Origin of the sequence: Methylobacterium sp. WL19, assembly GCF_008040005.1 — a bacterium.
In the GTDB taxonomy this organism is placed as follows: domain Bacteria; phylum Pseudomonadota; class Alphaproteobacteria; order Rhizobiales; family Beijerinckiaceae; genus Methylobacterium; species Methylobacterium bullatum.
In genome coordinates this window covers 1-48,959 of record NZ_VRVC01000019.1, presented here as the reverse complement: position 1 = coordinate 48,959, position 48,959 = coordinate 1, and the positions used below count along the sequence as shown (strand labels likewise).

54 protein-coding genes and 1 tRNA gene are annotated in these 48,959 nt (G+C 67.0%); 19 read left to right on the top strand and 36 right to left on the bottom strand.

Features of this window, described 5'->3' with window-relative positions:
- On the bottom strand, window positions 1–446 hold a 446-nt coding region (gene ssb / locus FV220_RS06220), incomplete at its 3' end, for a single-stranded DNA-binding protein (protein WP_147830216.1).
- Between the two features lie 181 nt (window positions 447–627).
- Window positions 628–1,644 (bottom strand): NADP-dependent oxidoreductase, encoded by a 1,017-nt coding sequence (locus FV220_RS06215; RefSeq protein WP_147830214.1) that lies wholly within the window; start codon window positions 1,642–1,644, stop codon window positions 628–630.
- Between the two features lie 174 nt (window positions 1,645–1,818).
- Here FV220_RS06215 and FV220_RS06210 point away from each other — a divergent pair, with 174 nt between their 5' ends.
- On the top strand, window positions 1,819–2,223 hold the full coding sequence (locus tag FV220_RS06210; RefSeq protein ID WP_147830213.1) for a DUF4174 domain-containing protein: 405 nt from the start codon (window positions 1,819–1,821) through the stop codon (window positions 2,221–2,223).
- A 73-nt stretch (window positions 2,224–2,296) separates the two neighbouring features.
- On the opposite strand, the gene FV220_RS25405 is transcribed toward FV220_RS06210, so the two are convergent.
- Window positions 2,297–2,764 carry a hypothetical protein gene (locus FV220_RS25405; RefSeq protein WP_056144627.1) on the bottom strand — a complete coding sequence of 156 codons (468 nt, stop codon included), beginning with the start codon at window positions 2,762–2,764 and terminating at the stop codon, window positions 2,297–2,299.
- A 257-nt stretch (window positions 2,765–3,021) separates the two neighbouring features.
- On the opposite strand from FV220_RS25405, the gene FV220_RS06205 reads away from it, so the two are divergent.
- Window positions 3,022–3,750: a phosphodiester glycosidase family protein gene (locus FV220_RS06205; RefSeq protein ID WP_238254090.1), complete on the top strand. Its 729-nt coding sequence runs from the start codon at window positions 3,022–3,024 to the stop codon at window positions 3,748–3,750.
- Window positions 3,751–3,760: 10 nt separating this feature from the next.
- Here FV220_RS06205 and FV220_RS06200 read toward each other — a convergent pair whose 3' ends face one another.
- From FV220_RS06200 to FV220_RS06180, 5 genes are all read right to left on the bottom strand, one after another.
- On the bottom strand, window positions 3,761–4,117 hold the full coding sequence (locus FV220_RS06200; protein ID WP_056144625.1) for a hypothetical protein: 357 nt from the start codon (window positions 4,115–4,117) through the stop codon (window positions 3,761–3,763).
- Between the two features lie 20 nt (window positions 4,118–4,137).
- Complete coding sequence (locus FV220_RS06195; RefSeq protein ID WP_147830209.1) at window positions 4,138–5,256, bottom strand: NADH:flavin oxidoreductase/NADH oxidase; 1,119 nt, start codon at window positions 5,254–5,256, stop codon at window positions 4,138–4,140.
- A 105-nt stretch (window positions 5,257–5,361) separates the two neighbouring features.
- Entirely contained in the window at window positions 5,362–6,105 is a 744-nt protein-coding gene (locus tag FV220_RS06190; protein WP_147830207.1) for a hypothetical protein, read from the bottom strand.
- A gap of 152 nt (window positions 6,106–6,257) precedes the next feature.
- Window positions 6,258–8,201, bottom strand: a complete 1,944-nt coding sequence (locus FV220_RS06185; protein WP_147830205.1) for a propionyl-CoA synthetase — start codon at window positions 8,199–8,201, stop codon at window positions 6,258–6,260.
- Between the two features lie 180 nt (window positions 8,202–8,381).
- Window positions 8,382–8,564, bottom strand: coding sequence for a DUF465 domain-containing protein (locus FV220_RS06180; RefSeq protein ID WP_018042998.1), 183 nt, complete (start codon window positions 8,562–8,564; stop codon window positions 8,382–8,384).
- Between the two features lie 222 nt (window positions 8,565–8,786).
- Between FV220_RS06180 and FV220_RS06175 the strand changes: the two genes are divergently transcribed.
- The 3 genes from FV220_RS06175 (at window position 8,787) to FV220_RS06165 (ending at window position 10,786) form a co-directional block, all read left to right on the top strand.
- On the top strand, window positions 8,787–9,005 hold the full coding sequence (locus FV220_RS06175; RefSeq protein ID WP_018042997.1) for a DUF465 domain-containing protein: 219 nt from the start codon (window positions 8,787–8,789) through the stop codon (window positions 9,003–9,005).
- A 183-nt stretch (window positions 9,006–9,188) separates the two neighbouring features.
- Window positions 9,189–9,686, top strand: a complete 498-nt coding sequence (gene purE, locus FV220_RS06170; RefSeq protein WP_147830203.1) for a 5-(carboxyamino)imidazole ribonucleotide mutase — start codon at window positions 9,189–9,191, stop codon at window positions 9,684–9,686.
- 5 nt (window positions 9,687–9,691) lie between these two features.
- Entirely contained in the window at window positions 9,692–10,786 is a 1,095-nt protein-coding gene (locus FV220_RS06165) for a 5-(carboxyamino)imidazole ribonucleotide synthase (protein WP_056144807.1), read from the top strand.
- Between the two features lie 7 nt (window positions 10,787–10,793).
- Here the strand turns inward: FV220_RS06165 and FV220_RS06160 are convergent, their stop codons facing one another.
- Entirely contained in the window at window positions 10,794–11,747 is a 954-nt protein-coding gene (locus FV220_RS06160) for a helix-turn-helix domain-containing protein (protein WP_147830201.1), read from the bottom strand.
- Between the two features lie 758 nt (window positions 11,748–12,505).
- On the opposite strand from FV220_RS06160, the gene FV220_RS06155 reads away from it, so the two are divergent.
- The 5 genes from FV220_RS06155 to FV220_RS06135 all read left to right on the top strand — a co-directional run bounded on the left by FV220_RS06155 (window position 12,506) and on the right by FV220_RS06135 (window position 16,571).
- The gene (locus FV220_RS06155) at window positions 12,506–12,733 is read left to right on the top strand and encodes a hypothetical protein (RefSeq protein ID WP_147830199.1); all 228 of its coding nucleotides are present in this window, start codon (window positions 12,506–12,508) and stop codon (window positions 12,731–12,733) included.
- Window positions 12,734–13,006: 273 nt separating this feature from the next.
- Window positions 13,007–13,294, top strand: a complete 288-nt coding sequence (locus FV220_RS06150) for a hypothetical protein (RefSeq protein ID WP_147830197.1) — start codon at window positions 13,007–13,009, stop codon at window positions 13,292–13,294.
- Window positions 13,295–13,873: 579 nt separating this feature from the next.
- Window positions 13,874–14,746: a tetratricopeptide repeat protein gene (locus FV220_RS06145; RefSeq protein ID WP_043764308.1), complete on the top strand. Its 873-nt coding sequence runs from the start codon at window positions 13,874–13,876 to the stop codon at window positions 14,744–14,746.
- A 10-nt stretch (window positions 14,747–14,756) separates the two neighbouring features.
- Window positions 14,757–15,266 (top strand): lysozyme inhibitor LprI family protein, encoded by a 510-nt coding sequence (locus FV220_RS06140; RefSeq protein ID WP_147830195.1) that lies wholly within the window; start codon window positions 14,757–14,759, stop codon window positions 15,264–15,266.
- A gap of 261 nt (window positions 15,267–15,527) precedes the next feature.
- On the top strand, window positions 15,528–16,571 hold the full coding sequence (locus FV220_RS06135) for a YihY/virulence factor BrkB family protein (protein WP_147830193.1): 1,044 nt from the start codon (window positions 15,528–15,530) through the stop codon (window positions 16,569–16,571).
- Between the two features lie 71 nt (window positions 16,572–16,642).
- Here FV220_RS06135 and FV220_RS06130 read toward each other — a convergent pair whose 3' ends face one another.
- The 4 genes from FV220_RS06130 to FV220_RS06115 form a co-directional block, all read right to left on the bottom strand.
- The gene (locus FV220_RS06130) at window positions 16,643–17,098 is read right to left on the bottom strand and encodes a GNAT family N-acetyltransferase (protein ID WP_147830191.1); all 456 of its coding nucleotides are present in this window, start codon (window positions 17,096–17,098) and stop codon (window positions 16,643–16,645) included.
- Window positions 17,099–17,103: 5 nt separating this feature from the next.
- Entirely contained in the window at window positions 17,104–18,099 is a 996-nt protein-coding gene (gene glpX / locus FV220_RS06125; RefSeq protein ID WP_026175788.1) for a class II fructose-bisphosphatase, read from the bottom strand.
- Window positions 18,100–18,147: 48 nt separating this feature from the next.
- Entirely contained in the window at window positions 18,148–19,470 is a 1,323-nt protein-coding gene (locus tag FV220_RS06120) for a homoserine dehydrogenase (RefSeq protein ID WP_147830189.1), read from the bottom strand.
- A 187-nt stretch (window positions 19,471–19,657) separates the two neighbouring features.
- Window positions 19,658–20,380, bottom strand: a complete 723-nt coding sequence (locus FV220_RS06115) for a ceramidase domain-containing protein (RefSeq protein WP_056144593.1) — start codon at window positions 20,378–20,380, stop codon at window positions 19,658–19,660.
- Window positions 20,381–20,466: 86 nt separating this feature from the next.
- On the opposite strand from FV220_RS06115, the gene xth reads away from it, so the two are divergent.
- The 4 genes from xth to FV220_RS06095 all read left to right on the top strand — a co-directional run bounded on the left by xth (window position 20,467) and on the right by FV220_RS06095 (window position 24,010).
- Complete coding sequence (gene xth / locus FV220_RS06110) at window positions 20,467–21,261, top strand: exodeoxyribonuclease III (protein WP_147830187.1); 795 nt, start codon at window positions 20,467–20,469, stop codon at window positions 21,259–21,261.
- Between the two features lie 159 nt (window positions 21,262–21,420).
- Window positions 21,421–22,668, top strand: coding sequence for a DUF3419 family protein (locus FV220_RS06105; protein ID WP_056144588.1), 1,248 nt, complete (start codon window positions 21,421–21,423; stop codon window positions 22,666–22,668).
- Between the two features lie 26 nt (window positions 22,669–22,694).
- A complete protein-coding gene (locus tag FV220_RS06100; protein WP_147830220.1) occupies window positions 22,695–23,321 on the top strand; it encodes a class I SAM-dependent methyltransferase in 627 nt (208 codons plus the stop codon).
- A gap of 65 nt (window positions 23,322–23,386) precedes the next feature.
- A complete protein-coding gene (locus tag FV220_RS06095; RefSeq protein WP_056144801.1) occupies window positions 23,387–24,010 on the top strand; it encodes a glutathione S-transferase family protein in 624 nt (207 codons plus the stop codon).
- 141 nt (window positions 24,011–24,151) lie between these two features.
- Here the strand turns inward: FV220_RS06095 and FV220_RS06090 are convergent, their stop codons facing one another.
- The 11 genes from FV220_RS06090 to FV220_RS06040 all read right to left on the bottom strand — a co-directional run bounded on the left by FV220_RS06090 (window position 24,152) and on the right by FV220_RS06040 (window position 37,105).
- Window positions 24,152–25,051 (bottom strand): tetratricopeptide repeat protein, encoded by a 900-nt coding sequence (locus tag FV220_RS06090; RefSeq protein WP_056144582.1) that lies wholly within the window; start codon window positions 25,049–25,051, stop codon window positions 24,152–24,154.
- Window positions 25,038–26,768 (bottom strand): dihydroxy-acid dehydratase, encoded by a 1,731-nt coding sequence (ilvD, locus tag FV220_RS06085; RefSeq protein WP_018042980.1) that lies wholly within the window; start codon window positions 26,766–26,768, stop codon window positions 25,038–25,040. Before ilvD ends, FV220_RS06090 begins: the two co-directional genes overlap by 14 nt.
- A 417-nt stretch (window positions 26,769–27,185) precedes the next feature.
- Complete coding sequence (gene eutC, locus FV220_RS06080; protein ID WP_147830185.1) at window positions 27,186–27,995, bottom strand: ethanolamine ammonia-lyase subunit EutC; 810 nt, start codon at window positions 27,993–27,995, stop codon at window positions 27,186–27,188.
- Window positions 27,992–29,392, bottom strand: a complete 1,401-nt coding sequence (locus FV220_RS06075) for an ethanolamine ammonia-lyase subunit EutB (RefSeq protein ID WP_147830183.1) — start codon at window positions 29,390–29,392, stop codon at window positions 27,992–27,994. Before FV220_RS06075 ends, eutC begins: the two co-directional genes overlap by 4 nt.
- Window positions 29,393–29,461: 69 nt before the next feature.
- Window positions 29,462–30,217, bottom strand: a complete 756-nt coding sequence (locus FV220_RS06070) for a hypothetical protein (protein WP_147830181.1) — start codon at window positions 30,215–30,217, stop codon at window positions 29,462–29,464.
- Window positions 30,218–30,473: 256 nt separating this feature from the next.
- Window positions 30,474–31,334, bottom strand: coding sequence for a transglutaminase family protein (locus FV220_RS06065; protein ID WP_056144572.1), 861 nt, complete (start codon window positions 31,332–31,334; stop codon window positions 30,474–30,476).
- A gap of 149 nt (window positions 31,335–31,483) precedes the next feature.
- A complete protein-coding gene (locus tag FV220_RS06060; RefSeq protein ID WP_147830180.1) occupies window positions 31,484–32,077 on the bottom strand; it encodes an LUD domain-containing protein in 594 nt (197 codons plus the stop codon).
- A 163-nt stretch (window positions 32,078–32,240) separates the two neighbouring features.
- Entirely contained in the window at window positions 32,241–33,830 is a 1,590-nt protein-coding gene (locus FV220_RS06055; protein WP_147830178.1) for a lactate utilization protein B, read from the bottom strand.
- Window positions 33,827–34,570 (bottom strand): (Fe-S)-binding protein, encoded by a 744-nt coding sequence (locus tag FV220_RS06050; RefSeq protein ID WP_018042973.1) that lies wholly within the window; start codon window positions 34,568–34,570, stop codon window positions 33,827–33,829. The genes FV220_RS06055 and FV220_RS06050 overlap by 4 nt, the downstream gene beginning before the upstream one ends.
- 93 nt (window positions 34,571–34,663) lie before the next feature.
- A complete protein-coding gene (gene poxB / locus FV220_RS06045; protein ID WP_147830176.1) occupies window positions 34,664–36,424 on the bottom strand; it encodes a ubiquinone-dependent pyruvate dehydrogenase in 1,761 nt (586 codons plus the stop codon).
- An 81-nt stretch (window positions 36,425–36,505) separates the two neighbouring features.
- Window positions 36,506–37,105 (bottom strand): cysteine hydrolase family protein, encoded by a 600-nt coding sequence (locus tag FV220_RS06040; RefSeq protein WP_056144559.1) that lies wholly within the window; start codon window positions 37,103–37,105, stop codon window positions 36,506–36,508.
- Between the two features lie 298 nt (window positions 37,106–37,403).
- Here FV220_RS06040 and FV220_RS06035 point away from each other — a divergent pair, with 298 nt between their 5' ends.
- Window positions 37,404–37,694: a hypothetical protein gene (locus FV220_RS06035; protein ID WP_056157678.1), complete on the top strand. Its 291-nt coding sequence runs from the start codon at window positions 37,404–37,406 to the stop codon at window positions 37,692–37,694.
- 185 nt (window positions 37,695–37,879) lie between these two features.
- On the opposite strand, the gene FV220_RS06030 is transcribed toward FV220_RS06035, so the two are convergent.
- Window positions 37,880–37,956, bottom strand: a tRNA-Arg gene (locus tag FV220_RS06030).
- 220 nt (window positions 37,957–38,176) lie between these two features.
- On the opposite strand from FV220_RS06030, the gene FV220_RS06025 reads away from it, so the two are divergent.
- Window positions 38,177–39,754: an integrase family protein gene (locus FV220_RS06025; RefSeq protein WP_187273339.1), complete on the top strand. Its 1,578-nt coding sequence runs from the start codon at window positions 38,177–38,179 to the stop codon at window positions 39,752–39,754.
- Here the strand turns inward: FV220_RS06025 and FV220_RS06020 are convergent.
- Entirely contained in the window at window positions 39,736–39,957 is a 222-nt protein-coding gene (locus FV220_RS06020; RefSeq protein WP_246689389.1) for a hypothetical protein, read from the bottom strand. The genes FV220_RS06025 and FV220_RS06020 overlap by 19 nt on opposite strands.
- 251 nt (window positions 39,958–40,208) lie before the next feature.
- On the opposite strand from FV220_RS06020, the gene FV220_RS06015 reads away from it, so the two are divergent.
- Entirely contained in the window at window positions 40,209–40,745 is a 537-nt protein-coding gene (locus FV220_RS06015) for a metallophosphoesterase (RefSeq protein ID WP_147830170.1), read from the top strand.
- Here FV220_RS06015 and FV220_RS06010 read toward each other — a convergent pair.
- Together FV220_RS06010 and FV220_RS25980 are read right to left on the bottom strand one after the other, a co-directional pair.
- Window positions 40,734–41,150 carry a hypothetical protein gene (locus tag FV220_RS06010; protein WP_147830168.1) on the bottom strand — a complete coding sequence of 139 codons (417 nt, stop codon included), beginning with the start codon at window positions 41,148–41,150 and terminating at the stop codon, window positions 40,734–40,736. The two genes, FV220_RS06015 and FV220_RS06010, sit on opposite strands and share 12 nt — an antisense overlap.
- Window positions 41,150–41,383 (bottom strand): hypothetical protein, encoded by a 234-nt coding sequence (locus FV220_RS25980; protein ID WP_246689388.1) that lies wholly within the window; start codon window positions 41,381–41,383, stop codon window positions 41,150–41,152. Before FV220_RS25980 ends, FV220_RS06010 begins: the two co-directional genes overlap by 1 nt.
- 718 nt (window positions 41,384–42,101) lie before the next feature.
- Here FV220_RS25980 and FV220_RS05995 point away from each other — a divergent pair.
- Together FV220_RS05995 and FV220_RS05990 are read left to right on the top strand one after the other, a co-directional pair.
- On the top strand, window positions 42,102–42,941 hold the full coding sequence (locus FV220_RS05995; RefSeq protein WP_147830166.1) for a hypothetical protein: 840 nt from the start codon (window positions 42,102–42,104) through the stop codon (window positions 42,939–42,941).
- Between the two features lie 62 nt (window positions 42,942–43,003).
- Window positions 43,004–43,603, top strand: coding sequence for a hypothetical protein (locus FV220_RS05990; protein ID WP_147830164.1), 600 nt, complete (start codon window positions 43,004–43,006; stop codon window positions 43,601–43,603).
- Window positions 43,604–43,735: 132 nt separating this feature from the next.
- Here FV220_RS05990 and FV220_RS25975 read toward each other — a convergent pair whose 3' ends face one another.
- The 8 genes from FV220_RS25975 to FV220_RS05950 all read right to left on the bottom strand — a co-directional run bounded on the left by FV220_RS25975 (window position 43,736) and on the right by FV220_RS05950 (window position 48,823).
- The gene (locus FV220_RS25975; RefSeq protein ID WP_246689387.1) at window positions 43,736–45,505 is read right to left on the bottom strand and encodes a phage tail tape measure protein; all 1,770 of its coding nucleotides are present in this window, start codon (window positions 45,503–45,505) and stop codon (window positions 43,736–43,738) included.
- Window positions 45,496–45,798 (bottom strand): hypothetical protein, encoded by a 303-nt coding sequence (locus tag FV220_RS05980; RefSeq protein WP_147830162.1) that lies wholly within the window; start codon window positions 45,796–45,798, stop codon window positions 45,496–45,498. Before FV220_RS05980 ends, FV220_RS25975 begins: the two co-directional genes overlap by 10 nt.
- Before the next feature lie 41 nt (window positions 45,799–45,839).
- Complete coding sequence (locus tag FV220_RS05975) at window positions 45,840–46,028, bottom strand: hypothetical protein (protein ID WP_147830161.1); 189 nt, start codon at window positions 46,026–46,028, stop codon at window positions 45,840–45,842.
- A gap of 2 nt (window positions 46,029–46,030) precedes the next feature.
- Window positions 46,031–46,411, bottom strand: a complete 381-nt coding sequence (locus tag FV220_RS05970; protein ID WP_147830159.1) for a hypothetical protein — start codon at window positions 46,409–46,411, stop codon at window positions 46,031–46,033.
- Between the two features lie 89 nt (window positions 46,412–46,500).
- Entirely contained in the window at window positions 46,501–47,124 is a 624-nt protein-coding gene (locus tag FV220_RS05965) for a hypothetical protein (protein ID WP_147830157.1), read from the bottom strand.
- A 178-nt stretch (window positions 47,125–47,302) separates the two neighbouring features.
- Window positions 47,303–47,800 carry a hypothetical protein gene (locus FV220_RS05960; protein WP_147830155.1) on the bottom strand — a complete coding sequence of 166 codons (498 nt, stop codon included), beginning with the start codon at window positions 47,798–47,800 and terminating at the stop codon, window positions 47,303–47,305.
- A gap of 43 nt (window positions 47,801–47,843) precedes the next feature.
- Window positions 47,844–48,170 (bottom strand): hypothetical protein, encoded by a 327-nt coding sequence (locus tag FV220_RS05955; protein WP_147830153.1) that lies wholly within the window; start codon window positions 48,168–48,170, stop codon window positions 47,844–47,846.
- Complete coding sequence (locus tag FV220_RS05950; RefSeq protein WP_210245935.1) at window positions 48,167–48,823, bottom strand: ParB N-terminal domain-containing protein; 657 nt, start codon at window positions 48,821–48,823, stop codon at window positions 48,167–48,169. Before FV220_RS05950 ends, FV220_RS05955 begins: the two co-directional genes overlap by 4 nt.
- Window positions 48,824–48,959: the final 136 nt, after the last annotated feature.

Sequence of the window (48,959 nt, the reverse complement as noted above, 5' to 3'; positions counted from 1 at the left end):
CCCCGGTCTCCGCCACGGCCGCCGCCGTAATCGCCGCCGCGGCTGATCTGGCCGCCGCCCTCGTCGTCGGCGCCCATCTCTCCGCCGCCGCCGCTGCGACCGTCGAGGAGCGTGAGTTCACCGCGGAAGCGCTGGAGAACCACCTCGGTGGTGTATTTCTCCACGCCGGACTGGTCCGCCCATTTCCGGGTCTGGAGCTGGCCCTCGATGTAGACCTTCGAGCCCTTGCGCAGGTACTGCTCGGCCACGCGGGCGAGGTTCTCGTTGTAGATCACCACCGCATGCCACTCGGTCTTTTCCTTGCGCTCGCCCGACGCCTTGTCCTTCCAGGATTCGGACGTGGCGATGCGCAGGTTGACCACGGGATCGCCGGAGGCGAGGCGCCGGGTCTCGGGGTCGCGCCCGAGATTGCCCACCAAAATCACCTTGTTGACGCTGCCGGCCATGCCGCTCTCCTCTCGATCGATCTCACTGACGGAAAGGGCCTCACACGCCGTCCGTCCCGTTCGCCCTTCATGAACTTCGGACAGGCGGCCCGCAATCGGGAGGGCGAATTTGTCCCCACCGATCACAGGTCGATGTTCTATCTTTGTTCGTTTTGGCGCGCAAGGATCGCGCGCTTGGCCGTCACGCGATCCGCACCAGCATCTTGCCGAAATTCCGCCCCTTCAGCAGCCCGATGAAGGCCTCCGGCGCCGCCTCCAACCCGTCGACGATGTCTTCCCGATGCTTGATCCGCCCGTCCCGCAGCCATGTTCCGACCTCGCTCAGGAACTCCTCTTCCTGGTCGGCGAAATCCCACACGATGAAGCCGCGCAGGGTCAGGCGCTTGGTCAGGATGGCGCGCATGACGACGGGGCTGCGGTCCGGTCCCGGCGGCAGCTCGGTGAGATTGTAGCCCGAGACGAGGCCGCAGACGGGGATGCGGGCGAAGTCGTTGAGGAGCGGCAGCACGGCGTCGAACACCGCACCGCCGACATTCTCGAAATACACGTCGATCCCGCCGGGACAGGCGGCAGCGAGCGCGCCGGGGAGGTCGTCGGTGCGGTGATCGACGGCCGCGTCGAAGCCGAGTACGTCGGTGAGGTAGGCGCATTTCTCAGGGCCGCCCGCGATGCCGACGGCGCGCGCGCCCTTCAGCTTGGCGATCTGGCCGACGAGGGAGCCCACCGGCCCGGCGGCGGCGGCGACCACCACGGTCTCCCCCGCCTTCGGCTGGCCGATGGTGAGGAGGCCGGTATAGGCGGTCATGCCCGGCATTCCGAGGACGCCAAGCGCCGTGCTGACCGGCGCGGCCTCGGGATCGAGCTTGCGCAGGCCACGGCCATTTGAGACGGCAAAGTCCTGCCAGCCCCCGAAGCCGGTGACCACGTCGCCCTCATGGAAATCCGGATGCCGCGAGGCTGCGACCTCCGACACGGTGGCCCCGACCATGGGCGCGCCGATGGCGACGGGTTCGGCATAGGATTTCGCCGCGCTCATCCGCCCGCGCATGTAGGGATCGAGGGAGAGGAGGCGATTGCGCAGCAGCACTTCCCCCTCCCCCGGCGTCGGGGTGCGGTTCTCCTCGAGCCGGAAATGCGCGGCCGTCGGCTCTCCGTGCGGGCGGGAGGCGAGGACGATGCTGCGGTTCATAGCGACCATGATCTGACGCTCCGGTTGGGGTGAAGGATCTTCTGGACGGGCGTTCCAGTCTCAGGGGACTTCTCGACAAGGCCGATCGGGCGCCGGTGTTCCAGCAATGAGGCCGAGGCACCGCCTGCGCCGAGCGGCGTTGATGCGCAAGTATTCCTGCTCCGTCCCGATAGGACCGTCTCGATGACCCGCATGCTCCCCCTCGCCGCCATCGCCGCGATGTCCGGCTTCGCAGCGCCGGCTTCGGCCGACGACCCCCTCGCCGCCCATCGCTGGAAGTCGCGGGTGCTCGTCATCGTGGCCCCGGAAGGCGGAGATCCGCGCATCGAGGCGCAAAGGCGCGAGGCGCGGGCGAGACGGGCGGATTACGCCGAGCGCGACCTCGTTCTTGTGGAAGCGATCGGGACCGGTGCCGAGGCGGACCGCATCCGTCGTCGGTTCGGAATCGGCGCGGGGGATTTCCGCGTCGTGCTGGTGGGCAAGGACGGCGAGGCGAAGCTCACCGAAGCCGCACCAATTCCGGCGGCCCGCCTGTTCTCGACGATCGATGCCATGCCGATGCGGAGGGATGAGAAGGGCCGGCGATGAACGCGGCGGCCGTAACGAAAAAGGGGCCGCCAAAGCGACCCCTTCCCAGATAAATCCTCCCGAGCGGAACCGCTCAGTAGCAGCGCTCGATCAGGACGCGGCGGGGTCCGTAGGGGGTCCAGCGGGTGCGCGGGACGGTGTAGCAACCGCCACCGTAGCCGCCATAGGCCGCAGGAGCGTAGCCGTAGCCATAGGCCGGGTATCCGCCATAGCCACCGTAGCCGCCATAGAGTCCGCCGGCGGCGAGGCCGAGGCCGACACCGAGGCCGAGACCGCCGAGGCCGTAACCGTAGCCACGACCGTAACCGCCGCGCCAGCCGTAGCCGCGATGTCCACCCCAGCCGCCGCCATAGCCGCGGAAGCCCGCACCACGGAAACCGCCTCCATAGCCGCGGAAACCGCCGCCGTGTCCACCCCAGCCACCATGGCCGCCATGCCAACCACCGTGGCCACCACCCCAGCCGCCGCGGGCTTCCGCCGTCGCCGGGATCATCGCCAGAGCGCCGACCATCGCGGTCGCTGCCAGAACAATGCGTTTCATCGTCTTGTCTCCAAAGACAGGTTCTTGTCCCCAGTGGTTATAGAACACCCATGGTCCATGAACGGTTCATGGCACATTTTGTCCTGCACGCATCCGGCCGATCACAGGTCGGTGAGAGCGGCGGTCGGCACGCCTTGAAAACGCCTTCCGTTTCGGGCGAGGACACCGCGCGCCACCTCGTCCTCACGGGAGGGCGGAAGATGGCTCCGCCTCGGGATTCAACGATGATGTCACTGCGACGCGCATTTGCCGGAGCCATGCTGTTCGCGTTCGCTGCGGGTCTCGCTCCCCAGCCCGCGCGGGCCGCGCCCGCCGTCGCGTCGCCGTGCAAGGCGGTTCAGTCCGAGGGCGAGACCTTCACGGTCTGCACGGTGGATCTGCGCCGCGAGCGGGTGCGGGTGTTCTGGCTCGGCGCCGACGGTCTGCCCTATTCGTCGCTGTCGACGCTGGGGGAAAAGATCGGGCCCAAGCTCAGCTTCGCCATGAATGGCGGCATGTACGACAAGGGCCAGGCGCCGGTGGGCCTCTATGTGGAGGAGGGCCGCGAGATGAAGGGCGTCTCCACCGCCAACGGGCCGGGCAATTTCCACCTCAAGCCCAATGGCATCTTCTACGTGAAAGGCGAGCGCGCCGGCGTCGCCGACACGGCCCGCTACCTGCGCCAGAAGATCAAGCCGGATTTCGCCACCCAATCGGGGCCGATGCTGGTGATCGACGGCAAGATCCACCCGAAGATCTCCACCGACGGGCCGAGCCAGAAGATCCGCAACGGCGTCGGCGTCCGCGACGACGGCCGCACCGCCATCTTCGCCATTTCCGAGCGCCCCGTGACCTTCGGTTCCTTCGCCCGCCTGTTCAAGGACACGCTCGGCTGCGCCAACGCCCTGTTCCTCGACGGCAGCGTCTCCAGCCTCTACGCGCCGGGCATCAACCGGTCGGACATCAGCCGGCCGTTGGGGCCGCTGGTGGGGGCGGTGGCGAAGTAGGGCGGGCGGATCAGGCCAGCCGTGCCCGCTTGCCGAAGGCGACCCTGAGCCGCGCCTTTGCGAGTTCGGCGATCTCAGTCATCGATTCGATCCGCACCATCGGCATCTCCGCCCCGATGAGGCTCGTCGGCTCGAAGCTGAAGAGCAGGTGGCGCACGCCGATCTCCAAAGCCGTCACCCCGTCGGATTGGGTGAGGTCCTCGCCGAAGATCTCGATGAGCGGCCCGTCCGGGTCGCCCTTCTCGATCTGGACGATGAAATAGCCGGCGGGTTCCTCCTCGTCGTCCGCGCCGGAGATCAGGCTGATGCCGTTCTCCTCGTCGTAGCGGACGCGCTGCACCGTGATCGTCGTGATGTCGTCGTCCATTGTCTTTGCCTGAAATCGGGTCAGCGTTGCCCGAACTGGGTGTCGCGGAACAGGGTCTTGAACTGGCGCGGCTGGCAGCGCCAGTACTGCTTGGGCGCGCTGACCTGCGCGCCGAGTTCGGCCGCCGCATGCCACGGCCAGCGCGGATCGTACAGCATGGCGCGGGCGAGCGAGACCGCGTCGGCCTTGCCCTCGGCCAGGATCGATTCCGCATGGGCCGCCTCGGTGATGAGGCCGACCGCGATGGTGGTGAGCCCGGTCTCGGCCTTCACCCGCTCGGCGAAGGGAACCTGATAGCCGGGCGAGAGCGGGATCTCCTGGCGGGTGGAGAGGCCCCCGGTGGAGACGTGGATCGCCGCCGATCCGCGCCGCTTGAGCGCATGGGCCAGTTCCACCGTCTCGTCGAGCGTCCAGCCGCCCTCGACCCAGTCGGTGGCCGAGACCCGCATCCAGACCGGCTTGCCCGCCGGCACGACTTCGCGCACCGCCTCGAAACATTCCAGCGGAAAGCGCATCCGGTTCGCGAGGCTGCCGCCGTAATCGTCCGTACGCTGGTTGGAGAGCGGCGAGAGGAACTGGTGCAGCAGGTAGCCATGGGCGCCGTGGAGTTCGAACCCGTCGATCCCGATGTGCAACGCGCGCTTGGCCGTCTCCACGAACCCGTCACGGATGCGCTTCAACCCCTCCGAATCGAGGGCATGGGGCGGCACCTCGCCCTCGCCATGGGCGATGGCTGACGGCGCCTCGGTGCGCCAGCCGTCCGGCATCTCCGGCTCGATCTGCGAGCCGCCATCCCAGGGGGCGCGGCTCGAGGCCTTGCGGCCGGCATGATTGATCTGGATCGCGATGGGGATCGGCGCCCGGAGCCGCACCGCATCGAGCACCCGGCCCAGCGCCAGCTCGGTCTCGTCCGAGTAGAGGCCGAGATCGGTGGGCGAGATCCGTGCCTCCGGCGAGATCGCGGTGGCCTCCAGGGTCAGCAGGCCCGCGCCCGACATGGCGAGCTGCCCCAGATGCATCAGGTGCCAATCGCCCGCCTGTCCCGCATGGGCCGAATACTGGCACATGGGGGCGACGATGATGCGGTTGGGCAGCGTCAGGCCATCGAGGGACAGAGGCTCGAACAGGCGTGCGGTCATGTGCGGGTTCCGGTCTTTTGTGGGAGCGGGCCGTCGGTATGGACGGCGTACGGTAATCGAACGCGCCATGGCAAGGATTGTTGGCTTTCGGCACCCGTGGCCGGTTTACGCTAGGCCACGCTCATCCAAAAAGTTGATGATCCAGGCGAGATCCTTGCCTGTTGCATCGAGCGCTTTCCGCGCGAAGGTTCGAGAGTTTGCCCTTACAGCTGGTGTCGAATGCTCGACCGGCTGGTTCATGAGGTCCAGGCAGCCCCGCCGAAGCATGACCCAAGACCAAGAACGACCTTTTTTGAGATTTCTCAGCGCAATGTCGAACTCGTCGTCGCTGTCTGTTTCATTGTTCGATGCAGTCGCTTTTCCCTGTTTCTCGATCGCTTTATGTGCGGCTTTAGAAACCGGTAGTGGGGGGCGGCCATCACGCACGGGATGATGAAGTTCCATGTCATCTCTGGCGAGTGGTTCCCCTGTGATCGTACATCTGTCCGAGGCCGCGCGGAGGGTTGCTCTGGCTGTTCCGCCTAGAACGAGCTTATCCGTGTCTATTTGTTGTTTTGCGACCCATTGTTTGACTGCGTTCAACAGCAAGCAAAAAGCTCGAAACTCATCGGGAAGATGCTGAGCTATTTGACCGGGAGGAACATGGGAGCGCAGGAAGTCTCTTATTGGACCTGGTTCGGATGCAAATTCCTTCGCGCGCTGGTGCATAAGAATCTCAAATTCATTAATAGTAGAAACGAATGCGGCGCGTTCAAGCTTAACATTCAGTTGAGCGGGGTTTTCTTTCGCCAGATATCGATAGTAATCCAAGTACTCCTCTAAAATATCAATTTTTTCGGTCTTGGACAAGAGTGGTCGAAGGGGGTGAAAATTGATTTTCATCGGATTAACCAAAAAGATGCGTTAATGAATGTATCGATTTATTGACTAGAGTAGAAATCGAGATCGGCTAATCAGGAGGCGGGCTTCGGGAGCTACCTGTCTCGCTTCGGCGAATCGCCTCACCCCCCGATCCCCCTCCCCTTCAAGCTCTCGCCGATCTCGTCCAGCACGGCGGCGTCGTCGATGGTGGGTGGGGTGGTCCAGGCTTCGCCGTCGGCGATCTTCTTCATGGTGCCGCGCAGGATCTTGCCCGAGCGGGTTTTGGGCAGCCGTGCCACGGTGAGCGCGAGCTTGAACGCCGCCACGGGGCCGATGCGCTCGCGGATGGAGGCGACGAGTTCGCGCTCGATCTCGGCGGTGTCGCGGGAGACGCCGGATTTCAGCACCACGAAGCCGCAGGGCTGTTCGCCCTTCAGCGCGTCGCGGATGCCGATGACGGCGCATTCGGCGACATCGGGATGGGCGGCCAGAACCGCCTCCATGCCCCCGGTGGAGAGCCGGTGCCCGGCGACGTTGATGATGTCGTCGGTGCGCCCCAGCACCGTGACGTAGCCGTCCGCGTCGACGATCCCGGCATCCGACGTGTCGTACCAGCCGGGATAGGTGGTGAGGTAGCTCTGGCGGAAGCGCTCGTCCGAACCCCACAGGGTCGGCAGGCAGCCGGGCGGTAGCGGGAGCCGCAGGGCGATGGTGCCCATCGTATCGGGCGGCAGCGGCTTGCCGGCCTCGTCGAGCACCGCGAGGTCGTAGCCCGGCATCGGTACACAGGCGCTGCCGTGCTTCACCGGCAGCATGCCGATCCCCACCGGATTGCCGGCGATGGCCCAGCCGGTCTCGGTCTGCCACCAATGGTCGATCACCGGCCGGTCCAGCGCCCGCTCGGCCCAGGCCACGGAATCCGGGTCGGCCCGCTCGCCGGCGAGGAAGAGGGAGCGGAAGCCGGAGAGGTCGTAGGAGGCGACGAGTTCGGCGCGCGGGTCGTCCTTCTTGATCGCGCGCAGGGCCGTGGGCGCCGTGAACAGGCAGGCGACGCCGTATTCCGCGGCCACCCGCCAGAGCGCCCCGGCATCGGGCGTCCCCACCGGCTTGCCTTCGTAGAGGACGGTGGTGCAGCCGTGCAGCAGCGGCGCGTAGACGATGTAGGAATGGCCCACCACCCAGCCGATGTCGGAGGCGCAGAAATACACCTCGCCGGGCTTCACGTCGTAGAGGTTGGGCATCGACCACGAGAGCGCGACGCAGTAGCCGCCGGTATCGCGCACCACGCCCTTGGGCTTCCCCGTCGTGCCTGATGTATAGAGGATGTAGAGCGGGTCGGTGGCCGCGACGGGGACGCAATCGGCGCTGATCCCGGCGGCCTTTGCCCGGGCCACGGTCTCGGCCCAGTCGCGGTCCCGCCCCTCCACCAGGCCCGCCTCGGCCTGCGGGCGCTGGAGGATGAGGCAGGCGTCCGGCTTGTGCGGCGAGGCCGCGATGGCCGCGTCGAGGAGCGGCTTGTACGGCACGATCCGGCTCGGCTCGATGCCGCAGGAGGCGGCGAGCACCACCTTCGGGGCGGCGTCCGTGATGCGTATGGCGAGTTCGTTGGCGGCGAACCCGCCGAACACCACGGAGTGGACCGCGCCGAGGCGCGCGCAGGCGAGCATCCCGAACAGGGCTTCGGGGATCATCGGCATGTAGATGACGACCCGGTCGCCCTTCTCCACGCCGAGCAGCGAGAGGATGCCGGCGAGCGTCGCCACTTCGTCGCGCAAGGCCGCGTAGCTGATCGTCCGCTTCGTGCCCGTAACGGGCGAATCGTACAGGATCGCCGCCTGCTCGCCCCGCCCCATCGCCACGTGGCGGTCGACGGCATTGTGGCAGGCGTTCAGCGTCGCGTCGGGGAACCAGCGCCCATAAGCGCCCGCCTCCGGGTCGAAGGCGCGGGAGGGGGCGGTCTCCCAGTCGAGGGCAGCGGCGGCGTTCAGCCAGAACCCTTCGGGATCGGCGAGGGACGCCGCGTGGATCGGGCGGAAGGCGTCCGTCCCTTCGGTCGAATCGGGAGGTGTCGCAGCAGCCTGCATGGCGGTTCGTCCCCGGGCGGCCGGTCTGAGGATGCCGGCATCTGCGGGGGAATGTAGCCCAACCTGCCCATGACGATACAAGGGATGGCGATACAAGGGATGGCGGTACAAACGAAAACCGCCGCGCTGGGCAGCGCGGCGGCGAAGGTCAATCAAGGAAGGGGAATGATGGGGAGCTGGCTAATGCACCGAGTCCGTTTCGGCACGCAGCCGATTGATCTCGTCCTTCAGGTGAAGTTTGCGTCGCTTCAATTCCGCGATCCGTAGATCGTTCTCGGAAGGGCTTTGAATCGCGGAGTGGATTTCCCGCTCGAGGGCTTCGTGCTTGAGGGCGAGCTGGCTCAGATGCGTCTGCAGCGACATGAGTCGTTTCTCCTGTCTCGTTCCGACTCAGGCAGATTGGCACAGTATGAGCCGGCTGTCGAAACCGAAATCGGCCCTGGGGGCAACATTGGTTAATCACGATCGCCGGAGCCCTCCCCGGTGGAAGACGCGTCTTCCAGAGCCAATTGCGGGCATCGTCTTGCCGCAAGAGCGCCTGTGCCGCATGGTTTCGGGACGGTACGTGTCGAGGCTGCAGGTGCGATGGCGGGCGAGTTCGAGGATAACGGGACGGCGGAATTCGTCGAGGAACTGGCGCGGCTCCGCCAGGAGCACCGCGACCTCGACGGGGCCATCGACGCACTGGAACTGAGCGTCGCCGGCGACCAGCTGCAGATCCAGCGCCTCAAGCGGCGCAAGCTCGGCCTGCGGGACCGGATTTCCTATCTGGAAGACCAGATCACGCCCGACATCATCGCCTAGCTTCGGTTTGCCTTGATCACAGGATTGGCCCGGGCACCGTCTTGCGGGCGGTCGTCCGCCCGCGTATGCGGCACGGTCCGGGTGCAGGATCGCGTCCCGGGATCGCGCCGCCACGAAGACATGGCCTGAACCCGGCCAAGCAGACCAGGCGACCGCGATCGTCTCGGGAAGGAAGTGACGACGATGGCGGGAGCGCCCCCGGTCGCGATCATCATGGGAAGCCAGTCGGACTGGGCGACCATGCAGCACGCCGCCGACACCCTCGACGCCCTCGGCGTGCCGCACGAGGCGTTCATCGTCTCCGCCCATCGCACGCCGGATCGCCTCGTCGCCTTCGCCAAGGGTGCGAAGCAGGCCGGCTACAAGGTCGTCATCGCGGGCGCTGGCGGGGCCGCGCATTTGCCCGGCATGACCGCATCCATGACCCCGCTGCCGGTCTTCGGCGTTCCGGTGGAATCGAAAGCCCTGTCCGGCCAGGACAGCCTGCTTTCCATCGTGCAGATGCCGGCCGGCATTCCCGTGGGCACCCTCGCCATCGGCCGGGCCGGGGCCGTCAACGCGGCCCTCCTCGCCGCCGCCGTCCTGGCGCTGACCGACGCCGCCCTCGCCGAGCGCCTCGATGCGTGGCGGGCCGCGCAGACCGCATCCGTGGCCGAGAGGCCGGAGACACAGATTCCGTGACCGACATGTCCCTCGCGCCCGGTTCCACCCTCGGCATCGTCGGCGGCGGCCAGCTCGGCCGCATGATCGCTCTGGCCGCGGCCAATTACGGCCTCAAGGTCCATGTCTACGCCCCCGATGCGGCGAGCCCGGCCTTCGATGTCGCGGCCGAGACGACCTGCGCCGCCTATGACGATGCCGAGGCGCTCGCCCGCTTCGCGGCGAGCGTCGATGCCGTGACCTACGAGTTCGAGAACATCCCGCGCGAGACCGCCGACCTGCTGGCGCGCCACGCGCCTCTTCGTCCCAGCGCCGACGCATTGTCCACCACGCAGGACAGGCTCTCAGAAAAGAGCTTCATCAACGGCCTCGGCATCGCCACCGCGCCGTTCCGGCAGGTGGACACGCCGGACGACCTCGCCCGTGCGCTGGAGGCGATCGGCCTGCCAGCCGTGCTGAAGACCCGCCGCTTCGGCTATGACGGCAAGGGCCAGCGCATCATTCGCACCGCCGAAGAGGGCGACCGGAACGCGATCTTCGCCGAGTTCGGTGGCGCGCCGCTGATCCTCGAAGGGTTCGTGCCGTTCGAGCGCGAGGTTTCGGTGGTGGCAGCGCGGTCCCCCGACGGGAGCTTCGCGGCCTTCGACCTGTGCGAGAACGAGCACCGCGATCATATCCTGGCCCTCACCCGCGTGCCCGCCCCGAACCTGTCGGAGGAGACCGCCCGGATTGCGGTGGAGATCGCCCGCCGGATCGCCGAGGCGCTGGATTATGTCGGGATCCTCGCCGTCGAGATGTTCTTGGTGCGCGACGAGGCCGGCGAGCGTCTGATCGTCAACGAGATCGCGCCGCGGGTGCACAATTCCGGTCACTGGACCATCGAGGGCGCCGTGACCTCGCAATTCGCCCAGCATGTCCGCGCCGTCTGCGGCTGGCCCCTCGGCGATGCTTCGCGCGTCGCCGGCGCCTCCGTGGAGATGCGGAACCTGATCGGCGACGACATCGACGCGTGGCAGGCGCTCCTCGCCGAATCCGGCGCGCATCTTCACCTCTACGGCAAGGGCGACGCCCGGCCGGGCCGCAAGATGGGCCATGTCACGCGGGTGATCCCGGCTTCGTGAGGACGGCTCAACCCTGCCGGAGGGCGCGGACGTCCTTCGCCGACATGCCGAACCGCCGCTTGAAAGCCTTGCTGAAGCCGGGTGCATCGGTGAAGCCGCAGGCATGCATCAGGACGTTGATGGGCGTGCGGTCGTTGGAGGCCGATGTCAGCCAGCGATGGATGCGGTCCAGCCGGGCATCGCGGATCTCGGCGGCGATCCCTTCGCCGTCGGCGAAGGCACGATAGAGTTTCGAGCGGGAAACGTTGAGCGCCGCGGCCATCGCTCGAGGCCCATACGACGCGTCATGCGAATGCCGTTCGATGTGCACGCGCGCGAGAGACTGGAGCACCTCGGACGAAGCCCGATCCCCATCGTCCCGATCTCCGACGAGCGAGCGCACGATGTGAAGCGCGCCCTCGACCGCGAGCCCGGCTTCGGCCTCCGACATCCCCGTGGCAGATCGCGCGACGTCGTGCATGTATGTCGTCAGCAACTCGGTGGAGGGACTCGCGCGGATGCGACGGCCGGTCAGGGCGTCGGCGTTCCCGACCCGTGCCTCGAAATTCACGCGAGGGACGCTGAAACGGAGCTCCCGATACGGCGACAGACCTCCCACGGCAAAGGGGCGGTCGAGCCTGATGAAGCCGATATCCCCGACGCCGACCACATGACCGCAACTGCCCTGTTCCAGGTAGCCATGCCCCGACAGGAAGAAGCTGACGACGACCTCGTCGCGGCCGGCCCGCCGGATATGGCGCAGATCGCCCTCGACGCTCACCGGGCTGCTCTCCGTGAGAAGCAACGTCGTGTGCGCTGAAAGGGCGGCCAACCGGTTGGCGGAAAATGCTTCGTGGGGGTTCGGCCGGTCCACGATGCCGAGATTCTTCAACGCGGTGTTTCGCCAGAATTCGAAGGCTCGAACAGGCTCGACGTGCTTCGTCGTTTCGACAACCGTGAGCACCTTCGCGGGGGGAAACACGCACTACTCCTGGTCTCGTTCGAGGGGAACTCATGGCCGGCGCCCGCCGCACGCGTGGAGGGGCGCATCACGTCGTGCCGACGTCACGAGCGTAATCGTCAGCCGACCCAACAACATTCGATGGCGCTGTTGGTTCACTGATGAAGTCTTGTGGTAGACTGCGTAAGTATGGAGCGGCCTGTCGCGCCGCTGCATCCGCAGCCATGATTTTGGGACGGAGAGACAATTTCTGAACGTTGACCCAATCCGCTCGATGCGGGTATTTCCATTAGCGCAGCCCGCACGTTGCGCCATCTATGACGATTAAAAGTAATAAGTATTTCTTCCAATGTCTCCTAAATGCTGTGATCATATCGAATGGCATATTTCTTATAATAGAACGGTATTTTGCATTCTATAACAAGAATTATTCCTGTAGAACGTTATGCAATTGCGGGCTGTGCTAATAACGTGACTATTTTTATCGAGAATGATAACTCTGGTTGTAATGTATAACAGTTTTCTATTATTGATCTACTATCGAAGTCACCAAGCGAGTCTTGCGCCGTATAGTTCGTTTCACCTCTCGCGAGATGGTGGGGAATGCTGCAAGACATCGGTCGTTCAGTCGCCGAGTTGCCTTCCGCGATCGTCATCGTTGAGATGTCGATCCACGTGACATGGACAAATACTGATCGAGCATCGTCGTCGCGCCATCAGTGAGACTGGCGACGAAACAAAGTTCAACTTGAAATAGCAGCATGAACAGGAGAAGTTCCATGGCTTGGATCAAGCTCACGAAGGGGTCTGGTCAAGAAATTTACGTCAATACGTCTCTTCTGATTGATGTAACCGCGTCCGGTTCCGGCTCACGGATCAGATATGCCGGACATTCCGGGGCCGCAGGTACTGTGAAACCGATATCCAGCAACGTCAATCAACCGCCTGAAGAAGTCATGGATCTGATCCGTCAGATCGAGACATCGAGACAATCAGGTCATTACTAGACCACTCTCGACCTTTGGCCACCTTATTCGTTGGTCGAAGGTGATTCGTATGCCGGCGACGTCAGGGGCACTAGTGCATACATACTAGTATCGATGTTGGAGACGCTTGGCGTTATCTTTGGTGAATCTTTAGATTCTTAAGTGAATACAATTTATTTCACGGACATTTAACGGAACATCTCGTATTGTCGCGTTGTGGCCGCTGAAGGCTGGGTTTCAGGGCTCATATCAGATGAGTTCGCCAATAAACTATGTTATTCGAGGGACCTCGCCGTGGAACGGACAATCGTCGCATTCGCCAAACCAATAGCTCTTGGACTCATTTGTTTCGTATCGATACTCTACATATCGAAGAATGTTGGAGCAGCCTTCGTCATCAGCCTCGTCCCGTTGCTGTTGGGCTGGCTCGGGATCATGGAAACGTTTGCCTACGCGATTGCGGCGATGGTGTTCTTGGCGGCGGTGGCATGGGCCGCGACGCCGGTATCGGTCAAAAGTATTCTGGCCGAGCATTCGGAGCGTGCGCTCACCGATATCCAGCAGGAAATAAAGACGCGATAGGGCGAGCCGGTTGTATCGGGCCGGCGTGCTGATCCGGGGGGGCAAGGGCAAGGGCCGCAAGGATTCGCTGGCCTTGCCCGGCCCCGTTCCGTGGACTCGTCCTCCATCGCCAATCCGCTCAATGGATGCATTGCGCCGGGCGGATCCCGCTGGGTTCCCTCACCCCTGGGTGTTCGAGCCAGAGGCGTCGCCTCGTCGGCCGGGCTCGCGAATCTTCGATCCGGACGCCGGGCGTCTGTCCGAGACGGCCGGTCGAGCCATGGCGGGATAACCTCCAGGGTCATCGTGTAGGGCGTCGAAACTGCGTCTTGTCGGACACAGTCTGTCCTCGCCGTGACCTGCCGGACGGCCTTCGCGACCCCGCGCGGAAGCGAGCCTTACCTTCGCCACATCGCGCCGCTTCAGCGGGTGAGCCGGCGGGTTTTAAGCGCGTGTTCACCGCGATGCGAGACTGTGCCGGCACTCGTCGTCTTGTCCGGCATCCGAAGCGCTTCGAGGCGCCATGGTGGATGGGATGATCGATTGCAGCGGACGGGAGCGTGCCTCGGGGGGCATGGCGATCCCGAGGGGAGAGGGGCAATGACGTTTGTAGTGCCGCGTGCGAAGGCGGGTCTGGTCGGGGCCGTAGCGATCGCGGCGGCTTTGGCCGGGTGTGAGACCTATGGCGGTGGCGGGGCTTCGGCGACGCGCCAGTTCGCCGTGGTCGAGAGCGATGCCACGGGTGCCACCAGCGTCAACATCGCCTCGCTCACCGAGGTGATCCAGCGTAATCCCAACGATGCCGGCGCCTACGTCACCCGCGGCGCGGCCTATGCCCGCTCGGGCCAGTTCAACGACGCCATCGGCGATTTCACGAAGGCCGTCCAGATCGATCCGAATTCGGCCTCCGCCTACTACAACCGGGCGCTGGCCTACCGCCAGACCGGCCGCAACGATGGGGCGCTCGCCGACTTCTCGAAGGCCATCTCGGCCGATTCGAACTACGGTCCCGCCTATATCGGTCGCGCCAACGTGCTGCGTGCCCAGGGCGATCTCGACGGTGCGATGTCGGATCTCAACCAGGCGATCCGCCTGACGCCGGAATCGGCCGAGGCCTACCATGCGCGCGGCCTCGTGCGTCAGCGCCAGGGCCAGAACACCCAGGCCATCGGCGATTTCGATGCCGCCATCGACCGCAATCCCTTCGTCGCGGCGCCCTACGCCGCGCGGGGCCAGAGCCTCATCGCCACGAACCAGTTCGACAAGGCGATCGAGGATTACAACGCGGCCCTCAACGTCAACAACAAGGACGCCAGCTCCTGGGCCTATCGCGGCCTCGCCTACGAGAAGACGAACCGCAAGAAGGAGGCGATGGAGAGCTATCAGCGCGCCGCCCAGCTCGAACCGGGCAACCCCGTGGCCAAGCAGGGGCTGGGACGCGTCTCCGGCGGTGTCGGATCGCTGTTCAACTGACGCTTGCACCATGCTCCGAGGTGTCCCACACGGCATCGCCGCCTTGGCGATGCTGGCGCTGTCGTCGGGCGGTGGCGCCATCGCCCAGACGGATACGGGCCGTCAGGCCTCGTCCGATGTCGCCACGATCGAGCGCTGCGTCGCATCCGCAAAGGACGACGGCGCGCGCCTATCCTGCATCGGGCGCGTGTCCCAGCCCTGCATCGATGCGCCGGACGGGTCGGGCTCGTCCACCATGGGCATGAACGGGTGCTACGCCCGCGAGATCGCGGCCTGGGATACGCGCCTCAACCGGACCTACAAGGATGTGGGCGCCTCGATGAGCGAGAGCGCCGACCTCTCCCTGCGCGACACCCAGCGCGCCTGGATCGCGTTCCGCGACAAGGCCTGTGACTGGCCGTCCCTTGTCTATCCCGGCGGCTCCATCATCGGCCCGCTCAGCGGCGAATTCCTGCAGACCCAGACCGGACGGCGCGCCCTCGACCTCGACCGGATCAAGGCGGCGCTCACCGAGCGATAGGCGCCGGGTGCTGGCTCGAGGGTGACGGATGGGGCCGATGTGACGGGTCTGTAGCCGACCCGTCACAAGCGTTCGCAGCAGGCCCGAACATCTGGTTCTGATCATGGGTGGTTCGTCCGTGCGTCGGCCTTCTCGAAAGCCGATGCACCTGCGTGCCGGATGCCATAAGCTGAGAGCGTGGCTGACCGTCGGCTCCGGACGCCTGTCGGTCGCTACCCAGCCGTCCGAGCGGGCGTAGCCGGCTACCACAGAGGCGCAGCCATGGCCCGGGACGTCGACGAGGGAGACGACTGGCGCTCGGTGGGCACGCGTTCGCAGGATGCCGCCGCCCTCGAGACGGCACGGCAGCGGGCGCAGGAGCCCGACCGGGGCCGCGATGCGAGCCGTCCCTCCGACATTCCGAAAGCGGGATGGAAGGACATCTTCCGGCGCGTCCTCTGGGCATTGCCGCAGGATCGCGTGCTGACCACCGCCGGCGGCGTCGCCTTCTTCGCCCTGCTCGCCGTGTTTCCCGGCCTCGTTGCCGTGGTCTCGATCTACGGAGTGTTCTCCGATCCCAACGTGATCAGCCAGCATGTCGGCCTCCTGACCTACATCCTCCCCGCCGCCGCACTGGATCTGCTCTCCGAACAGCTCGTGCGGATCGCCGAACGCAGCACGGGGTCGCTCGGTCTCACCTCGACGATCAGCCTGCTCATCGCCCTGTGGAGCGCGAATTCCGGAGCCAGCGCCCTCTTCGATGCCCTCAACGTCATTTACCGGGAGCGAGAGGACCGGACCCTGGTCCGGTTCTACGCCACCACCTTCCTGTTCACCCTCGGCGGCGCCGCGTTTCTCCTCCTGACGATCAGCACGGTCGTCGTCCTTCCCGCCATCATGGAAAGCTTTGGGTTCGGGGGATTGGCCGACACGATCCTGTCCGTGGCGCGGTGGCCGGTCATCCTCGTCGTGGTGAGCTTCAGCCTGTCGCTGATCTATCGCTACGGCCCGAGCCGGCGCCGGGCGAAATGGCGCTGGGTGACCTGGGGCAGTACGCTGGCGGCGTTTCTCTGGGTCTGCACCTCCGGGGTGTTCTCCTGGTACGTCGCCAGCTTCGACAGCTACAACCGCATCTACGGATCGCTCGGCGCCGGCATCGGCTTGATGTCGTGGATGTGGCTGTCGATTGTGGTGGTCCTGCTCGGCGCCGAGATCAATTCCGAGATGGAACGCCAGACCGCCCGCGACAGCACGGAGGGACGTCCGAAACCCCTCGGCGGCCGGGACGCCTTCGCCGCCGACAACGTCGGACCGGGCCGGGAATAGATCACGTGCGACCCAACTCGGCTGTTCGGATCGTGACTCCGATGTCGGATCTCTACCGCTCGATCGCCCGCTCAGCCCGGAACCAGGATCCGCCGGTACTGGATGAAACCCGGCCGGTCGGCGAGCTTGTCGTAGAGCGCGCGTGCCGGCGCGTTGTCCTCCATCGTCAGCCAGTAGACGCGGTCGGCCCCGGCGTGACGGGCTTCCGCCGTCACCGCCTCGATCAGGGCGCGGGCGACGCCCCTGCCCCGCGACGACGGCGCCGTAAACAGGTCCTGCAGGTAGCAGTAGGGTCCGCGCGTCCAGGCCGAGGCGTGGAAGATGTAATGGACGAGCCCCACCAAGACGCCATCCTCCTCGGCCACCAGGGCGTGGAGCGGCACCAGCGGGTCGTGCAGGCGAGACCATGTCAGGTCGCGCATCTCCGGTCCGATCGCGGCCCGGTAGAAGTCGAGATAGCCCGACCACAAGCCCTCCCAGGCCTCGCGCTCGTCGGGCCGTACCGGGCGGATCGTCGGATCCGACACGGCGCTCAGGCCTCGAAACGCTCGGGCCGGCGATGTTCACCGACGATGCGGCGGACCGTACCGGTGGCGGACCGGTAGATGACCGTCTCGGTCACGATCATGCCGGACTTGAACCGCACGCCCTGCAGGAGCGCACCGTCGGTGACGCCGGTGGCGGCCACGATCACGTCGCCCCGCGCCATGTCGGCGAGCTCGTACTTCCGGTTCGGATCGCTGATGCCCATGCGGGCCGCGCGCTCGCGCTTGTCGTGGCTGTCGAGGATCAGCCGGCCCTGCATGTGGCCGCCGATGCAGCGCAGGACGCCGGCCGCGATGACCCCTTCGGGCGCCGCGCCGATGCCGAGATAGATGTCGGCACCGGTCTCGTCGGGGCTCGTCGTGTGGATGATGCCGGCGATGTCGCCGTCCGAGATCAGGCGGATTCCTGCGCCGGTCTCGCGCACGGCCGCCACGAGGGCCATGTGGCGCGGCCGGTCGAGGATGATCGCGGTGATCTCGGATGGGGCGCAGCCCTTGTGCCGGGCGAGCGCAGCGATGTTGTCGGCCGGGCTGGCGTCGAGATCGACGAGGCCCTGGGGGTAGCCTGGGCCGATGGCGATCTTCTGCATGTAGACGTCGGGCGCCGCCAGCAGCGACCCGTGCTCGGCGAGCGCCATCACGGCGATGGCGCCGGGCATGTCCTTGGCACAGAGGGTCGTCCCCTCCAGGGGGTCGACGGCGATGTCGACCTTCGGGCCGGCGCCGGTGCCGAGCTGCTCGCCGATATAGAGCATCGGCGCTTCGTCGCGCTCGCCCTCGCCGATGACGACGGTGCCGTTGATGGGCAGGAGGTTGAGCTCGCGCCGCATGGCGTCGACGGCGGCCTGGTCGGCCTCCTTCTCCCGCCCCTGCCCGCGCAGGCGGGCGGCGGCGATGGCGGCGCGCTCGGTCACCCGCGCCAGTTCGAGGCTCATGGTGCGGGATACCGGACGTCCCACCCCCCCAACGATATCGTCCGCCATCTTGGTCCCGTCCCTCACCTGGTGTCTGGGCCGCGATGGGCGGCCTTCTTATTCGCGTTCGATCCGGATCAATTGCGGCGCCTCGGCGAGGAGGCCATCGGCCGCGATGGCGTCGAGCGCCGCGCGGATGGTCCCTTCGGTGGCGGCGTAGGTGATCAGCACCAGGGGCACCGGCTGGCCGGAGCGGCCATGCGGGTCCTTGCTGGCGGCGCTCTCCGAGCGGCGCTGCAGGATGCTCTCGATGGAGATGTCGCGCTCGGCCATCCGCGTGGCGACGCCGGCCGCGACGCCGGGCCGGTCATGGACCGTGAGGCGAATGTAGTAGCCGCCCTCGTGCCGCTGCATCGCCACCCGCTCCGACGGGGCGAGGCTCGCGGTGGGGCGTCCGAAGGTCGGGCGCGCGACGCCGGCCGCGATGTCGGCGATGTCGGCCACCACCGCCGAGGCGGTCGCCTCGCCGCCGGCTCCTGGGCCGATCAGGGTGAGTTCACCCACCGCATCCGCATCGATGGTGACCGCGTTGGTGACGCCCATCACCTGGGCGATGGCGGAGGATTTCGGCACCATCGTCGGGTGGACGCGCTGCTCGATTCCGCCCTCGGCCACCTGGGCGACGCCGAGCAGCTTGATCCGGTAGCCGAGTTCCTCGGCCATGGTGAGATCGAGGGGTTGGATCGCCGAGATGCCTTCCACCGAGACACCCTCGGCATCGATCTCCACACCGAAGGCGAGGCTGACCAGGATGGCGAGCTTGTGGGCGGTGTCGAACCCCTCGACGTCGAAGGTCGGGTCGGCCTCGGCATAGCCCAAGGCCTGCGCGTCCTTGAGGCAGGCCTCGAAGGTCAGGCCCTCCCGCTCCATCCGGGTGAGGATGTAGTTGCAGGTGCCGTTCATGATTCCGTAGACGCGCGACACGGCATTGCCGGTGAGCCCCTCGCGCAGGGCCTTGATGACGGGGATGCCGCCGGCCACGGACGCCTCGTAGGCCAGGGTCACGCCCTTGGCCTCGGCGGCCTTCGCCAGGGCCGCGCCGTGATGGGCGAGGAGGGCCTTGTTGGCGGTGACCACGTGCTTGCCGGCAGCGATGGCGGCTTCCACCGTGGCCTTGGCCGGCCCTTCCGAGCCGCCGATGAGCTCCACCACGCAATCGACCTCGCCCGAGGAGGCCAGGGCGACGGGATCGTCGAACCAGGTCACGCCGGTGAGATCGAGGCCGCGGTCGCGAGTCTTGTCGCGAGAGGAGACGGCGGTGACGCGCACCTCGCGGCCCGTGGCGGCGGCGATGGCTCCTGCGCGGCGAGCGACCATCCGAACGACGGAAGCACCGACGGTGCCGAGACCGGCGACGCCGAGGCGGAGGCTCTGTGACATGGACGCGATCCGTATCTGACTTCGCTCGGCCGAGAGCGGGTTACCCGTCGTCCAAGCCTGTGCGCGACGCCGCTCCTTCGAACGGCCGGCTCTTCTGCAACGAATCCCTGTGTGGTGCAAGAAAACCCGTGGTTCCTCGCGACGCGGCGTCGAGGGGGAAAATCGGAGACCGACGGAGCCGTCCTCCTCAGGGTGCGGAACGCCGATCGTCAACCGCTGCCTCGAAGCGCCAGGCCGTGGCGATGAGGCCGTAGAGGACGGCTGCGTTGAGGCAATGCCAGAGGAAATGGGTGCCGATCGGCAGGCTTGGGCAGATGGCGGCGTCCAGGGTCCGGAAGGTCAGGGAGAGGGCGAACAGCGCGGCGATGGCGAGGAGCGAGAGGCCGGCGCGGCTCCGTGCCGGGCCGAGGAAGCATGTCTGGGGCATCAGCAAGCCGGCGGCGACGCCGACGAGGGCCAGGATGGCGGGCGCGTAGGCGATGGAACCGTTGCTCAAGCGGTCGACCGATTGGCCCGTGAGCGCGTCGAGGGCCGGTTCCAGCCCGGCCGCGAAGCCGGCAAAGCCGAGTGTCGTCAGGATCGCCGGAACGAGGGAAAGGCCGAGGAGACGCCGAAGGGCCAGGAAGAAATAGGCGTAGATGAAGAGGGCGATGGGGATGACGTCGGCGAGCATCGCCCAGCGGACGGCGAGGGTGTGGAACAGGAACGACCCGATGCCGACGAGGGCGACGAGCCCGGCCAGCGCCGTCGCCGCCCGGTCGCGTTTCGGGCCGGAGCCGGCGAGGCGGAAGGCCAGGAACGCGGCGACGAGGAAGGCGCCGTTGGAGGCGGCGTTCAGCGGCTCGGCCCAGAAGCTCGCATCCCCGCGCTCGCAATAGGCCCGGATCGGTGCGAACCAGCCGTCGGACATCCTGACTTCCTCCCCCGCGCATGCCTTGCCAGCCCGACGCGAAGGCCCGATGACGGGCGGCCCTCTCCGACCGGATCTCAGAGCCCATGCGGATCGCCACCTGGAACGTCAATTCGATCAAGCAGCGGGTCGGCCATCTCGTCGGCTTCCTCGACGAGGCCAAGCCCGACGTGGTCTGCCTGCAGGAGTTGAAATGCCAGGACGAGGGCTTTCCCCGCGCCGAGATCGAGGCGGCTGGCTACGCCGTCGAGACGCTCGGGCAGAAAGCCTATAACGGCGTGGCGCTGCTGGTGCGGGCGCCGCTCGGCATGAGCGAGGTCCGCCGTGGCCTGCCCGGCGACGAGACCGACGAGCAATCCCGCTACATCGAGGCGCTGATCTCGGGAGAGGATCTGGCCCCCGTCCGGGTGGCCTCGATCTACCTGCCCAACGGCAATCCGACGCCGGGACCGAAATACACCTACAAGCTCGGCTTCATGGAGCGGTTGCGGCTTCATGCGCGCGCGCTCCTAGCCGATGAGGAGGCCCTGGTACTGGCGGGCGATTACAACGTGATCCCCGAGCCCGAGGACGCGGCGGATGCGAGCGCCTGGGTGAACGACGCGCTGTTCCTTCCCGAGACCCGTTCCGCCTTCCGCGCCCTCCTCGCCGAAGGATTCACCGAGGCCCTGCGCGCCTGCGACCCCTCCCCCGGCCTCTACACGTTCTGGGATTACCAGGCCGGCTGCTGGCAGCGGAACCAGGGCATCCGCATCGACCACCTGCTGCTTTCGCCGCAGGCGGCCGACCGCCTTGTCTCCGCCTCCGTGCAGAAGCACCTGCGCGGCCTGGAGAAACCCTCGGACCACGTGCCGGTGACGGTCGAGCTGCGACCGCGCTGAACGGGGCCCGCGCCATGGATGTGCCGGGCGGGGCAGGACAGGTGAACGAATGATCCGTCCCCGGAGCCATCCGGAGACGATCCTCCGTCACCGGGCGGTCATGCGGATGCCGTAACGGCCCTGGCGTCGATCACGCCAACCAGCGACGCGAGACCTCGCATGACGCGCGCAGCACGGGCCATCCGCCGCGAGACGAGTCTGGGGCTCACCCAGGCCGTCCATCGCAACCGGGCTTTCTCGAAGGCGGGCGTGTCGGAACGCCTGTTCACGGCGGCCTTCAGCGGTCTGGTCTATCCGCAGATCTGGGAAGATCCGGTGGTGGACATGGCGGCACTCCGGCTGCAGCCCGACGACCACGTCGTCACCATCGCCTCGGGGGGCTGCAACGCGCTCTCCTACCTTACGGCCAACCCGGCCCGGATCAGCGCCGTCGACCTCAACGGCGCCCATGTGGCCCTGGGGAAGCTCAAGCTTGCCGCCCTCCGGCATCTGCCCGACCATGCCGCTTTCTTCGGCTTCTTCGGCCGCCCTGCCCGGCCCGAGAACGTCGCTGCCTATGACGAGATCATCCGCCAGCATCTCGACGCCACGTCCCGCGCCTATTGGGAGGCCCGACGCCTCGACGGGCGCCGCCGCATCTCGGCCTTCGAGCACGGCTTCTACCGCTACGGCCTGCTCGGCCGCTTCATCGGTGCGGGGCATTGGCTCGCCCGCCGCTACGGCTGCGATCTCGGCGCCGTGCTGACGGCGCGGGACCTCGCCGAACAGCGGACGATCTTCGAGGCCGAACTGGCCCCGCTCTTCGAGAAGACCTTCATCCGCTGGCTCATCCGCCAGCCGGCCTCGCTCTACGGTCTCGGCATTCCGCCGGCGCAATACGTCGCCCTTGCGGGCGATGGCCCCGGCGGGATGGCGGCCGTCTTGCGTCACCGTCTGGAGCGTCTCGCCTGCGGCTTCCCGATCCGGTCCAACTACTTCGCCTGGCAGGCCTTCGGCCGCGCCTACGACACCGCGCCCGACGCATCGCTGCCGCCCTATCTCCAGGCCGGGAACCACGCGGCCCTGCGCGAGCGCGCCGGCCGCCTCGACTTCCGCCAGCAATCGATGACCGAATTCCTGCGGGAGAGCCCGGCCGCCAGCGTCGATGCCGTGATCCTCCTCGATGCGCAGGACTGGATGACGGATGCCGACCTCACCGACCTGTGGACCCAGATTACCCGCGCGGCCCGGCCCGGCGCCCGCGTGATCTTCAGGACGGCGGCGGACGAGCGCCGGCTGCCCGGCCGGGTGCCGGATTCCATCCTCGGTGCCTGGGATTATGCCGAGGAGGAGAGCCGCCGCCTCGGCGAGCAGGACCGGTCGTCAATATACGGGGCGTTCCACCTCTACCGGCTGGCCTCGTCGTGAGCGAGGCGGCGCGGCTGATGGACCGGATGTACCGGCACCAGCGGCACATCTACGATGCGAGCCGGAAATTCTACCTCCTCGGCCGCGACGGCATGATCGCGGATCTCACGCCTCCCGCCGGGGGCAGCGTGCTGGAGATCGGCTGCGGCACCGGGCGCAACCTCGTGCGCATCGCGCGGACCTACCCGGATGCCCGCTGCTTCGGCCTCGATGTCTCGTCCGAGATGCTCGATACGGCTGGCCGCGCCACCGCCCGCGCGGGCCTCGCCCACCGCATCCGCCTCTCGCGAGGCGATGCCACGGCCTTCGATCCCGCCCCCCTGTTCGGGGAGGCCGAGTTCGACCGGATCGTGATCTCCTACGCCCTGTCGATGATCCCGCCCTGGCGCGCCGTCCTCGCCGAGGCCGCCGGTCACCTCGCGCCCGGCGGCTCCCTGCACGTGGTCGATTTCGGCGATCAGGGCGGTCTGCCCATGCCGGCCCGATGGCTGCTCAACCGATGGCTCGCGGGGTTCCACGTCACTCCGCGTCAGGGGCTCGCCGACACTCTCGGCGAGGTCGCGCGGACGTCGCGGCGACGCGCCCGGATCGTGCAGCGGTTCGGCGGCTATGCCGTGCATGGGGTGATCGAGCCGGATCGAAGCCCTATCTGAGGGGACGGACGGCAAGAGCCATTCGGCCTGCCCCTTCCTCCCGCCACAACAGGTTGTTTCTCCGCATGATTCTCTACGGCACGAGCTATTCGCCCTTCGTCCGCAAGATCCTCGTCACGCTGGCCGAGAAGGACGTCGCTTTCGAGCACAAGCCCGTTTTCTTCCACGCGCCGGACGAGTCGTTCCAGGCCTGCAGCCCGCTGGGCAAGATCCCGGCGATCGAGGATGACGGCTTTCGGCTGGCCGATTCCTCGGCGATCTCCGCCTATATCGAGGCCAAGCACCCGAATCCGGCCCTGTGGCCGCAGGCGCCGAAGGAGCGCGCACGCGCCGTCTGGTTCGACAAGTTCGGCGATACCGAGCTGTTCCCGGTGCTGATCAAGCCCTTCGCCGAGCGCGTGGTGAAGCCCGTCCTAATGGGCAAGCCCGGCGACGAGGCCGTGGCGGTGAAGGCGGTGACGGACGAGTTCCCGAAGCTCTACGATTACCTGGAGAGCCAGATCGACGGCCCCTACCTCGTGGGCGGCGTCTTCAGCATCGCCGACATCGCGGTCGCCACGACCTTCCACAACCTCCGGCTCGCCAAGGAGCCCGTCGATGCGAGCCGCTGGCCGAAGCTCGCCGCCTATATCGACGCGACGCTCTCGCGTCCGTCTTTCGTCACGGCGATCGCGGCGCCAACGAACTGAGCCAGCCGGGAGCCGGCTGTCGCTTCCTTTCCGGATCGCCTGGAGCGCTCTGCGCCGAAGGGTATGCCGGTTCGGCGAAAAGGAGCGCGGCACAACAAAAGCCTAGAGATGTGCCCCGACCCGAGGTGGTCGGGCGCAGCTCTAGCGACGGCGCCGGGACGATCCGGTGACCTGCGATTGAGCCTGGAGGGCCTGGGCCTGAGCCTGGGCCTTCTCTTCTTCCGAGGCGGTGGCCCAGGCCTTGTCGGACAGGGTGACGATCCAGTCGTCCTTGCGCCCTTGCGCCGATTCCCGCGCCAGCGACAGCCACATCAGGCCACGGGCCCGCTGGGCCGGAACGCCCTGCCCGTTGACCAAGAGGTCACCCAGCAGAGCCTGGGCCGGAGCATGGCCCTTTTCGGCCGCGAGGTTGAACCAGCGCGCCGCCTGACGTGGGTCGGCATCCACGCCGGTCCCTTCGAGGTAGAGTCGCGCGAGATTGTACTGGGCGTTCGGGTCGCCGAAATACGACGCCGCGTAGTTGAACATGTCGTAGGCCCGCTCCGGGTTCGGGCGCACGTAGGTGCCCTTGATCCCGTCGAGGAAATACGTGCCGAGCGCCGTGAAGGCGCTGGCGACCACGCCCGAATTCTGGGTGTCCGGCCCGTCATCGGTGTTGTCGTCGGCGATGCGCGAGAAGAACTCGAAGGCCTTCAGGTCGTCATGGGGCACGCCGTCGCCCTCGGCATACATCCGGCCGAGCTTCCACAGGGCAAGGGCGTGGCCCTGGCCTGCGGCGTATTCGAGGGCGCGGGCGGCACCCTCCTTGTCGCCGGCATTGTAGTCGCGGACGCCCGAGCGAAGGGCTTCGCGCGCCGTGCGGTAACCGCCCGTCGCGGGCACGGGCGTGCGCGCGGCGGGGTCAAGCGCCAGGGCCGAGGTGGCGCCGACGAGGAGCAGCGCGAGGGCCGCTCCCATCCGCCTCACCCGACGTGCGGCGCGACCGGGATCGGCCCCTGCCGGCCGCGCGGGCCGGCGAAGGTCAGTCCTAGACATCCGCATAGGTTTGAATCTCCTCGGCGCCCCCGGGATGGGTGACGGCGCCGTCCACCGCGGGACCGACGGTCTGCATGTATTTCCAGAGATAGCCGGAGGTCGCGGTGTTGGTCCGCGGCGTCCATTCCGCCCGCCGCTTGGCGAATTCCTCGTCGGTCACGGCCACGTCGAGCGTGCCCTTGATCGCGTCGAGGGTGATCATGTCGCCATCGCGGATCAGGCCGATCGGCCCGCCGATGGCGGCTTCGGGACCCACATGGCCGACGCAGAAACCGCGCGTCGCGCCGGAGAAGCGGCCGTCGGTGATGAGCGCGACTTTGTCGCCCATGCCCTGGCCGTAGAGCGCGGCGGTGGTCGACAGCATCTCGCGCATGCCGGGGCCGCCCTTCGGGCCTTCGTAGCGGATGACGAGAACCTCGCCCTCTTTGTAGGTGCGCTTCTGGACCGCCTCGAAACACGCTTCCTCGCCGTCGAACACGCGGGCCGGGCCGGTGAAGACCTGCTTGTCTTCCGACATGCCGGCGACCTTCACGATGGCGCCCTGGGGCGCGAGGTTGCCGCGCAGGCCGACGACGCCGCCGGTGACGGTGATGGGCGCGTTGGCGGGCCGGACCACGTCCTGGTCCGGGTTCCATGCGACGTGCTCCATGTTCTCGGCGATGGTGCGGCCTGTCACCGTCATGCAGTCGCCGTGGATGAAGCCGTGGTCGAGGAGCGTCTTGATCAGGAGCGGAATACCGCCGACCTCGAACATGTCCTTGGCGACGTAGCGTCCGCCCGGCTTCAGGTCGGCGATGTAGGGCGTGCGCTTGAAGATCTCGGCCACGTCGAACAGGTCGAACTTGATGCCGCATTCATGCGCGATCGCCGGCAGGTGCAGGGCCGCGTTGGTGGAGCCGCCCGAGGCCGCGACGGCGGCGGCGGCGTTCTCCAGGCTCTTGCGGGTGACGATGTCGCGCGGGCGGATGTTCTTGGCGATGAGCTCCATCACCTTCTCGCCCGCGGTCATGCAGAATCTGTCGCGGATCTCGTAAGGGGCCGGGGCGCCGGCCGAGTAGGGCAGCGCGAGGCCGATGGCCTCGGAGACCGTGGCCATGGTGTTGGCGGTGAACTGCGCGCCGCAGGCCCCGGCCGAGGGGCAGGCGACCTGCTCCAGCTCGTCGAGATCGTCGAGGCTCATGTCGCCGACGGCGTGCTTGCCCACCGCTTCGAACAGGTCCTGCACCGTGACGGGCTTGCCTCGGAACGAGCCGGGCAGGATCGAGCCGCCATAGATGAAGATCGACGGCACGTTGAGACGCACCATGGCCATCATCATGCCCGGCAGGGATTTGTCGCAGCCGGCCAGCCCGACGAGGGCGTCGTAGGCATGGCCGCGCATGGTCAACTCGACCGAATCGGCGATGACCTCGCGGGAGGGCAGCGAGGCGCGCATGCCGGCATGGCCCATGGCGATGCCGTCGGTGACGGTGATGGTGCAGAACTCGCGCGGCGTTCCGTTGGCGGCGGCGACACCCTTCTTCACCGCCTGCGCCTGGCGCATCAGCGAGATGTTGCAGGGCGCGGCCTCGTTCCAGCAGGAGGCGACGCCCACCAGCGGCTGGTGAATCTGTTCCTTGGTGAGACCCATGGCGTAGAGATACGAACGGTGCGGCGCCCGCTCGGGGCCCTCCGTGACGTGGCGGCTCGGAAGCTTCGACTTGTCTGTGGTACGCACGTCCATCGTCTCTCTCGGCCCCGGTCTCAGGCGCTTCGGGTGAAGCCCGGCTGTCGGCTCTCAACGCGATGGCATGCGACGCCGGTGAAGCGTCGTTCGACACCGTGAAACGCAGTCTCGGAATTCAGCGGTAAAGTGTTGGGGAAACTGTCGTTTACCGCGGATGTTGAGGTGGTCCCGGTTTATGGCGGGATCGCGGCGAATGAGGGCGTGTCCCAAGGCGAAGTCGGGATGCTTTCGCGGTGTTGCGACCCCGCCACAGCCACGCTTCGTCGGTGAGGACGGCGGGCGGGATCGGAGTCGGGGAGCGTTCGGCAAGACGACTTGCTGCGCCGCGAGCCGTGACGCGGCCCTAAATGGCGGATCTTCCGGGAGGAGGGAGCGCGTGGCGCTCGGGCTTCGCGGATGGCGTAGGCCGTTTCGTCAGGTCCGGGATGCGGTATCCATTCCGTCTTCCAGAGCCTGCTGACGTGGCGGCGGCTCCAGTTCCGGCCCGCTGCCGTCCTTGAGGTTCACGCCCGTGATTCCGCGCACGAAGGCCTCGCGCAGGAGCCAGTCGAGCTTGAACGCGGCGAGGTCGTGCGAGAGCCCGGCGGGTCGGACGTTCGAGATGCAGTTGCGTTCGGCATCCGAACGCCCGACGCGCGGGTCGAGGGTCAGGTAGATGCCGAGGCTGTCGGGCGAGGACAGGCCGGGCCGCTCGCCGATGAGCACGGCGACGGCACGGGCCTTCAGCGCCGCGCCGATCCCGTCGCCGAGGGCGACGCGCCCCTGCGTCGCCACCACGATGGGCGCCAGCGTCCATCCGGCCTTGTCGATATGCGGCTTGAAGGCGGCGAGGAACCCGGCCGCGCCCTCGTGCACCGCCCGGGCCGAGAGACCGTCCGCCACGACGATGGCGAGGTCCACCGGCTCAGAAGGTTTTTCGGCCAGGATCGTCGCGCTGTCCTCACCGAGCGTGCGGCCGAGGTCTGGCCGGCGCAGGTAGGTGGCGCGGTCCGGCGCCGCCGAGGCGAGGGTGAGGGTGGGATAGCCCAGCGCCTCGATCCCCGCGGCGACCTCGGCGGCATCCATCGGCGTGTGGACCGCGTCCCGCGCCTGGGCATGGGCGAGGCCGAAGCGCAGCACCTCGATGGTGGGCATGCCGGTGCCGGCGCGCCCGAGGCCGATCCGCGCCGGCGTCAGGCGGCTCAATCTGGTCCACGGATCCTCGGAGATGTCCTCGGCGCTCATGCGGCGATTCCCTTCTGCGCGGACAGGCCGGGAGCCGCCGCGATGAGCCGCGCGCTCGGCCCCTCTGGCAGGAGCGCGCCCTCGGCGTCGGTGAGGCCGATCTGTTCGAGCCACGCCTCGAATTCCGGCGCGCGTTTCAGGCCGAGCACCTCCCGCACGTAGAGCGAGTCGTGGAACGAGGTGGATTGGTAGTTCAGCATCACGTCGTCGGCACCGGGAATACCCATGACGAAGGTGCAGCCCGCCGCTCCCAGCAAGGTCAGCAGCGTGTCCATGTCGTTCTGGTCGGCTTCGGCGTGATTGGTGTAGCAAACGTCGCAACCCAGCGGCAGGCCCATGAGCTTGCCGCAGAAATGGTCCTCCAGCCCGGCCCGGATGATCTCCCGCCCGTCATAGAGATATTCCGGCCCGATGAAGCCGACCACGGTGTTGACGAGGAGCGGCCGGAACGGGCGCGCGACGGCGTAGGCCCGTGCCTCAAGGGTCTGCTGGTCGATGCCGTGATGGGCATTGGCCGAGAGCGCCGAACCCTGACCGGTCTCGAAATACATGCAGTTGTCGCCCACCGTGCCGCGTTTGAGGGCGAGCGCCGCCTCGTGCGCCTCCTTCAGGACGGCCAAGGTGACGCCGAAACTGGCATTGGCCTTCTGCGTGCCCGCGATGGACTGGAACACGAGATCCACCGGCAGGCCCCGGTTCATCGCCTCCAGGGTGGTGGTGACATGGGTGAGGATGCAGCCCTGCGTCGGGATCGCGAGACGCTGGATCAGGTCGTCGAAGAGGTGGAGGAGACCGCTCAGGGTGGAGACCGAGTCGGAGGCCGGGTTGAGGCCGATCACCGCATCGCCGCAGCCATAAGACAGCCCGTCGACGATGGCGGCGGTGATGCCGGCGGCATCGTCGGTGGGGTGGTTGGGCTGGAGGCGGACGGAGAGCCGGCCGGGCAGACCGATCGTGTTGCGGAACTTCGTCACCACCCGGCATTTGCGCGCCACCAGGATCAGGTCCTGATGGCGCATGATCTTCGAGACGGCGGCGGCGATCTCCGGCGTGATGCCGGGCGAGATCCGGGTCAGCGTCTCGGAGGACGCCTTGATCAGGAACTCGCGGAAATCGCCGACGGTGAGATGCGCGATCTCCCTGAAGGCCACCGCATCGTGCGTGTCGAGGATGAGGCGGGTGACGTCGTCCTCCTCGTAGGGAATGAGGGGTTTCGCCAGGATCTCCGACAGCGGCACCTCGGACAGGCACCAGCGCGCCGCCATCCCCTCTTCCGCCGATTCCGCCGCGATGCCGGCGAGCCGGTCGCCCGAGCGGAGCGGCGTGGCCTTGGCCATCAGCGTCGCGAGATCCGCGAAGACGTGGGTCTTGGGGCCGACGATATGGCGATAGGTCATGTCTCAATGCTCCTGCATCGCCGTCGCGAAAACCATGCGTCGCGAAAATCGAGCCACCCGGCAGGGTGGTTATCCCACCTCTCGCCTTGGGCTGAAAAGACCGAGGTCTCTAAAGATCTGCGCCTCGAGGACGGCGCGAAGGACGAGGCCGAACAGGGAGAACGGGAGAATCAGAATTTCCGTGAGGATCGAGGGCGGCGTCCCTGCCCTACCCGCTGGCTGATCGCTGGAGGCGAAGACCAGAACGCCCAGAAGGAGCGCGAGCGCCACGAGAGGGAGGGCCACGCGAAAGCCGATGTAGAAGATGGTCCAGACCTGACCGGCCGTGGCCCGAAACGCGGCCTGCGGCGTGACCTCCAACCCCTCGATCGCGAGGGTGGGTCCGACGGTGAAGAGACGGCTCGTCAGCCAGATGGTGAGGACGAAAGCGGGAATCATCAGGAGACCGAGCGCAGCCATGGGAAGGATCGCCACCCGCGCCCACAGGATGCCGATGAGAAACCATCCGAGGTGATAGGCGATAAGATCCTTCCGCCGCATCGCCTCGTTCAGCAGGGTCTGGGCGCTCTCCGGCCGCAAGCCGAGGACATGACGATAGATCGCCATCGTGTAAGGGACGAGGAGGACGGTGACGGCGATCTCGATGAGAGCGGCCGTCAGTGATCCGCTCGAGTTTTTCGAACCGCTCATACGGGCGGAGAGGAGCGACTGAACGATCAGGGCGAGGGCGACGAGCCCCGTCTCGCGCCACAGGGAAGTGACCGCGCGAAACGCATCGCGGTAAGCCGCGGATGTGGATCCGCGCGTCTGAAGAGGGGCTGCCATCGTGCCTCGTTCCCTACCGTCGTGCGCATGGGAAAAGCCGATCTATAGCCGGCCGAACCAGCGTTCGACTGAAAAAAGCGAGGGTGATCCCCTTTAATTCAGTATCAGGCATAGAAGGGGGCAAGGCTTAGCGTCCGGCGGGATGTGTCGGCTCGATGTCGCCCCCACATGACATCCCAGCCGAATATCGCGCGTGCCTCCTTCCAGATCAATCGGGCTCGGATCACAGGATGCCGTCATCCTGTGATCCTGTCGTTCAGGCCGCGCCCGCATGCGGGGCCGGCAACTCCGTCGAGATCGCGTCCACCGTGCGCTGGGGCGGGCTGCCGAGGCCGTCGGAGCGGGCGATGCGGATCTGTTGGTTGACCGGTTGCATGTTGCCGTAGGGCGTCGAGAACGCGATCTCGGCCGCATCCCGGCCGACGCCGATGCGGACCAGGCCGTCGAGATCGGCCTGGCGCGTGGCATCGAACAGCCACCACCGGCCGTCGAGATAGGCCTCGAACACTGCGTGGAAGTCGCTCGGCACAAGGCCGTGGGCGTAGCAGCTCACGAAGCGGGCGGGGATGCCCAGGGCCCGGCAGAAGGCCGTGCCGATATGAGCGAAATCGCGGCACACGCCGGCGCGCTTGAGCAGGCTCTCGTCGGCGGTGGTCTCACCGTCGCTGGTGCCGGGCTGGTAGGTCAGGTGATCGTGGATCCAATTGCAGATCGCGTTGACGCGCTGATGTCCCTTGGGGTGCGCCCCGAACTCGGCCTGCGCGAAGGGCGTCAGCCGGTCGGAGGAGACGAAGCGGCTCGGCAGCAGGAAGGGAAGGATGTCGAGGGGAAGCTGCGAGATCGGCGTCTCGTTGATCGTGGCCGGATCGGCCCGGTGGACGGTGAGTTCGACCTCGGCGTTGTATTCCAACGAGAACTGGCCGGCGGGGACGTTCACGCCGAGATAGCGGTTCTGCAGGTCGGGCGAGATGTAGATTTCCCGCTTCAGGTCCGGCTTGAGCGTCAGCGTCTCGCTCAGAATCTCGAGGCTCTTCAAACGAGCCACTTCGATATTGAAGATGAAGGTCGTGTCCGAGAGTATGTTATAAGACAGACTGCAACCGAGCGTGTAGCGCATGGACGTTCCTTCCTCCGTTAGGGATGTCCTAGCAAGGATTACGCCCGTCGTGGCGACAAGGATCCTGCGGGAAAGGCCGAGTTCTGCCGTTTCCCGGGGGCAGTGCCAGGGGAGGCGCAGCCCACCCGTCGCCCCTTGAGGCCGACCTGTCAGGCGCGGGGGAGCAGGATCACCGTGAGCGAGCGCACGCCCTGCGCGCCGTGGATCAGAACGCCCTCGATGTCGGCGGTGGCCGACGGACCGGTATGGAGCACGGCATAAGCCGCACGGCCGAAATCCGGCCGGCGATAGGCCGCCTGGATGTTGACCAGGATGTCGGCGGGATCGAGCAGCACGACGAGGTGCTGGGCGAGATAGGCCACCGCGTTCACCTTCAGCTCGTCCTGTGTGAACAGCACGGACCCGGTCTCGGCCACGCCGAACACGGCGCGGACGACGGCGACGTCCACATCGGCGAGATCAGCGGGCAACGCCACGCGGGAGAGATCGCGGTTGCCGGCGATCTCCGGCACCGCCGAGGCGATCACCGCGCTGTCGTCCAGCCGCTCGCGCACGGCGGAGAAGGGGTCCTCACCCGGAACCGGCGCCGCGATGCGCCCGCCCATGCGCTTGAGGCGCTCGCCGAACTCCGCCACGAGATCGTCGCCGACAAGCGGCTCGAAGTCCGGGATGTCCGGCAGGGGATGGTCGCCGGCGGGGCGGTTCTTACGGATGCGGGCCAGGGTGTCGTCGCGGGAGCTCATCGTCCAACACTCCAACGACGATCACTCGGCCATAGGGCGTCTCTCAGGACGTGGCTCCTCTGGATACTCCCCCTCACCTTCGGCTGCCGCCTCGGCGCGCTCCCCGACGAGGGGGAGGCGCGCCTCGGCCGGAGTGAGCCGTGGAGCACGACATTCGGCCCGCTCACGCGTCCGTCTCCGGCTTCTTGTCCATCCGGTTCTGCTTGTACCAGCTGTGGAAGCTCTGGCGCGGGCTGTCGGGCATCTCGCGTCCCTTCCCCCAGGTGTTGAGCGGGTTGTAGACCGCAAAGCGCGGCAGCGCCCTGAGGGCGGAATCAGCGGCACCGATGGCGGCGCGGTAGGTGGCGGGCCGGCTCAGCACCTGCCCCGCCGCCTTCATCATGCCCTGCTTCAGGAGCGGGATCTGATGCTCCTCCGCCAGAACCTTGCGCCAGGCGAAGATCTGCTCGTGAATGTTGATCTTCACCGGGCAGACATTGGTGCAGCTGCCGTTCATGGTCGAGGAGAAAGGCAGGGTCGAGTATTTCCGCTTGTTGAAGGTCGGGTCGATGATGAGGCCGATCGGGCCGGAATAGGTGGCGCCGTAGGAAAGGCCGCCGCTGCGCCGGTAGACCGGGCAGGTGTTCATGCAGGCGCCGCAGCGTATGCATTTGAGCGACGTCCAGAACTCCTCCATGCCGAGCCGCTCGGAGCGGCCGTTATCGACCAGCACGTAGTGCATTTCGCTGCCCTCGCGGGGCGCGCGGAAATGCGAGGTGTACTGGGTGATCGGCGAGCCGAGGGCCGAGCGTGCGAGCAGGCGCAGGAACACGCCCAGATGTTCGATGCGCGGGATCAGCTTCTCGATGCCGATGGAATGGATCTGAAGCTTCGGCACGTTGCCCGAGAGGTCGGCATTGCCCTCGTTGGTGCAGGTCACCACCGTGCCGGTCTCGGCAATGGCGAAGTTGCAGCCGGTCATGCCTGCATCCGCCTCCAGGATGAGGGGTCGCGTATGCATGCGCTGGCTCTCGGCCAGGTAATGGGCGTCGTCGTTCTCCGGGTCGGTGCCCATGGTCTTGGCGAAGACGGCGGCCACGTCGAACCGGGTCTTGTGCACCGCCGGCACCACCACGTGGCTCGGCTCCTCGTTGTCGAGCTGCTGGATGCGCTCGCCGAGATCGGTCTCGATCACCTCGATGCCCGTGCCGGCCATGTAGTGCCGGAAACCGCATTCCTCGGTGAGCATCGACTTCGACTTGATCAACGACTTGGCGCCGTGATCCTTCAGGATGCCGTGGACGATACGGTTGTGCTCGGCCCCGTCCGCCGCCCAATGGACATGGACTCCGTTGGCCTTCGCATTTGCCTCGAATTCTTCGAGATACCGATCGAGATTCGACAGGGTGTGCGCCTTGATCTGCGAGGCGAGGTCGCGCAGCTCCTCCCATTCCGGAATCCCGAACGCGGCCGTGTCGCGCTTCTTGCGAAGATCCCACAGGCGTTCGTCATGGGCCTTCTGGTGAAGTGGGGCCGCAAGGAAGCGCTCGGCGGCCTCGGCCTGATCGATCGGCCGGTTGCCGCGGATCTTGGCACCGCGCGGCTGAGGTTCCCGCGCCGCCTTCGCCTGGGGCTCGGCGCTGATCGGCCTCGTGGTCGCTTCGGCGTGATCGAGGCGGCGGCCGTCCTGGCCGCGCTCGCTCTCGTCGCCGGCCTTGGCGACGTCCGGATGGATCATACGGTCGCGGGGGCCGCTCTCCTCATGCGCGCTCATGCCGAGACTCCGTTGAGGATGCGGGCGATGTGGATGAACTTGAGCGGCACGCCGATCCGGGCGGCGCAGCCCTTCTGGTGCATCATGCAGGACGAGTCGGACGAGACGACGTATTCGGCCCCGGCACGGCTGTGGTCGCTGACCTTGTCGTAGCCCATCTTGGCGGACACGGCCGGCTCGAACACGCTGAACGTGCCGCCGAATCCGCAGCATTCGTCCGGCCGTGCCGGTGTGACGATCTCGATCCCCTTCACCTTGGACAGGAGATCGAGGGGCTTCGAATAGGCCGGCTTGTTGAGCTCGGAAGGCCGCGCGTGATGGATGCCGCGCAGGGCGTTGCAGTTCGAATGGTAGCCGACCTTGTGTGGGAACTCCGCCCAGGGGAAGGCATCGACCTTCAGCACGTCGTGCAGAAACTCCACCAGTTCGAAGGTCTTGGCACGGACGTCCTTCACCTCGTCCGTCTGCGGGATCGCGGTGAGATGCTCGCGCACCTGATGCACGCAGGAGCCGGACGGGGCGACGATGTAGTCGAACGGGGCGAAGTTCCTGACGAAGAGCGCCTCCGTCGCCGCAGCCTCGGCATGGCAACCGGTATTGGTCATCGGCTGGCCGCAGCAGGTCTGGTCGAAAGGATAGGCCACGTCGAGGCCGAAGCGTTCCAGCAATTCCAGCGTCGCGATGCCGACTTCAGGCTCGAAAGCATCGACGTAGCACGGCACGAACAGTCCGATGCGCATGGAAACCGGTCTTCTCTCCTGGGATGCGGCCGCCGTTCAACCCGTCGGCCGCATCACCGTTCAGTTTGGATACGTTCAAAGATAGAGCGTGGTCTACCGGATGATGTTGGTCTTGGCGAGATCGAGAACCGAATCTCCGCGGCCACTCATCACCGCACGCAGCACGTAGAGGCTGAACCCCTTCACCTGCTGTCCGTCGATCTTCGGGGGGATCGAGAGTTCCTGGCGGTTGACCACCACGTCGAGGACGGCCGGTCCGTCATGAGCGAGCACATCCCGGACCGCGCCCTCCAGTTCGGCCGGATCCTCCACCCGAACCGCGTGAAGGCCGACGGCCCGGGCCATGGCGGCGAAGTCCGGATTCTCGAGGGCGACACCGGTCTCGAGATAGCCAGCGGCCTTCATCTCCATCTCGACGAAGCCGAGGGAGCCGTTGTTGTAGATCACGACCTTCAACGGTAGCTTCTCCTGCCGCAGGGTCAGCAGATCGCCCATCAGCATGGTGAATCCGCCGTCGCCCGAGAGGGCCACGACCTGCCGGCCGGGACAGGCCGCCTGTGCGCCGATGCCCTGCGCCATGGCATTGGCCATGGAACCATGCACCCACGAACCGAGGAGACGGCGCTTGCCGTTCATCTTCAGGTAGCGAGCGGCCCAGATCGTCGGTGTGCCGACATCCGCCGTGAAGACGGCGTCGTCCGCCGCCGCCTCGCTGACGAGCTTGGTGAGGTATTGCGGATGGATCGGGGACTTGGCCGATTTCAATCCGAACCAGCCCTTGGTCGGCGCCCCGGTGGCGAGATCGTCGAGGTCTTCGCGGGCCTTGGCGTAATGTTTCAGGCTGGCATCGAGCCAGGCCCGGTCGGACTTGACGCCGAGCTTCGGCAGGAGCGCCGCGATCGTGTCGCGCACGTCGCCGACCAGGCCGAGATCGAGCTTCGTGCGCCGGCCGAGCTGGTTCGGCCGCAGATCGATCTGCGCCACCTTGGCATGGGCCGGATAGAACTGCTTGTAGGGAAAATCGGTGCCCAGCATCAGCAGCGTGTCGCAGTCGCGCATCGCCGCGTAGCCGGACGAGAAGCCGATGAGGCCGGTCATGCCGACATCGAAGGGGTTGTCGTATTCCACATATTCCTTGCCGCCGAGGGCATGGACGATGGGGCTCTTCAGGGCCTTGGCGAGTTGCAGCAGTTCGGCATGGGCGCCGGCGCAACCCCGGCCGCAGAGCAACGTGATTTTCGACGAGCCGTCGAGCAGTTCGGCGAGCGCATCGAGCTCGGCATCGGCGGGGCGGATAACGGGTTTGGTCGGCAGCAGGCCGGCATTGGGCGCGATGGCCCGGGCCGGCGCATCCTTCAACGCCACGTCGCCGGGGATGATCACCACGGCGACACCGCGCTCACCCACCGCGGCGCGGATGGCGTTCTCGAGGACGAACGGCAGCTGCGAGGGATCGGACACGAGTTCGCAATAATGGCTGCACTGCGCGAACAGGGCCTTCGGGTCCGTCTCCTGGAAGTAGCCGGAGCCGATCTCGGCCGAGGGGATATGCGCGGCGATGGCCAGGACCGGCGTCCGGGTCCGGTGACAATCGAACAACCCGTTGACGAGATGGACATGGCCGGGGCCGCAGGAACCGGCGCAGACCGCCAGCTCTCCCGTGAGTTGGCTTTCCGCGCCCGCCGCGAAGGCTCCGACCTCCTCGTGGCGTACATGCACCCAGTCGATGACGCCCCGCGCCCGGATCGACTCCGTGATGGCGTTGAGGCTGTCGCCGACGACACCGTAGATCCGCCGCACACCCACCTGCTGCAAGGTTTCGACGACGAGATCCGCGACGATGTCGATCTTCATGGGTTCAACTCCTGCTTCAGAAGCCGAACGATGATGCGCCGCACACGTTCCCGTCCGGCGGATACGAGGCGCCGGGACGGGTCAATCCGCGATGTCGCCGACACCCGGAGCGATCACGGCAAAGAGATCGCCGAGGGTGGCGAGGCTCGCGGCCTGCAGAGCGCTCGCGCTCACCACCAAACCATCGGGGCCGGGCAAGGCACGGGTGGCCGTGGTGGACGCCACAACCGTAGGGCTGAAGCCGAGGTTGAAGGCGCCGCGCGCCGTCGAGTTGATGCACATATGCGTCATGAATCCGGCGAGCAGCACCGACTGTACGCCGGATTCCTCGAGATGGTTCTGCAGGTTCGTGCCGACGAAGGCGTTGGGGTAATTCTTGACGATGACCGTCTCGCCGGATTGCGGCGCCACCTCGTCGCTGATCCGCCCGATGGCGGTGGAGATGTCATAGGGCGAGCCCTGCCCGGCGTCGTGCTGGATGTGGACAATGGGGATGCCGGCCTCCCTGGCACGGTCGAGGAGTTCGCGCGCGGCGCGGATGGCGGGCTCCACCTGCTCCAGCCGCATGATTCCCTCGCGGTAGGTGTTCTGCAGGTCGATCATGATCAGGGCGGAGGCGCGCAATCGGGCCGGCGCCGGGCTCAGGCCCGAGACGTCGCGAAGGGTCTTGAGGTCTGGCATGGCGAGGTTCCGATCTGTCGAAGGCATGGTGGGCGTAAGAACGCGGCGGGGGAGGAGACCCCATCCACGGTCGACGTCAATCCCATCCGTCACGGCGGGGGCGCCCGCACCCGGTCGGAGCGTAAGGCTCGCGTTCGCGCCTTTCTCAATCACGAAATCGCGCGTTCAAGCACCGGGTCGCCATCGGTTGATCCAGGCAGCGAAAATGTCAGAATTTGTTCAGCGATCGGGTGTCTTGATGCAGCACGCCCCGAGGTGAAGCTGTGGTCCCGAGGGGATGCGATCCGGAGTTGATGTCATGAAACACGTGAAGACTTTCGGCCTCATCGGCGCCGTCATCGGTGGCCTGACGATGGCTGCAGCGAGCACGACGACAGCCCAGGCCGCCGGCGGCTGCGGCTACGGTTTTTATCCGTCCGCGTTCGGATGCCGGGCCACATCCCGTGCGTACGGCTACTACGCGCCTCGTCCGGTGCCTGTCTACGGCTATGGCTACGGCTATAGGCCCCGTCCGTATTACCGGCCTTACGCCTATGGCCCCGTCCCCTATGCCTACGCCCCCCGACCCTACGTGCGGTTCGGCTACTGAGCGGTGAAGGGCTATGCTCCCGGCCGGGCCGGGAGCATCCTTGCCCACGGGCGAGGCCCGGGGTGCATCCATGACGATCCACAAGGCGCTTCCGAGCCAATCGGAGGCGCCTTCTTCATGTCCTGAGAGGAAGCGGAGACCGAGGTGACCGGATCAGCCTCGCGTCATCACCACGAAGGTGTGCGTGGCGACCCCGGTTGGGCTCGAACCAACGACCTGCCGCTTAGAAGGCGGCTGCTCTATCCAGCTGAGCTACGGAGTCGGGACGCCGACCCCCGTCTACCACCCCCCTCCCGACCTGTCACCAGCCCTCTGCAAACGTTGCGTTTCCCCTACGCGGACGCCCCGTTTTCCGGGCTTCGGGAAGGCCGTTCGGTAACCCCGCCGGCGGCCCGGCCAGGGATTCCACAGGCACGGTCAATTCCAGGGTTGAGCCACGGGTGAGCCACGGGATAGAGCATGCGCTCACCCGGGAGGCGCGTGTGCCACGGAAGGCTGCTCTGGATCTGAACGCCACCTCGGTGGCCCGGCTCGTCCGTGAGGCCGGGGAGGCCTACAAGGAGTTCGCCGACGGAGCCTGCCCGGGGCTCACCCTGCGCACCCACCGGGCGGGGTCCCGATGGTTCGCCCGGTTCCGGCACGAGGGGCCGCAGGTCCGCATCTTCCTGGGTGACGCCAAGGTCTGGACGCTGGCGCAGGCCCGGTCCGTCGCCATCGATGTCCGGCGGCACGTCGAGGCCGGGCACGGCATCCCCGCCACGGAATGGATCGAGCTCAAGCGCGCCGCCCTAGCGTCAAAGGGAGAGACCGTCGAGGTCCCGGCATACATGCCCCGGACTGCGCCGCCGGCCACGTGGACCTACCGCGAGGCACGTGAGGCATGGGGGGCGTGGCTCAGGCGCGAGGCCGAGAGCCCGGCGCAGGCGTTCCGGCCGGCAACGGTGCGCAACTACACCGCCGTGGTCGGTTGCCCGGGGATGCGGGCGCTCGATGACCGGTTCGTTTCCAGGATCGATGCCGGCGACGTCGCGCAGGTCGTCGAATCGCTCGTGCAGGAGGGAAAGCGTTCGCAGGGCCGGGACGTGGTTCGGGTGACGAAGCGGCTTTGGGCCTGGCTTGGGGAGCCAGGCCAGGCCAAGCGATCCGGGGCCGCGGCCGGCGCAATGGTGGGCCTCAAGGCACCGCGCCTCGGCAACACCAAGGCGCGCCAGCATTTCCCGCTCCTGCAGGAGGTGGCCATCATGCTCCGGATCGCACAGCACGGCGTCCTGTCCGATGGCGTCGGGATGGCGGTCGAGCTCCTGATCTACACCGCCCAGCGCCGGCTCAGCATCGTGCGTGCCCGGGTCGACGAGTTCGAGCCATGGGCCGAGCGCGACGGTTGGGGCCTTTGGTGGCAAGGCCATCGCAAGATCTCGCGCGGCGGCCCCACCGAACGTGATCCGCGAGCGGGGAGCCATGCGCTCCCCCTCCCCCCGAGCGTGTGGTGGCGGATCGAGGCGTACCTCAGGAGAACCGGCAAGGATGCCGACGTGGCCGGGCGGGAGCGGTCTGAATGGATGTTCCCGAAGTTCAGGGCGCGCCGGGCCGGCGGGGACCTGGATGGGCACATGGCGGAGGATACCCTCACGCACGCCGTGTCGGCCATGCCGGGATGCCGGGCGACGCCGCACGATGTCCGGCGGGCTTTCGCCACTCACCTCCAGGAGGATCTCGGCATCGCCTCCTCGCGCGTCGGCATGGTCCTCGACCATGCCCAGTCCGATCTTCTCCATGTCACGGATGAGAGTGCCACGACCCGGCGCTACACCCGCGAGCAGATGCTGGGCCTGAAGGCCCCCACCATCGACGCGTGGGTCGAGGCTCTGCGGGTCGCGAAGATCTCCATCGAGCTCCCGGACAGCGAGACCCTGAAGGCGATGCTTGTCGCGGAGAACCTGCGCCAGCGTGGAGTCACGGACCCCGTTGCCGAGAAGGCTCGGCGCGCGGCCGCCTCGGCGAAGGCATGGGCGGAGGGGCGGACGTCACGCCAGCGCGCGCGTCAGACGGCGGCGACCTGACCCTGCCGGTCGCGCCGGTCCCGTCCGAGTTTCCTGGCGAGATCGGACGGCTTCCCTGCCCTGACGAAACCCCGGCTCACCTGGCGGTCGACCGCGGCGATCTCCTGCAGGGCATCGCCCAGGGCCCGCCGCAGGGCGTGCCGCGCATCGCCGTCGCAGGCCTCAAGGTAAGCGCGTTCCATCTCGTCCACGACCGTCTCCATCGATTCGCTCATGAGAACGAATGAAGAACAAACGAGGCCGGGAGTCGATCCCGAAATGAGCCCAGGGATTCTTTTACCCTGCCATACGGTCGCGCTTGCCCACGCCCAGGCGAGCTGCGATCGTCCGGATTCATCCCGCCTCAGAGGCCTCCCCATGTCGCGAAAATCCATGGCGCACGCCCACGCCTTTCCCGTCATCTGAGGAGGACCTGACGCACGCGTGCGCGGCCTCCTGAAAATGGAGGCCCACGATGGCCACGTACTTCACCGCCGACAGCCACCTCGGTCATGCTTCACTGCTGCGTAATTTGCGCCCCGGCTTCGCAAGCATAGAGGAGCACGACGAGCTCCTGATCGAAGCCTGGAACGCGACGGTCCGACCGAACGACACGGTCTACCACCTCGGCGACTTCTCACTGTCCAAGGACACGGAATACCTTGAGCGTACGTTTCGACGTCTCAACGGTAGCCGCAAGATCCTGGTGGTGGGGAACCACGACAAGCGTGTCCGGGATCTCCCCTGGGCGGAGCAGCACGAGGGGATCAAGCAGATCGCCGTCGAGAACTGGCACCTCATCTTGTGCCACTATCCTATGCGGTCCTGGCCCAGGGCATACCGGGGCAGTCTCCACCTCTTCGGTCACACGCACGGACTGCTCCCGGGTACGACGCAGTCCTGCGATGTGGGCGTCGACGTCTGGTCGTACCGGCCGGTGACGCTGACGCAGATCTTACAGCGCATGGCTTCATCGGACACGCCGCCTGAGGAGCGCGTGCTAACGCGGTGACCGTCTGACGGGTGCGCCCCGAGCCCCCGGGGGAAGCGGCGGTGGGGGAAGCAGCCGGGGCATCGCTGACGCGACCAGAGCGGGGGGCTCGTCGGCAAGGAGCTCGTCGAGGATCCCCACGACCACCGCACGCTCTTCGGGAGACCGGCTGGCGTCGAGGTCCACGCGTTCCTCAATGGGCTCGCCCGCCTGCTCGATTTCCCCGGCGAGGTGGAACAGGGCGTTTTTCGCGTAGTCGAGCAGTCGGGCGTCCATGTCGTCCAGCGCAATGGCGAGGCGCTCGCGCCGGATCTCCGGCAACGCCTCATCGTCGATCAGGGCCTGCGCGGCGGCCCGGGCCTGAACGAGGCGTGCCCGAACCGCCGCGATGCCGAGGTTCTGAAGGTCAGCGATCAGGTCGCACATCAGACCACTCCTTCCCGACGGCGGAGCAGCACGCGGCCGCGGCGGTCGCCCGGCAGGCCGAGTTGGGAGGCGCGGCGGTAGAGTGTCTCCGGGGTGACACCCAACTCGACGGCGGCTTGCGAGAGGGGGGCGTGCGAGAGAACGATCCGACGCAGCGTCTCGTAGTCGAGACGCGAGGGACGCCGGGCGATGTGAGTGCCGTGGCGGTACGCGCACGTGTGAACTGCTTGCACCGTGACACCACAGCGATCCGCTACTTCGCGGACCGTCTCTATGCCGTCCTGCGCACTTCTGACGTCGTCAATGCTGACCGCCGCCGTCCGACGCGGTGCGGCGAGCCCGAGCCCCTTGCAGTGGTTTGCGATCGTCTTCTCGTCCCACCCCTCCCGCGCCGCGATATCGCGATAGGTCAGGCCAGAGGTGAGGTACTCCTCGCACCGGGCTCGGGGGATCCTGCAGTAGCGCTTTGGTCCCCGGCGGCCGTCTCGACGTACCGGACCTTCCGCGAGAGCCCCAGCGCTCTCAGGACCTGACCGGCCGGCTCCCTCCGTCCGAGCAGGACGTCCGAAACGTGCTGCGGGGACAGCCCCGTCCGACGTGCCCAGGCGTCCTGAGATCCTGCCCGTCGGCATGCCCCGCGAAGCAGCAGCCTGACCTCCGTCTCCGTTAATTCCACCATCCATCTGAGCCCTCCGCGAATCTGCCGATAACATTATATCGCAACTCAAAATAGAATTTATAGGACATCAAGAATTACGCCTTTGGTGTTATACAACCTGGACGATATCTCTAGGATAGATGCCATTTGAACAACAGTTTCAACAACGGGCTGTTGTTCAAATCGTTGTTCAAATCGGGGTGCCGTGTTGTCGAAAGAGCCTGACGGGTTTCGGTTGTGATTTGTAAAGCTAGGTCTACATTACTCAGATCCGCCGATATGAGGATTCGCAAATGGCCCGCTACACGCCTCCGCTCCCCCCTTACGTCCAGCCGCCAGCGTGGCTTGGGCTCCAGTGGCAGATGGGAGAGCTGCTCCAAACTCGGCATGGTGAGCGGTACCTGAGCCGCGCCGTCCGGACGCCGGCGTTCGATGAAGCCTTCGCTCAGGATGTCATCTCCTTTTGGGACGTCGGCCTCACGCGGGCGACTGCGGACGTCCAGTTTTGGCAGAAGCCTGGTCACGACATCGCGGCCGTACAGGCGGCCATCGACAGCATCCTGGGCCTAGTCGCGGAGCGCGATGCGAGGTGGGCAGCGGCGGACGCGGCCCGGCAGGCGAAGGAGGAAGCGGCGGCGGCCGCGGAGGCGCAGAGGATCGCCGATCTCGTTGCAAGGGCCCGCGAGGAGGCGACGCGGTCCCTAAAAGATCGCAGGTGGTCTTGGGCTCGCCGGGTCGACGTCGACGAAGCGCAAGGGCTCCTCCAGCGTCCGGACCTCGATGTCGCCGACGCGATGCGGCTGCTGTCCCTCGTCGAGCGCGCGAGCAAAAACGTCTCTCGGTCTGAAGGTAAGTTGGCTCTCGTGCACGAGGGGGAGCGGGCCCTGGCCGAGCGTCCAGAGGTACGGGCCCTGGTTCTCGAAGGGGTCCGCCTGATCACGGCGGAGGACGCAGATTGGGCGACGCTCGAAAACAACCGGGGCTGGAGCAAGAGCTCGACAATCGATGGGCACGTCCTCGATGCGCAGGAGGCGCTTGACGTGGCGCAGGCGAGTCACGCGCTCCGGCTGCTCCGTGTGCACCACAAGCAACTGCCCTGGGCTATCGTCCAGCGCATCTTCGCCGCGGCCTGATTTGTCGATTGCGAGAGCGACCGGACAATCGAGATCGTCACCACAGCACAGGACCACCGCCCATGAGCTTCCTTGCCCGTATTGCCCTCCTCGCCACGGCCACCGTCGCCACCCTCTTCGCCCTCGTCTGGGAGAGCGGCCGCTGGGTCCTCCGCGCGGTCCGGTCCGCAACGGGGATCACGACCCCGGTTCTCCCCGCCACCGATGCGGCTACGGCGTACCTCGATGCCCCGGCACCCGCGGTTGCCCCGGCTCCCTACCAGGGGCCCGCACCCCGTCATCAAGTCGGCGTGCCACTCGTATCGTACGCCCGGCACCTCGTCGCAGGGGGGCCGGCCGCGGACACGTCCACCCTCCCCGAGCCCGTCATGACGTGGCTCCGTGCCCTGTCCCACGGCGAGCTCGTGACGCTCGCGGCGGCACTCCCGCATGAAGCCGAGGCACATGTCACGGGTGACCTGATCGAGGGACTGCCCTCCCTCACCCGGGACGCCCGTCCTGAGACGACCCCGCCCCCCGTTGCGGACGCGTCCGCGCCGGATGCGGACACATCCGCACCATGGCAGTGGACGCGTCCGCTCTCAGACGACCCCGAAGACGTTGCTATCGCAGAGCTCGTCAACCTCACGCTCGAACGGGACCGCCGCCGCATGGTCGCCTGACCCCCACCCCCCCACAATGCGAAGGGCCCGCCGGGATGACCGGCGGGACCTTTTTCGTGGTCCGCGAATGGCCCATTTGCGGACCGAATCTGGACCGTAGGGGAAAGGCACAACCCCCTCAGGCGCGATTTCTCAATGACGGCGGGCGAGGCGGAGGGCCCGGATTTCCGCCTGAGCCGTGGCGAGATCGCGGGCGAGCTCGGCTTCCCGACGGCGGGACGCGAGGAGAGCCTGCCCCAAGCGATGGACCGCGGTCTCGGCATCTGCGTCTGCCTGCGCCCAAGCCTGAGCCTCACGACGAGCGCGCTGGCCTGCCACGAGAGCGACGCCGACAGCCATCATGCCGCCATGCATGCTGTTGTGGAAGTTGTCGGTCTGCCTGCTCATTGTCGTATCCCCCGTCGCCCAGGCCTTCATAGATTCAGCTCCAAGCCGCCCTTGCAAGACGATCGTGGAGGCAGGGTTACCGTTTCCCTGGGCTATGATTGCCGAGGATGCGTCCGGGGATTGCTCAGAGCATGGGGGGCGCACGTACCCGTTACTCCTATGAAGAGCATCGAAAATCCAAGCGGATGCGGCCACCCAGTTACGGGGCGGGCTCGTCGGTTTCACGGCCTTGCCAGACAATGCCGGAATGGCCCGGATCGACATCACCGTAGACACCACGAGCCTCGATCTCGCACCCGTCGAGTTCGACACCCATCTCGTCGACCCGGACGCACTGTCGGGCTCGTCCTCCTCCTCGCCCTCGTCATCCTCCTCCTCGTCATCGTCGCTCGATGAGGAGGAGCCCCCGCCGCCCGTGACCCGGCGCACCAGCACCTTGGCCTCGGTGGCGGCCTCGGACTGGAACAGGTCACCAAACAACGCCTTCACGTCGTCCTTCACCCGGGAGGCCGCGTCCCGGAGCGTGGTGAGGAAGGTCTCGATGTCCTTGCGCTTGTCGTCCAGAAACTTCAACAGGCCGGTCGAGGCCTCCGTGAAGAACGGGAAGAAGACCTTGGTCAGGCTCACCCCCAGGCCGCGCAGGCTTTCGCCGAGCTTGCCCTGGCCTTCCAGTGCGTTTTCAAGTTTCTCACTGGTCGCCTTGTCGAGGACCGTGCCGTATTTCTCGACGTCCTTCTCGGCGGCTGCGAACGCGGCCGCACCCTCGGTGACGAGGCCGCCCAGATCCTTCACGCCCTTGCCGAACACGGCCATGACCGCGTTGGCCTGGGTCGTCGGGTTGGCAATCGACTTGATCTTGTCGAGGACGAGATCGAGGGCCTCGCGGGTTCCCTTGCGGTTGCCCTTGCCGTCCCTGAAATCACCGATCTGGAGGGTGAGGTTCCCGAACGCGTCGACGGCTGTCTGGGTGCCCTCGGCCAACTGGACGATGCGCTGCCGCATCCCGATCAGGGCGTCACCGAATGCGCTGCTGTCGCCATAGTTGACGCGGACAGCGGCCTGCATCCGGGAGAAGGCCTCGGACCCGATCCCTAGGCTGTCCGCTAAATCCTTGGAGGCGGAGGCCCCCTCCGCGACGGACTGGGTGTAGGTGCGTGCGCCGTAGATCAGGCCGGCGAAGCCCGCGTCGGCGATGCCGCTCACGGCCCCGAAGGCGCCCCCGATCTCGGCCACCTTGGTGATGGCGGAGCCGGCGGCATTGGCGACGCCATCGAGCACGTCACCGACGGCGCCCAGGGCCCGGTTGGCGAACCCGACGAGGCCGCCGACCGTGCCCTCGACGGCCCCCAGCGCGGAGGCGGCCGAGGACGATGCGGACTGGGTCGAGGAGGTTGCGCGGGTCAGGCTCTCGCGCACGTCGTCACCGACGCGGCGGAGGTCCTGGCGGAGCTCGTCGGATCCCGAGAGCCTGACTTTGACGCCGATCTCGGGCACGTTCACCGGTGCTACCCCCACATCCTCTCGGTGTCCGCGGCGGCCTTCGCCGCGTAAGCCAGTTGCTCATCGGTGAGGGGCGCGGGTTTCGCCGTTGCCCCCTCACCGTCGGCCCGGCCCGGAGCCCCCTTCGGGGCCAGGGTCCGGTCCATCGCCTCGAAGGCCTTGCCCCCGTCGGCGGTCACTGCGGCCGCGGAGACCATGAGGTGGAGCTGCTCGCGTAGCCGTTCGTTCCTGACCCGGGCCTCCATCGCGTGGTAGTGCCAGAGGTCGGCCGGGCAGAGGTCCTCCACCCAGTCCCGGTCGTGGGTCATCGACAGGGCGAAGATCGCCTCGTCGACGCCCTCCCAGAAGCCTACGCGGCGAGGCTGGTCTCCGCCGTCGTCGCCTCGGTCCTTTCGACGGGGGCGGGGGCGGTTGCGACGGTTGCCCCAACCTGGGTCGTCGCCTTCCTGGCCTCCGTCCGCATGGAGGCCAGCGCCGACACTAAAGGGCCGCGCAGCTGGGGCAGGTTGAGCTCCACCCAACCGATCCCCAAAGCCATGATCACGGTCGGGCCCAGGCTCTCGAACCAATCGCGAAGTCGATCTTCTCGGCCTCGGAGGCCAGGACCACATCCGCGACGAAGACGTCGGTAATCACGTCGGGGAGGGTCGTGAGGAAGTCGCGGGCGACCTTGCCGGAGGAGCCCCCCGTGCGCTCGGCGGCGTCGAGGATGGCGTCCTTGATCAGGGCACCGAAATCCGTCTTGCCCTTGGCCGCGAGCGAGCGCTCGACCACGAGCTCGATGGCGTCACCGAGCAGGGGCACGGCCGTCACGTCCGAGATGATGCGCTTCACCCCGCGCTTGCGGAGCTCCAGGTCGACGCCGTCGACGGTGATGACGCCGGTCTTCTTGAGCGCCTTCCAGTTGCGGGACTCGGTCATGTCCGTGGGTTCCTGTGTTCAGCGGTAACGGGGGATGCGGGGGAATGCGGCAGTGTGTGGCGGCGGACCCGGGGGCCCGCCGCGGGGGATCAGGCCTTCAGGGAGCGCCAGTAACCGATCCCGTTCGAGGTGCTGGCGGCGCGGCCCTTGACGGTGACGCCCTCGAAATCCTCGTTGCCGGTGATGAAGCCCATCTCGCCGTCGGGGGCCGCATTCCACTGGTAGAGGTGCAGGTAGCCCTTGGGGCCCACGTCCAAAACGTTGCGGACCATGACCTCCAGGGCGACCTGCGGGGTCGTCCCGATATCGATGCGCAGATCCTTGCCGGCGGCGTTCTCGGCCGTGACGGTGCCACCGACCTGGCCCGCAAGGAGGCCGGTCTCGGCGTCCGGGCTGGCATCGTTCGGGATGGCCAGGATCCGGATGATCCCGAGAGCGGCGTCGACCAGGCGGAAGTTGCCGGGAGGCATGGCGGTCAGGGCGGTGCCCTTCTTGTACTTCACGACCGGGTCCGTGATCCCGTAGGCACCGACGGCGTAGAACTGCCCGGCCACCAGGTTCGTGACGTCCGTGGTGACGGCGCCGGCGGCCTGGGCCACGTCGAGGGCCACGCCCATGAGGGCGGCCGCGCGGATGAACGGCGTCTTCTGCATGAACTTGCCGGTGACCGTGCAATCGATGCGGGTCGTGGTCTCGATGGCAAGGTAGCTCACGCGCCCGTTCTTGGCGTACCGCTGCTTCCGGGTGGGGTTCAGGTTGACGGAGAAGCTGTCGACGTCGCCGCCGTCGTACTAGCCGCCGGAGAACCCGACGGGACGGTAGAGCAGGTTGGCGAAGGGGATCTCGTAGAGGCCCTCGGAGAGGGGCTTGTAATCGGCGGAGGGCAGCATTTCAGCCTCGTGACTGGTTGGCGGGCAGGACGGTGTCCGAACGGCCCTCTCGGTGGTGGATGCGGAGGTTGAGGGTCAGGGCCCCAACCAGGCAGGCCCCGGCGCCGGCCGCGTCGTAGCCGGTCTCGAGCCGGGCCAGCTGGAGGTCGGTCGCGAACGGCACGCCGTCCGGCCCCTTGATCGAGGGGTTCGCGGCGAGGCGCCGCTCGACCTCGTCGAGGGTGGCATCGAGGAGGTCCTCGGTGTCCTCGTCCGGGATCCCGGTGTCCGGGAACACGGCGACGACCCTCAGGGTCTCGATGCGCTGGGAGACCCGGCTGCCCGGCCGGCCCGTGCCCTCGATGACCGAGATGTCCTCGGTCGGGAGGTACACGCACAGGCAGGGCAGCTTGCCCTTCTCCCTCGGCCACCTCCTCGTGACGTAGACGCACTTGATGCCCGGGATGCCCTCAAGGAGGGCGCCGACCGTCTTGCGGACTTTGGTTCGTGGATAGGCCATGGGGGCCAGTGAGCGGTCGCCTCGTGCGACCGACAATCCCGGCTCAGTCGACGGGACCGCTCAGGTCCAGGATCACGAACCCGCCCCCGTCCGGCGCGGCCTTGCTCACGATCCAGTTCCGGCCCACGACCTCGATGCGATCCTCCGAGACCGCGCTCGCCAAATCGAATCTGGTGCCGGCCGCGCGGGGGATGACGTCGGCCAGGTCCTCCTGCTCGACGTCGCTGGTCATGCCGGCGCCGGGGTTGAAGGACACGATCAGGTCGAAGGGGGCGGTGCCGTCGTAGGGGTGGTAGCGCGCTGGCTTGCCTCGCATCTCCAGGATCGCGTCCGCGATCTCGTCCGCCTCGTTGCGGTCGCCGTAGGTCACAGCGCCCCCCCGAGGATGGCATCTACATCGGCCGTGGTGGTTGCGGTGCCGGCGGCGATCTGGGCCAGCGCCATGAACTCCAGCTTGAAAGTGCTTGTCACGTAGGAGCGTGCCGCGATGGCGAGGTTGCGCATCTGGATGTTCGTGAGCGGCCGCGGGAGGCCGTCTGCGAATTTCCATGGCTCGCCGTCGACCCGGACCCCCGCCTCGATGGCGGCAAGCTCGGCCAGGTATTTTATCTGGGCGCGGTCGTCCGTGTAGATCGGCCAACCGTTCCACATGGTGCCCGCGACCTCACGCTCCCACCGGGCGTTGGCGGCATAGGCAACGAGGGTCACGGGATCCGCGGGCTCGACATGGTTGTCCGCGAGGACGAGGGCCGCGCGCTCTGCATCGGTCAGGCCGGGACGCCGGATGACCGGGACCTGCTCCATGCCGAGGCGCCTCGCGGCCTCAAGACGTCCGTGCCCCGCGATGATGGTGTCGTGCTCGTCGACGATGAGAGGGACGAGGAAACCGAAGCGTTCGATCAGGGCCTGGATCTGTCCGATCTGAGCCTCGTCGTGCGTACGTGCGTTCCGTGAGTACGCACGCAGGGTGCGCACCGCGACGAGGGCGGTCTCTGAGTACGCGAGAGGGTCGTCGGTACGCACCTGTAACCCCTTGTTTTGTCAGGCGGTACGCGGGGTGCGTACCCAAAAATTTCCACTGTGCCCGGGCGTATCTCGCAATTCGCGACTCCTGGACCCGGGACCGGCCTGGAAGGACCCAAGGCCCCCCCCCCACCCC

Bases quoted from the DNA above. Each gene is read 5' to 3' on its own strand.
- FV220_RS06215 (WP_147830214.1), bottom strand. From the start codon at position 1,644: ATGGTCGCTATGAACCGCAGCATCGTCCTCGCCTCCCGCCCGCACGGA.
- FV220_RS06210 (WP_147830213.1), top strand. From the start codon at position 1,819: ATGACCCGCATGCTCCCCCTCGCCGCCATCGCCGCGATGTCCGGCTTC.
- FV220_RS25405 (WP_056144627.1), bottom strand. From the start codon at position 2,764: ATGAAACGCATTGTTCTGGCAGCGACCGCGATGGTCGGCGCTCTGGCG.
- FV220_RS06205 (WP_238254090.1), top strand. From the start codon at position 3,022: ATGCTGTTCGCGTTCGCTGCGGGTCTCGCTCCCCAGCCCGCGCGGGCC.
- FV220_RS06200 (WP_056144625.1), bottom strand. From the start codon at position 4,117: ATGGACGACGACATCACGACGATCACGGTGCAGCGCGTCCGCTACGAC.
- FV220_RS06195 (WP_147830209.1), bottom strand. From the start codon at position 5,256: ATGACCGCACGCCTGTTCGAGCCTCTGTCCCTCGATGGCCTGACGCTG.
- FV220_RS06185 (WP_147830205.1), bottom strand. From the start codon at position 8,201: ATGCAGGCTGCTGCGACACCTCCCGATTCGACCGAAGGGACGGACGCC.
- FV220_RS06180 (WP_018042998.1), bottom strand. From the start codon at position 8,564: ATGTCGCTGCAGACGCATCTGAGCCAGCTCGCCCTCAAGCACGAAGCC.
- FV220_RS06175 (WP_018042997.1), top strand. From the start codon at position 8,787: ATGGCGGGCGAGTTCGAGGATAACGGGACGGCGGAATTCGTCGAGGAA.
- purE (WP_147830203.1), top strand. From the start codon at position 9,189: ATGGCGGGAGCGCCCCCGGTCGCGATCATCATGGGAAGCCAGTCGGAC.
- FV220_RS06165 (WP_056144807.1), top strand. From the start codon at position 9,692: ATGTCCCTCGCGCCCGGTTCCACCCTCGGCATCGTCGGCGGCGGCCAG.
- FV220_RS06155 (WP_147830199.1), top strand. From the start codon at position 12,506: ATGGCTTGGATCAAGCTCACGAAGGGGTCTGGTCAAGAAATTTACGTC.
- FV220_RS06145 (WP_043764308.1), top strand. From the start codon at position 13,874: ATGACGTTTGTAGTGCCGCGTGCGAAGGCGGGTCTGGTCGGGGCCGTA.
- FV220_RS06140 (WP_147830195.1), top strand. From the start codon at position 14,757: ATGCTCCGAGGTGTCCCACACGGCATCGCCGCCTTGGCGATGCTGGCG.
- FV220_RS06135 (WP_147830193.1), top strand. From the start codon at position 15,528: ATGGCCCGGGACGTCGACGAGGGAGACGACTGGCGCTCGGTGGGCACG.
- glpX (WP_026175788.1), bottom strand. From the start codon at position 18,099: ATGGCGGACGATATCGTTGGGGGGGTGGGACGTCCGGTATCCCGCACC.
- FV220_RS06120 (WP_147830189.1), bottom strand. From the start codon at position 19,470: ATGTCACAGAGCCTCCGCCTCGGCGTCGCCGGTCTCGGCACCGTCGGT.
- FV220_RS06115 (WP_056144593.1), bottom strand. From the start codon at position 20,380: ATGTCCGACGGCTGGTTCGCACCGATCCGGGCCTATTGCGAGCGCGGG.
- xth (WP_147830187.1), top strand. From the start codon at position 20,467: ATGCGGATCGCCACCTGGAACGTCAATTCGATCAAGCAGCGGGTCGGC.
- FV220_RS06105 (WP_056144588.1), top strand. From the start codon at position 21,421: ATGACGCGCGCAGCACGGGCCATCCGCCGCGAGACGAGTCTGGGGCTC.
- FV220_RS06100 (WP_147830220.1), top strand. From the start codon at position 22,695: ATGTACCGGCACCAGCGGCACATCTACGATGCGAGCCGGAAATTCTAC.
- FV220_RS06095 (WP_056144801.1), top strand. From the start codon at position 23,387: ATGATTCTCTACGGCACGAGCTATTCGCCCTTCGTCCGCAAGATCCTC.
- FV220_RS06090 (WP_056144582.1), bottom strand. From the start codon at position 25,051: ATGCGGATGTCTAGGACTGACCTTCGCCGGCCCGCGCGGCCGGCAGGG.
- ilvD (WP_018042980.1), bottom strand. From the start codon at position 26,768: ATGGACGTGCGTACCACAGACAAGTCGAAGCTTCCGAGCCGCCACGTC.
- eutC (WP_147830185.1), bottom strand. From the start codon at position 27,995: ATGAGCGCCGAGGACATCTCCGAGGATCCGTGGACCAGATTGAGCCGC.
- FV220_RS06075 (WP_147830183.1), bottom strand. From the start codon at position 29,392: ATGACCTATCGCCATATCGTCGGCCCCAAGACCCACGTCTTCGCGGAT.
- FV220_RS06070 (WP_147830181.1), bottom strand. From the start codon at position 30,217: ATGGCAGCCCCTCTTCAGACGCGCGGATCCACATCCGCGGCTTACCGC.
- FV220_RS06065 (WP_056144572.1), bottom strand. From the start codon at position 31,334: ATGCGCTACACGCTCGGTTGCAGTCTGTCTTATAACATACTCTCGGAC.
- FV220_RS06060 (WP_147830180.1), bottom strand. From the start codon at position 32,077: ATGAGCTCCCGCGACGACACCCTGGCCCGCATCCGTAAGAACCGCCCC.
- FV220_RS06055 (WP_147830178.1), bottom strand. From the start codon at position 33,830: ATGAGCGCGCATGAGGAGAGCGGCCCCCGCGACCGTATGATCCATCCG.
- FV220_RS06050 (WP_018042973.1), bottom strand. From the start codon at position 34,570: ATGCGCATCGGACTGTTCGTGCCGTGCTACGTCGATGCTTTCGAGCCT.
- poxB (WP_147830176.1), bottom strand. From the start codon at position 36,424: ATGAAGATCGACATCGTCGCGGATCTCGTCGTCGAAACCTTGCAGCAG.
- FV220_RS06040 (WP_056144559.1), bottom strand. From the start codon at position 37,105: ATGCCAGACCTCAAGACCCTTCGCGACGTCTCGGGCCTGAGCCCGGCG.
- FV220_RS06035 (WP_056157678.1), top strand. From the start codon at position 37,404: ATGAAACACGTGAAGACTTTCGGCCTCATCGGCGCCGTCATCGGTGGC.
- FV220_RS06020 (WP_246689389.1), bottom strand. From the start codon at position 39,957: ATGGAGACGGTCGTGGACGAGATGGAACGCGCTTACCTTGAGGCCTGC.
- FV220_RS06015 (WP_147830170.1), top strand. From the start codon at position 40,209: ATGGCCACGTACTTCACCGCCGACAGCCACCTCGGTCATGCTTCACTG.
- FV220_RS06010 (WP_147830168.1), bottom strand. From the start codon at position 41,150: ATGTGCGACCTGATCGCTGACCTTCAGAACCTCGGCATCGCGGCGGTT.
- FV220_RS05995 (WP_147830166.1), top strand. From the start codon at position 42,102: ATGGCCCGCTACACGCCTCCGCTCCCCCCTTACGTCCAGCCGCCAGCG.
- FV220_RS05990 (WP_147830164.1), top strand. From the start codon at position 43,004: ATGAGCTTCCTTGCCCGTATTGCCCTCCTCGCCACGGCCACCGTCGCC.
- FV220_RS05980 (WP_147830162.1), bottom strand. From the start codon at position 45,798: ATGACCCACGACCGGGACTGGGTGGAGGACCTCTGCCCGGCCGACCTC.
- FV220_RS05975 (WP_147830161.1), bottom strand. From the start codon at position 46,028: ATGGCTTTGGGGATCGGTTGGGTGGAGCTCAACCTGCCCCAGCTGCGC.
- FV220_RS05970 (WP_147830159.1), bottom strand. From the start codon at position 46,411: ATGACCGAGTCCCGCAACTGGAAGGCGCTCAAGAAGACCGGCGTCATC.
- FV220_RS05960 (WP_147830155.1), bottom strand. From the start codon at position 47,800: ATGGCCTATCCACGAACCAAAGTCCGCAAGACGGTCGGCGCCCTCCTT.